The following is a 57,453-nucleotide window of genomic DNA, read 5'->3' on the forward strand; positions in this document are numbered from 1 at the left end:
ATGCTACTTTCATGCGTATGAAAGAGGACCACATGTTAAATGGTCAACTAAAGCCAGGATACAATGTACAAATATCAACTTCAAACCAGTATATCGTTAACTACACGATCCATCCAAACCCTACAGATACACTAACCTTAAAAGCGCATCTGGAGCAGCATGAGCGTAGCTTCGGCAAAGCGCCTGAAACCCTTACAGCCGATGCAGGATACGGGTCAGAAGAAAACTACACTTTACTGGAAGGAAGGCAAGTTGAGGCCTATGTGAAGTACAATACGTTCGATAAAGGCCAAAATGAGACTTATAAAAACAAGTATCCGTTCCATGTAGATAGACTCTTTTACAACAAGCAGCAAGATGTATATATCTGTCCGATGGGTCAGCAAATGGAATATATTGGTGATAGAAGTCGTAAGACTGGCAACGGGTTCATCCAGACATACAGGCAATATCAAGCGAAAAACTGTAGTAGCTGCCCTTTGATTGGAGCTTGCCATAAATCTAAAATCAACCGGGTCATCGAGATCAATGTGAACCTAAAAAGACAAAAACAACAGGCTCATGAGCGACTTAACAGTGAGCAAGGAATAAGGCATCGAAAGAAACGATGCTTTGATGTTGAGCCAGTCTTCGCAAATATCAAACAGAACCACGGGTTCCGCCGCTTTATGCTCCGGGGTAAAGAAAAAGTTGAGATCGAATGGGGTTTACTCGCGATAGCACAAAACTTAAGGAAAAAAGCAGCTTAGAAAGGCTGTTTTTGCGTGTGTAGTAGCTAAAAAGATCCACGAAGCATTCCTCAATATCCTATAGCTAGGAAAAGTCTAAAAATCAAATTAAACAGCACCAACAAAAAAAAGAAGCCGTTCATCTTTCAATGATACGGCCTCTTCTTTTTATTGATGAAGAATGGCTTAAACCAGTTCTTTTTTTCTCAACTGTTTGGTGGTAGATTCCGTTAGCTGTCTGTTTGCAAGCGCATGACACTCGTTGATGGCATCACTGAACATCATCTGCTCCGGTGGAGTTTTCTGCGTAGAAGCAGAAGGTCCTCTTAATGCACCAACCAGGCCTAGTTCTCTAGCTACATAAACGTAGCGTATCGCGTCGATTACAACACCTGCGGAGTTCGGAGAATCCTGTACAGATAGCTGTGCATCAAAAATCACTGGAGCGCCCATAAAGCCTTCAAGTTCTAAACGGAAGTTTGCTACTTTATTGTCACCATAGTAGGCAATGTATTCCGAAGGACCTGCATGAAGGAAGCTGTCCTGCGTAGAAATTCCTCTTATATCGTTTTGTGCACGAATTACGTTTTCTTTAGAGATCTTTTTAGACTTCAAGCGGTTTTTATCTTCCATGTTAAGGAAGTCTGTATTTCCACCAACGTTTCTTTGGATGTGCGCTTTCACGTGGTGCCCACGTTCAAATGCAAGCTCCTGAAGCATTTGCGAAACGATGCTTGCACCAAACTGGCTACGCATATCATCGCCAATAATTGGAATACCTGCATCAATAAATTTCTGTTCCCAAACGGGGTCAGAAGCAATAAATACCGGGATACAATTCACAAGTGAAATGCCCAACTCAATACAGATCTCTGCAAAAAATTCAGTTCCCTGTTGTGAACCAACTGGAAGGTAGTTGATTAATACCTCGGTTTCGGTTTCAATGAGTTTATCTACGATCTCCTGACGAAGTTTTGCAACCAGGTCTTTGTTGTAATCCACACCAATAGTAAGGAGATCAGTATTTTTTAGTTCCTCTTTAATCACAAACCTATTTGCCTCAGGATAGGCAGCCATCATTGGTGACACCCCATCAAGAACCGGCGAGCGGTAAACTAAAGCTTCACAACGGATATCATCATTTAACACCAATGTGCAATTCGGCTGTGCGAAGATTGCTTCCTTGATTGGCAAACCAATTTTTCTTTCATCAACATCAAAACCACATACAAACTCGATGTTAGCTGCTGTATAGCCGCCAATATTATCGGCCATTAAGCCAGAAGTTTTATCTGTGAATTTTGAGTAGTATTCTACACCTTGTACAAGCGAGCTGGCGCAATTACCAACACCTAAGATTGCAACTTTAATTTTATTTTCCTGGTTTTGCATTATTGATTTATGATTAACTAGTTGACTTGGCAATTACCGGCTTTTGCACCTGAATATGCCTTTTCTGTCTTTACTTTTTAATGGTAAAAATATTATTATATCCCGCAAAAATATTGATTCTTCTCGTCAATTTCATTATATAGGGATAAAATTATACTGCAAAAGTTCTCCCCGGATAAAGTTTGACAATTCCACAACCAATTTAGCTGCCCAATCTTTTTAAATGCAATTTTAAATTTAGCTTTGAAAAACATAATAATAAATGCAGGCTAAGAAAATTGAAATATGATTGATGAAGAACATCAACTAAGGACCGTAAACGTGATCCGGTATGTTACGCCACTTCGGGAAGGCGGCTCGATGCCAGCACTGGCTGAAGCCAACGACGAGTTTTTATACGTGTTAAAGTTCCGCGGTGCGGGGCAGGGGATCAAAGCTTTAATTGCCGAATTGATTGGGGGTGAACTTGCCCGTGCTCTCGGCTTTCGTGTTCCAGAGCTTGTATTTGCCAATTTGGATGAGGCTTTCGGCAGAACGGAACCCGATGAGGAAATTCAGGATCTTCTTAAAGCCAGTGTTGGCTTAAACCTCGCCCTGCATTATCTTTCTGGTGCCATAACATTCGACCCGCTCGTAACTGTAGTAGATGAGCGCCTGGCTTCAGAAATCGTCTGGCTCGACTGTTTGCTCACCAATATGGACCGTACTGCCAGAAATACCAATATGCTGATGTGGCATAAAGAGCTTTGGTTGATTGATCATGGCGCATCCTTATATTTTCATCATTCCATGCAAAACTGGGAAGAGCAGGCGATAAAACCCTTTTTCCTGGTGAAAGATCATGTGCTGTTACCTCGTGCTACTGAACTTGATGCGGTTAACAAAGATTTTCGCGAGCGGTTAAACCCGAGGCTGATCAACCAGATCGTTTCACTTATTCCAGATGCGTGGTTACAAACGGATGGTGCTCCGGACTTGGCCGAGCAGCAGCGGAATGTATACCGGGAATTTCTGCTCCGAAGAATAAGCAGTTCAGATGTATTTACAAATGCCGCAAACGATGCAAGACAAAAACTTATTTGAGTATGCAGTTATTCGTGTTGTACCCAGGGTAGAACGTGAAGAATTTATAAATGCAGGCGTGATTTTGTATTGTTCAAAGCGTAGGTTTCTGAAATGCAGCTATGTAATCGATGCGGTGAAAATTGGAACGCTGTGTAAAGAGCTCGATCTGGAACAGCTCGGGTTAAACTTAGATGCCTTTGCCCGCATCTGCGCAGGTGGTAAAAACGCTGGACCGATCGGGCAACTTGATGCAGCATCCAGATTCAGGTGGCTTACAGCGACAAGGAGTACTGTTGTACAATGTTCCAAGGTTCATCCTGGTTTTTGTGATGAGCCTGACGAAGCACTTGAACGACTAAAACAAACTTTAGTGCTTTAAATTGTAATTTTCTTAAAACAAATAGTATTCACCTAAAGTTAATTCATAAATTATTTTGAATAAACGATTGGGCTATGTAGCTTTAATCAAATTAAATCAACAACTATTAGAATACTATGAAAAATCAAGGAACAATTAAATTTTTTAACGAAAGCAAGGGGTTTGGATTCATCGTTGACGCGAATTCAGGCAAAGATATATTTGTACACTCTACCTCTATTGCTGGCGGTTCAAGAGGCCTGACCGAAGGTGATCAGGTTGAATTTGAAGTCGCAGAAGGCAAGAAAGGCCCAGAGGCTAAGAATGTTGTGAAGTTGTAAGGCTTTATTAGAAATTTGGAAAACAGTTCATATCGTAGATATGGACTGTTTTTTTTTGCCTTTTCGGGTCGTTCTGCAACCGGCTATTTTAGAATCGGCCGGCTTTTATGATGCCTGGAGCTTCGAAGTACAAGCTCTCGTGACGTTTGCACCTAAACACCAGTACAACCGCATATGAACCGCACATGAAACACACACACGGCTGGGGCTGATGTGCGGTTCATGTGCGGTTCATGTGGGTCTGATGTGCGGTTGATCCGAAGCTGCCCTTTGGGTTTTTAGATCCTGGCTTTCATCCAGTTCCTGCCTTCAGTAAACCGGGCAACCAACATCGCACAGACATTGTCGCCGGTTGCATTTAGTAAGGTGGCCATGGGGTCCACGAGTGTTCCGATGATCATAGCCGCTGGCAAGGCCTCAGATGGAAAGCCATAGGCCGAAATGAAAAGAAGTTCACCTACATAGCCGCCATTTGGTATACCGCCTTCAACGATGCTGACCAGTATGGTCATGCCAAGTGCCAGAATAATGATGTCAGCGCTGCTAAAGCTTTTCCCAAACATCGCAAACACGACCGCCATCTTTATGATCGACGAGATGCTTGATCCGTCCTTGTGTAAGGTAGCCCCTAAAGGAATGGTAACATTAGCGATATAGTCGGGCACACCCATGTTCTTGCAACCTTCGAGGTTTGCAGGTATGGTAGCGATGCTGCTGCAGGTACCGACAGCAGTCGCGGAAGGTACGATGTTGTTTTTCCAGAATACGCGGAGACCAGTTGCGCCGCCTGCTACAAGCGCGTAAAGGCTAAAGAACACAACGAAATAAAAGGCACCAACGCCATAGTATACGCCCAGTGACCGGGCATAGGTGCCGAAGAGTTGAGGCCCGAATACGCCCACCTGATAGGCGAAATAGGCACCCAATCCAACCGGGGCGATCTTCATAATGATTATGAACACCTGTTTAAATACCTCATTGCCGCTCAGGAGCAAACGCTTAAATGATGCTGCTGCTTCGCCGGCCTGCAAACATGCAAAACCGATGAGCACCGAAAAGATGATCATGGCAAGCATACTTTTCCGTGATAGCAGCTCATAAAATTCGCTGGTGGTAAACATGGTCGTAATTTGATCTCCGAAGGGTTTCTCTTCAATCGACTCTGTTAATTGTATGGGTTGCACGTTTTCGTGCAAGGGGAAGATTTTAACGGCTACAATGGTAAGGAGTGCGGAAATGATGATTGTCGACAGGAAAACAGCCGCCATAACACCCATCATCCGGTTAAGCCTGTTCGAAGTACTCAAACTTGCAATGGCAGAAGCAATCGCGAAAAACACCAGTGGTATTACCGCAGTGAACAGCAGATTCAGGAATATATCGCCCACAGGCTTTAGGATCTCCACCTGCTTCCCGAAGATTAATCCTGCAATGCTTCCGGCTATGATGCCGCTGAGCAGCCAGATGATGCCTTTGTAGTTCTGATAAAATTGGTTCATAGCCTAATATAAGATGTGAAAACTGTTTTGCGTTTTTTGAAGTTAATGTATGTAGAATTTTACGCTTAATAACAGCATTTGCGGCTGTTTAGATTTTATACACTTTTGATTAGTAATCATAATATTATTGCCGACACATGCTAAACTGGTTGTTAATTGCAGAGATTGTTTACGTTCTTGGAATTGCCGCCGTTTGTCTCCGAATCATTTATGAAACTGAATCTACGAGCAAAACGTTAGCTTACTTATTACTGACCATCTTCGTGCCAATTGGAGGGATCATTGTTTACTTCGTGATTGGTACAAATTACCGCAAACGTAAGCTGTATAGTAAAAAAATATTTAAGGATGAAGCTTTGATGCGTACGGTTAAAACGCGCATTTTCCGAACCTCCGCTGAAAGCTGGCAGACAGTGGGGCCAGAATTGAAGAAATATAAAAAGCTTTTTACCTTATTGTTGAACAGCAACTGGAGCAGTTTGAGCACCAACAATCAGGTGGAGATCCTGTTGAATGGTGAAGAAAAGTTTGCTTCTGTTCTTGCAGCGCTGAAGGCGGCAAAGAACCACATACACATCGAATATTATATTTTCGAAGACGATGAGATCGGAAATGCCATAAAGGATGTCCTGATTGAGCGTGCCCAAGCAGGGGTGGAGGTCAGGTTTATCTATGATGATTTTGGTAGCCGATCAATCCGGAAGACCATCGTGCCGGAGCTTCTGGCAGCAGGCGTGAAAGCTTATCCCTTTTACCGCATCTTTTTTATTGCCCTGGCAAACCGGCTAAATTACCGGAACCACCGGAAGATCATTGTTATAGATGGCAACGTTGGCTACACCGGCGGCATCAACATCAGCGATCGCTATATCAATAAACCAGGGGCCGCCAGAGAGCACTTTTGGCGGGATACCCATATTAAAATAACCGGCCCAGGCGTGTATTACCTGCAATATCTTTTTATATGTGACTGGAACTTCTGTTCTGATCAGGAGCTTGACCCCGACCGCGATTTCTTCAACAGCGATGTTCCGGAGAAACCAGGTGCTTTGGTCCAGATTGCAGCAAGTGGCCCCGACTCTGATGATCCGACCATTATGTTCTCCCTGGTTAAAGCGATCGGTATAGCTGAACGCGAAATTCTGATTACCACCCCATACTTTATTCCCGGTGAAACTTTGCTGGATGCCCTGACAGTAGCTGCACTTAGTGGAATAAAGGTGCGGTTGCTGGTGCCAGACCAGTCAGACTCGAAGATGGTAGACCTCGCAGCACGATCGTACTATGAAAACCTAATGCGTGCGGGAGTAGAAATTTACCTGTATAAGAAAGGGTTTGTCCATGCAAAGACCTTGGTCGCTGATGGCTCGCTGTCGGTGATCGGAACAGCGAACATGGACCATAGGAGTTTCGACCTGAACTTCGAAGTAAATAGCATCATTTATGATACCCAGATCGGCAAGCAGCTTAGCAAAGTGTTCTATCAGGATCTGCTTGATGCCGAGCGGATTAATCTTGAAGCGTGGCAGCAACGCAGCATTTTGAAACAATTTCCCGAGAAAGTAGCAAGGCTGTTTTCGCCATTATTGTAATCTGATAAGATTTTCGAAACTGTTACAAAACATCTGTGTTTTATATGCGGCAGCAGAAATAGGTAGAAAGCTAAAATGCGCTCCCATTCAAACGATCATATTATGGATAAACAAGATTTACGAATATTATTTTTCGACATTGGTGGTATCTTATTATCGAATGGCTGGGGCCATCAATCCAGGGCAAAAGCTGCCGAAAAGTTCGGTCTCGACTACGATGAAATTAATGCCTTGCATAATTTCATATTCAACGTTTACGAGATTGGACATATCACTTTGGACGACTATCTGGACACGGTGATCTTTCATAAGCCTCGAAATTTTCCTAGGCAGGACTTTAAGGAATTCATTTATGCCCAGTCTGTTGAACTTCCGGATATGCTGGCCTGGCTTAAAGAATGGAAGAAGGATTGTGGCTTTAGAATCATCTCGATCAATAATGAAGGCAAGGAATTAAACGACTACCGGGTGGAGAAATTTCAGCTCCACAAGTGTTTTGATGCCTTCATTTCGTCCTGTGAGGTGAAGTTGCGCAAACCCGATCCGGCGATCTTTAAACTGGCCATGGGCATTGCACAAGCTTCGCCAGCGCAGTGCGTTTATTTTGACGACCGGATAATGTTTGTTAAAATTGCAGAAAATTTAGGCATCAAAGCTTTCCAGCACACCAGTTTCGAATCGACTAAGGAAATCCTGTTGAATTTACAGCAGTCGTCATCCCTATTCTGATGCGGGGGCGAGGGGCTTTATGGTTCGATTTTGGATAAAGATATATTAAAATAGAATACTTATGATTAATACCGAGTTAAAACGGGTAGTTATTGTTGGAGGTGGATTTGCGGGGGTGAATCTTGCTAAAGAGTTGGCAAAGCATAATTCCTATGTGATCACCCTGGTTGACAAAAATAACTATAACTTCTTCCCGCCGCTGCTGTACCAGGTGGCAACGGGATACCTGGAAACTTCAAACATCAGTTATCCTTTCAGGAAGTTATTTCGCGGGAGCAATAATTTCAATTTCAGGATGGGCACCGTGATCAGGGTGGTACAGGCAGAGAACAAGCTGGTTCTTGATACTGGTGAGCTACACTACGATATCTTGGTTTTTGCAACAGGTACCGAAACGAATTACTTCGGAATGGAGAACGTAAAAAAGAATTCTATTCCAATGAAGACCGTACAGGACGCCATCTACATGCGTAACACCTTGCTTGAGCGTTTAGAGAAAGCGACCCGTGAACCGGATCCAGCGATAAGAAAGAAGCTTACAACTATTGTTGTAGCCGGAGGTGGACCAACCGGCGTGGAGATCTCGGGAATGTTCGCCGAGATGAAAAAATTGGTTATCCCTAAAGATTACCCGGAACTCATCGGTAGCAATGGCGAAATCTATCTGGTTGACGGCTTAAAGTCGGTTCTAGCACCAATGAGCGAAAAATCTCAAAAATATACTTATGAGACCCTGACGCAAATGGGTGTTAACATTAAACTCGACTGCATGGTTAAAGATTTCCACAATGATGTGGTTGAATTCAGTACCGGAGAAACCATTGAGGCCAAGACGCTAATCTGGGCAGCAGGCGTTACCGCAAGCGTATTTGATGGTATTGAGAAAGAATCTTATGGACGTGGCAGAAGAATGCTTGTTGATGCGTATAACAAGGTTCAAGGTACACAGAACATCTATGCTTTAGGTGATACCTGTCTTCAGACCACAGACCCGGCATTTCCGAATGGTCATCCCCAGGTTGCTCAAGTCGCTATTCAGCAAGGCGTTAATCTTGGAAAGAACTTGAAAAATGTAGCAGAGGGAAAAGCGCTTAAACCTTTTGTATATTATGATAAAGGATCTATGGCGATCATTGGACGATTTAAGGCTGTTGCCGATCTGCCTAAGCCAAAGATCCACTTCAACGGGTTCATTGCATGGATGGCTTGGTTATTTGTTCACCTGGTATCCTTGATCAATTTCAGAAATAAAGTTAAAACCCTATACAACTGGTTCGTATCTTACACGACGAAAGACCAGTCTTTAAGGGTTATTGTTAAACCTGGTCATGAAAATTCAGATCAAACTTAACATTGAGTTAACATAGATAAAGCATCTTTGCATTATGTTCATAAATCTACTAGCCATTACGTTTTACGTATTTGCGTTGATCGCAGCTTTTAAAATGGAGACCTTCGTTAAAGGGCTGCTGTTTATTTTAGTGGTTATAGCCATAAGCGGGTTGCTTTATCTATTTATTCTTTTCCCGGGTATCTCGGGTTTGGCAGTCGCCATTATTCTGGTCGCCTTTATTCTTAAGCAGGGTAGGCGGTAGGACTTATCGCATTTCCGTTAAGGTCAACTTAAGTCTGTCTGCGGGTGTAGTACCGGCTAGATTTCCACTTGCCCAGATGGTGTACATTTTTCCTCTTTCAAAAGTATAGGCAGTTTCGGGCAGCACATCAGTTCCAGTAAGGCCATTCCTAAGCGTCACGGTATAGGTGGTTTTCTCATCAAATTCCTGATAGGCGGTAGGCGTTTTGAAGGCTACATTATCAAATGTTGGGCTGGTATTTAGCAGCACTAACTGTAACGTTAAAGCAGCTGCATCTGGAGAGAGGTTGATGAACCTTACCAATGCCCGGTTCGGGTTCCTGATGCTGAGATCATCTTTAAGTGTATAGAATTCTAATGAATCAGACCTTAATACAAAAATGGATTGATGCTCATTTCCCACCAGGTTTACATTCGCTGTTGCTGTAACCGGTGGATCGCTTGCCAGGGTTGCAAGATAGTTCCACTGGCCTTCGTAAACGCCGATGTATGGACTTGCTGCTCCGGCGGGAATGGCACTGCTATTTTCGTCTTCACCACCAATTCCAAAAGTCAATGGACTCGTCGTGGCATTATACACCGCAACAAACGAGATTGGACGGGAAAAATTTGCATCTTTTTTGCATGAACCCAAAAGAAAACTGAGAAAAGCAATAAGGGGTATAAGTACGGAAGATAATCTCTTTTTCATGTTAATAATTAATCCATAAAGGTAGCAATAAATGGATTTTTCTTTTAGTTATAAAACTTACAGTCAGGCGGAACCTATTTTTGACAAAAAAATTATTAATTATACGTCGAAATGGTAGGAGAATGCCTTACTTTTGTACCTCATAATTTAACATATTTTTAATATATTTAGTGGAAGCTTTCAAGCAGGACGGGTTTAATCTTGATTAACGGGCCTATTAAATATATTTTTCCAACTGCAGTATTATACGGTTCAAGCATGCGTAAAAAATTACAAGATAGAATCGCGTCATTCAAAGATGCGACAGCAATTAAAGAAAGGGGTTTATATCCTTACTTTAGGTCAATAGAATCAGCTCAGGACACCGAAGTGATCATTGATGGCAAAAGAGTTTTAATGTTTGGGTCTAATTCATATTTAGGATTAACGAATCACCCGAAGATTAAAGAAGCTGCAAAGCAAGCTATCGATAAATACGGCACGGGTTGCGCTGGATCCAGATTTCTTAACGGCACGCTGGACATCCATTTGGAGCTGGAAAGAAGACTGGCAAATTACGTTGGTAAAGAGGCGGCGGTACTTTTTAGTACTGGCTTTCAGGTTAACCTGGGTGTGATCTCCTGTCTGCTTGACCGTAACGATTATCTTATCCTGGATGAATATGACCATGCTTCTATCATAGATGGTAGCAGGCTTTCCTTCTCACGATCGATCAAATATGCGCATAACGACATGGATGATCTTCGTAAAAAGCTAAGCAGACTACCTGAAGAATCTGCAAAGCTGATCGTAGCCGACGGTATCTTCAGTATGGAAGGGGATCTTGTAAACCTTCCGGAGATCGTTAAAATTGCTGAAGAGTTTGGTGCAAACATCATGATGGATGATGCACACTCGCTTGGCGTAATTGGATTTAATGGTTCAGGTACCGCATCTCACTTCAATCTTGTAGATAAGGTAGATCTGATCATGGGTACTTTCAGTAAGTCATTGGCTTCTTTAGGTGGCTTCATTGCCGGTTCTGAAGAAACTGTTGAATATATCAAACACCGTGCGCGCTCACTGATGTTTAGCGCTAGTATGCCGCCTTCTGCGGTTGCCAGTGTTATTGCAGCTTTAGATATCATCGAGTCTGAGCCAGAGCGTATCGATAAACTTTGGGATAATACCAATTATGCTAAAAAGCTCCTTTTAGACGCTGGTTTTGATATTGGTGCAACCGACAGTCCGATTATTCCGGTGTATATCCGCGACAATGACAAGACTTTCCAGATCACCAATATTCTGCACCAAAACGGCATATTCGTGAACCCGGTTGTTTCTCCAGCGGTACCGTCTGACTCTTCATTAATTCGTTTTTCGCTAATGGCTACTCATACCTTTGAGCAGATTGAAGAGGCTGTTGCAAAACTCTACGATGCATTTAAACAGGTAGAAGTGCCTATGGCAAAAGTGAGCATTTAGTGCTGATCTTGAATTAATACCATTATACAGGGTCTATGCAAAAAAAGGTATTAATTACTGGTGCAAGCGGATTTGTTGGCTATCATTTGATTGAGCAGGCACTTGCCTGCGGCTACAACGTTTATGCAGCAGTAAGACGATCCAGTTCCGTAGATCATCTAAAAGCATTTGATGTTAACTATACGCATCTGAACTATGGAGACGTAGAGGCAATGCGTAAGGATATCCTTGAAAATGGCTACGACTACATTATTCATGCTTCGGGTACGACCAAAGCAAAAAGCCTTGATGATTATAATTTAGTTAATGCGGAATACAGCAGGAACCTGGCTTTAGCATCACTGGGTACGCAGGTTAAAAAGTTTGTTTTTGTGAGCAGCCTTGCTGCTATTGGTCCACTGGAGGATATTAGCGGCCGCATTACTGCAAACCAGTCTCCAAAACCGGTAACCAGCTATGGGGTCAGCAAACTTCTGGCAGAGCGCTACCTCCAGGAGATTGACGGCTTGCCGCTATTGGTGATTAGGCCCACTGCGGTTTATGGCCCACGAGAGAAGGATATATTTATTCTCTTTAACAGTATAAATAAAGGTCTCGAACCATATATAGGTCGTTTTGACCAGCGTTTGAGTTTTGTTTACGTGAAAGACCTGGCTGCTGTAATTTTAAGGGCCCTTGAGTCTCCGTTAACGCAGCAAAGCTATAACATCTCAGATGGTCAGGCTTACGACCGGTTTGCCTTAGCAGATTATGCGAAATCACTTCTTGCAAAAAAGACAATTAAGTTTCATATACCCTTGACCCTGGTGCGGCTTCTGGCTTCCTTGCTGGATGCACTTTATGCCAAAAGTACTGCCACTCCGGCATTGAACAAGGAAAAGCTGGCAGAGCTGACAGCGGTGAACTGGATATGTGATGTGGAAAAAGCGCGGATGGAACTTGGGTATGTACCGCAGTATAATTTAGCGGAAGGTCTGGCAGAAACCATGAAGTGGTACAAAGAGCATCAATGGCTATAAACTAATTAAATGTTATTTCATAAACTATCGGCAACGAGTCTAGGTATTGGGTATATCGGCAAAGGGGCCGGAACTGCAGCTGCAGTTGTGACCGCTATTGTATGGTATGGTATATCCACATTGGGCTTTGAAGGCTTTCTGCCAGCGTTTTTGACAACGGTGATGATTATCGCATTGGGGATCTGGTCTGGCAGTGTGGTAGAACCAGTTTGGGGTAAAGATCATAACCGGGTTGTTATCGATGAGGTGGCCGGCATGTGCATCACCTTGCTTTGGGTTCCTGCAACACCCTTAAATATCCTTATCGGGCTGATACTCTTTCGGTTCTTCGATATTCTGAAACCATTATTTATTAGAAAAATGGAAGCTTTGCCAGGTGGTTGGGGCGTGATGTTTGATGATGTACTGGCTGGCATTTATGCCAATATTGTATTGCAAATTTTCATCAGGTTTAACTAAATCGTCGTGGCAACATTCGTAAAAGCACAGGTATCTTCTTTATCCGCTTCAATTCTTGACTTTCTTACCACAATAGTCTGTAAACATGTGCTTAACTTTGGTGTCATACTGGGGAGTGGTACGGGAACGACAGTAGGGGGAATTGCGAATTTTCTAATTGGAAGGAATTGGGTTTTTGATTCTAAACAGGGGAAAATTCAAAATCAGGCGATCAAATACTTCATTGTATGGTTTGGTAATCTGGTTTTAACAACATCAGGGGTTTATCTGGTCACGCATTACTTTCAACTCAGTAATTATGTTCTTCCAAAGATCCTTGTATCAGGTGTGATAGGTGTTCCCTATAATTACCTGATGCAGAAAAAATTTGTATTCATATAAAATGAAAAATATTAGATTAATTTTCGTCTTTACGTTCTTACTATCTTTCTTAGCGATAAATGTTTCAGCGCAAACCACGGTAATCAAGGGTATTGTAACTGATGCAAAAGATAAGGACCCATTGCCTTATGTTACTGTCCTATTTAAAGGAACATCGATTATGACCAGAACAGATGCTGATGGACGTTTCACTATCAGCAGCACTGCCTCCCACAATACCCTACAATTTAGCTACGTAGGCTACAAGCCTGAATTCGTAACCATCACGCCTGCACAAAGTCAGGAGATTTCTGTTAAACTAATGCCAGAAGCCACCAACCTGAATGAAGTGGTTGTGACTGCAGGCAAACGTCCAAGATATCGTAACAAAGAAAACCCCGCAGTGGAGTTGATCCGCAAGGTTATCGACAATAAAGCAATTAACCGGGGCGAGCGCTATAAGGCGATCGAATTTGAACAATACGAGCGAATGATGTTCTCGCTTAGTAACCTGTCTGAAAAGTTCAAGAAAAAGCGGATCTTCAGAAATTATCAGTTTTTATTTGAAGAGCAGGATTCGACCAAAATAGGAGGTAAGAATATTCTACCAGTCTATATGGAGGAGAAGCTGTCGCAGCATTATCTGCAGCGCGATCCGGATAAGAAAAAGACGATTGTACTCGCCAATAAGCAGGTGAATTTTGATAATGCTTTGATTGACAACAAGGGTCTAAGCCAATATTTCGAGCGCATGTACGCGGATATTGACATCTACGCAAACAACATTTCCTTATTGAGCAATCAGTTTTTAAGTCCCATTGCAGATGCCTCTCCAACTTTTTACAAGTTCTTCATAACCGATACCATTAAAACGCAACAGCCTAATCTGGTAGAGTTGTCTTTTATTCCAAGGAATAATACGGACTTCCTGTTTGAAGGTAAGATGTATGTTACGCTTGATGGCACGTATGCAGTTAAAAATGCTTACCTGACGGTAAACAAAAACATCAATTTGAACTTTGTTCGTGCACTGGAAGCGACGTTGAATTTCGAGAAGAACTCCGACAACCGCTATCACCTTGGGAAGAGTAATCTTGTTGTTGACTTTGGGATAAATCAGAACAAGGGTGGAGGTTTTACAGGAGAGCGTACTGTGGCGTATACAAAATATAAGATTAACACTCCACAGCCCGAGCAGATTTTTCAAGGAGATGCAGTTGTTGTTGCGCCTGAAGCGGCTAAGAAATCAGATGAGTTCTGGGCTTCCAGCCGCGCCGACACTTTGTCTGAAGCTAACCTGAAAGTATACCAAAATATTGATACCCTAAACAACATGAAGTCATTCCAGAAAACGATGGATCTGGTAACTTTACTGTTTGCAGGCTACAAAGACTTTGGACCATTCGAAGTAGGTCCAGTGAATACCTTTTATAGTTTCAATGACGTGGAAGGGCTAAGGCTACGCCTTGGGGGTCGAACAACTACAGCTTTAAGCAAGCGTTATTATTTCGAAACTTATGCAGCCTATGGTCTTCGTGATGAAAAGTGGAAATATTTCTTAAGTGGGACATACTCCCTGAACAATAAGTCCGTTTACACCTTCCCACAACATTATTTGCGAGCAAGTTTCCAGAGGGATACTAAAATTCCAGGTCAGGAATTACAATTTGTGCAGGAGAATAACTTTTTGTTATCGTTTAAACGGGGAGAGAACAACGTGTTGCTTTATAATGATTTCTACCGGCTGGAATACATGAAAGAATATGAAAACCACTTTTCATACAATGTGACACTTAAAAAGTGGACGCAGCGCCCGGGTGGAGTATTGGCGTTTACGAACTTCCTCGATGGCCAGCCGAATCTGATTGACAATATTACAACTTCGGAAATCGGTATCTCTCTTCGGTATGCGCCTAATGAGAAGTTTTATCAAGGAAAGTTATACCGTACACCGATCATCGACAAATATCCGATCTACAACCTGAGATATGCAGCCGGATTAGATGACGTACTTGGAGGGGATTACAGCTATCATAATATCAATGCAAGTATAGAGAAGCGGTTTTATCTTTCTCAACTAGGCTTTTCCGATGTTATTGTTGAGGGTGGTTACATATTCGGTAAGTTGCCGTATCCGCTGCTCACCATTCACCGTGCAAACCAAACCTACGCTTTCCAGCTTAGGTCGTACAATTTGATGAACTTTATGGAGTTTGTGAGTGACCGGTATGCGAGCCTTAATATTGATCATAATTTTAATGGTTTCTTTTTTAATAAAGTACCTTTGCTGAAGAAATTGAAATTACGGGAAATCGCTTCGTTTAAAATCATCTATGGTGGTTTAAGAGACGAGAACAACCCGAATCGTGATGCATCATTGCTGCAGTTTCCAGTAAATAGCGAAGGCGTTAAAACAACCTACTCGCTGAACAGGGAACCTTACATGGAAGGCAGTTTAGGAATTGGAAACATTTTTAAACTTTTCCGTGTAGATGTTGTAAAACGTTTCAGTTATCTGGATCACCCAGTGGTATCCGAATATGGTATCCGCGCAATGGTTAAATTTGACTTTTAAAAGAAATACAATAATGCAAACAGTATCAACCAGAGATCGCTTACAACAGGGAATTTACCTGGTGATAAATCCATTTGTTAAGGGCTTAATCAAGATGGGTTTAACACCGAATGCGGTGACTACCATCGGCCTTTTCTTAAATATTGGCGTAGCGGTCATTTTTGTGTTCGGGGCGGAGCGCAGCAATCGTGGAGATCTTGATTTCGTTGGTTGGGCTGGTGCACTCGTGTTGTTCGCCGGCTTGTTCGACATGCTTGACGGCCAGGTTGCACGCCTTGGAAATATGAGTTCCAGGTTCGGTGCATTATACGACTCGGTGCTCGACCGTTACAGTGAACTGATCCTTTTTCTGGGTATCTGTTATTATCTGGTTTCACACCATTACTTCTTGAGTTCTTTGTTCGCCTTTATTGCAATGATTGGTTCGATGATGGTGAGCTATACCCGGGCAAGGGCTGAAGGACTCGGCATTGAATGCAAGGGTGGTTTGATGCAGCGGCCGGAGCGGGTAGTGACCATTGGGATCTGTGCGATTCTTTGTGGTGTTGTGGGCTCTATTATTGGCGGAGACTACAAAGTCTATATCCCAGGCCTTCCTGTCCAGATTTTTGAAACGATGTCGATCTTTACCATTCCAATTACAATCATGGCATTCATGACTAACATCACTGCCATAAACAGGCTTAGGGATGCAAAGAAAGCCTTGGACCTGCAAGAAAAACAGGAAAGTAAAGCACCACTTTCGAAAGTTGTGGCGATCGTGTTAATTGCTTTTGCTGGGATGTTTGCTGGTTCTGCAGCTGCCCAGACCGCAGATAATAGTAATCCATCTCCATTAAAGTTCCCTACGCCGAAAGGCATAGCGCATGAGCTTTTTCACCTACAGCGGGATCCAAATACGAATACAATTATCTACGAGTTGAATTTGAAAGAGGATGGTAAGGTAGATCCTGAAAAGCCAGTGAATATCTATTGGCTGCGTTATGCCGACAAAGGGCAAAAGGAAGATCTAAGTTACGTGCAACGCAAATTCGCCTACGGCTTGCAGACCAAAGCTTTGGGAAATGACGAATATGAATTAAGATTTGTATCTCATAAAAAGCTGCCTTTATACCTGAAGCGTTCTCCTTCGGATAAAAAATATCACGTTTACATTGATGCTAATAACAAGAGGATCATGCTAGATCGTGTATTTGTACGCATTGAGGGTGGATCATATTGGTTACCAAACGTCAGATATGTGGAACTTACCGGCATGAATGCCAAGACACAAGCGCCTATTGTTGAAAGATTGAAAATATAGATTAAAATGAAAAGGAATTTTGTTTCAAATTCTTCTGAATCTGTCAGAATGTTTAAAAATGGATTTTTAGAAAGTTTATCAAAAGTCCACTTTTGGGTACCACTGGTGGTGTTCATTCCGGTAATCGGCATATTAACTTGGGAGGCGCTCTTCGTGCAAAATATGGGCATATTTACCTTTATTGGATATACCTTACTCGGTTTGTTCGTCTGGACAATCACAGAATATGTACTCCATCGGTATGTATTTCATTTCTATCCGAGTTCAAAGATCGGCAAACGTATACACTTTATTTTCCATGGTGTACATCATGACTACCCAAATGACGCAAAACGATTGGTAATGCCGCCTTCGGCAAGTATCCCACTTGCAGCGTTATTCTTTGCTTTGTTCTACTACCTTTTGCCTGAACAAATTGTGTTTGCATGTTTTCTAGGTTTCATCACTGGATACCTGATTTACGATATGACACATTATGCTTTGCATCATGCAAGCTTCAAGAGTCCTTTCTGGATGAAGCTGAAAAAGCACCACATGCTTCACCATTACTCAGATTCAACCAAAGGGTATGGTGTGAGTTCTGATTTCTGGGATAAGATCCTCGGGTCAAATTTTATTAAGAAATAATGTCGCTAACTTATTCCAGCAGGAACACCCTCTACTCAATTCAAGACTTTTTAGTTACTACCGGGCTTTCGCTAGCTTATCTGGTAATTTCCTATTTTCTTATTGGCTTTAAGTCTGACCAGGTTGTCCTGATCATGATCTTCAATGTCTGTTACTACGCCTCGGTATTTACCCGGAAGTTCATCCTTGGATTTTCGATCTTTATAGTCTACTGGATTATATTCGACTATATGAAGGCCTTGCCGAACTACCGCTTTCACGAGGTGAGTACGGCAGAGTTATACAATCTGGAGAAAAGTTTATTTGGCATCCGGGACGGTGGGGTGGTACTTACACCAAACGAGTATTTTAAGCTACATCACTTAACCATTGTTGACGTGGTGAGTGGCTTTTTTTACCTGATGTGGATACCTGTTCCATTAGCGTTTGCAGCCTTTCTGTTCTTTAAAAACAGGACGCAGTTTCTTTATTTTTCGCTAAGCTTTGTGCTGGTTAACCTGATCGGATTTGTAATCTACTATTTGTATCCCGCGGCACCGCCATGGTACATTCAGGAGCACGGTTATGAGTTTATCGCCAATACGCCAGGTAATACAGCCGGTTTGGCGCGGTTTGATGCTTTTTTTAACGCACCGATTTTTGCATCTATTTATAGCAAAAGCTCGAATGTCTTTGCTGCGATGCCATCGTTACATTCTTCCTATCCGGTAATTGTAGTCTATTATGGCATTAAAAATCGTTTAGGATGGTTTAATACCTTCTTTACCGTCGTAATGCTTGGCATTTGGTTTACCGCAATTTACACCAGTCACCATTATCTTTTAGATGTAATTGCCGGGATTAGCTGTGCAATTATTGCAATTTGGTTGTTCAATTACCTTATTGCGAATTCTGGCTTAAAGCGGTTGCTAGATCGTTACGCGAAGGCAATTGCTTAATCAACAGGCATAATATCGCTTACGGATATTGCTATTATTTTTAGTTTTCTTATGTCCAATCTGATCTATTATATTTAGATTTGATTGAAGCAGTAATCGAGGCCAGGTATTGGAAAAACACATCAAACTTTCGGAGCTTACTACAAAAATTCAAAGGAATATCGAAGATGCTTTCGGTAGCCATGCTTTTTGGGTAGTTGCCGATGTGACCAATCATACCTATAAGGCCTCCAACAATTATCATTACTTCGAACTCGTCGAAAAAGAAGCGCATTCCTCCAGGATTGTTGCGAAGATTGCGGGCAGAGCCTGGGGTGCAGGTGCGCTTAGAATAACCAACTTCGAGCGAAGCACAGGTCAACGGTTCAGCAACAACGTTCATGTTCTGGTACTGGTAATGGTGCAATATACACCCGCATTCGGCTTGCAGCTGAATTTGCTTGATATTGATACCAGCTTTACTCTGGGACAGTTCGAAAAAATGCGGCTTGCAACCCTGGAGTTGCTGTTGAGCCGTAATCCCGAGTTCATTCAAAAGGTTGGAGATCAGTATCACACGCGGAACAAGAGCCATGTGCTCAGGCCGGTGATTCAACATCTTGCGGTACTGAGTTCAGACACTTCGGCGGGATACCAGGATTTCAGACATACTTTGGAGCATAATCCATGGAATTATAAGTTTCGGATTGATGACTACTTTACTGCGGTACAGGGAGAGGCAAATGCGCGAAGTTTAGTAAGCAGGATGGTAGATATTTACGAATCCGGGAAGGCCTATGATGCGGTCATTCTGATTAGAGGAGGAGGGGCGCAAACGGACTTCCTGATTTTCGATAATTACGACCTTAGCAGGGCAATCGCAAAGTTTCCTATTCCAGTTATCACTGGAATAGGGCACCAGAAGAACGAAACCATTTCTGATCTCATGGCCAACACCGCCCTTAAAACGCCAACTAAAGTGGCAGAGTTCATCCTGGCGAATAATCGGCTTTTCGAGGAGCGGCTGATCCAGGCTCAGAAACGAGTCATCATCAAGACGCAACAAACCTTTCAGTTCCAGCAACGGAAACTTGCCTCGCTTAAGTCGTATTTTGTAAGTGATGTGCTTGGCTTGCTGCAGCATTTACAAAGCACACTTTCAAGGGTTTCCGGCGCCATGTTTGTTGTTCCCGGAATGCTGTTGCAGAATAAGGAACGGAGCCTACAGCAGTTGCAAAGAGGCTTGGCTTCACATACCGCGAATCTGATTCAGCAACAGCAGGCAAAGCTCCTGCTTTATCAAACCATGATTAGATTAATGGACCCTGTGCAAATTTTAAACAAGGGTTTTGCCATGATCAAGATCAATGGCAAGATCGTCCGTAACGAGGATGAATTACCAGAAGGCGCGGAAATTACCATTACACGTGCCACAGAAGAAGTCAAAGCAATTGTATCATCAACCACAAAGCGATAATGGAAAACACGACTTACGAATCCGCTTTTAAAGAGCTGGAAGAAATAACAAGAGAAATAGAAAATGAGGCAGTTTCTGTAGATGTTCTGTCTGAGAAGGTTAAGCGTGCTTCATTTCTGATCGAATATTGCCAGAAGAAACTTCGGCAGACCGAAGATGAAGTTGGAAATATCATCCGGCAAATGGAAGGCGATTCGAAGTGATCACAAGGTACATGTACCTCTAAAACAAAAAGGGGATGATATGCTAGATATCATCCCCTTTTTGTTGTTTATGCTGTTTATTATTGTTTAACAAACTCCGTGTTAGCGTTAAGAACTACTTCATCACTCAACATGGCATTTGGATATTTTGCGCCGAAGTTAAAGTCAGATCTTTTGATTGTTCCACTTACTTTAAAGCCTGCAATAGTCTTTTTAGATTGCGGGTTAGTGATAACACCTCTCAAAGTCGCATCTAAAGTAACTAGCTTGGTTACACCATGAAAAGTTAAGTTACCAGCAACTTTATATTTATTGCCACCTACTTTCTTCACAGAAGTACTTTTGAAGGTTAATTTCGGGTATTTTGCTGCATCAAAGAAGTCCTCACTGGTAAGGTGTTGGTCTCTTTTCTCATTGTCGGTGTTTACGGAAGCGATGTCTGCACTTAGCTCAACAACTGCATCGGAGAAATCTTCTTTAGAAGCAGTAATTTTTGCGTCGAAGTTCTTGAACGAGCCTTCCACATCTGAAACCATCAGGTGGGTAATTTCAAATCCTAATTTTGAGTGCGCTTTGTCTACCAACCAAGTAGTAGATTGAATACCTTTGAAACCGAATAGTGTAGTTGCAACAAGTACGAATAATAATGATAGTTTTTTCATCTGAATTTAATTTGTCACAAATATGGAATAAAAAGTTTCATCTTGTATTGATGTATGTTAAGAAACATTATTCATGGTTTTTTGTATTGCTATTATATAGCTTGATGATTCTCTACGTTTAAGGAAATATGACTAAAATAGCCACGTTGATCTTTGTTTTTTGTTTTCCATTCTGTATTTCCGCTCAGGAACTTGATACTAGCTACGTAGCGAAAAAGTCGGGGATTAAACCATTTATTGTTCCGGCGGCGTTTATCGGCTATGGCATTGTGGCTAAAGGCGACAATTTCCTAAATCGTTTTGATCAAAGCATTCAGCGTCGCATGAATAGTAACAATCCGAATCCTTCGGAGCTCGCAGACGATATTCTCCGGTATACGCCAGCCGCATTTGTGTACGGGCTCAACTTCGCAGGGATTAAAGGCAAGAACAACCTGGTTGATGCTTCTGGAATATACTTGCTCAGCAACGTTATTATGGGCGTGTCTGTAAAGACGACCAAGCAGCTCACGAAGCATATGCGACCGGATGGGTCGGATGAGCATTCCTTTCCTTCGGGGCACTCGAGCACAGCCTTCGCATCTGCGGAATTTTTGCGGCAGGAGTATCGGGATGTTTCGCCCTGGTACGGGTATGCGGGGTATACCGTGGCTGCTGCCACCGGGGTGTTAAGGCTCCGGAATAACAAGCATTGGTTCGGAGATGTGGTGGCTGGAGCAGGTTTCGGCATTTTGTCTACAAAGGCAGCATACCTGTTGTACCCAGAGGTTAAAAAGCTCTTTAAAGGGAAAAGTAGTTCTTCTTATACGATTCTGCCAGCTTACCAGCAAAATCGTATCGGCCTGAATTTCAGTGCTTCATTTTAATTTTGCTTAACTTTAAATAAGGGCTGGTTACTTTAAGTTGGGCTTTCCTGATTTGTGGCAAAATAGTTGTGTACAAAAAATAAAAATGTTAATTTCGAATATGATCAGAAGAATACATGTACTTGAGGATGACAGTGACATCAGAGATGTTATAGAATATTTGTTAAAGGATGAAGGATATGAGTTACAATTATCTTCTTCATTCAGTGAGTTAAAAAGTAAGTTGAAAGATTCTTTACCAGATCTTTTTCTAGTTGATGTTATGCTTCCGGATGGTAACGGTATTGAGATTTGTACTGATCTTAAGAACGACATCTTTACTAAACATATTCCTGTGATTGTAATGTCTGCAAATCCAAGAAGCAAGCAGCTGAGTACGCAAGCAAGTGCTGACGATTACATTAGTAAGCCATTTGACGTTGATGATGTTGTTAAACGTATTGATCAACTATTAGACAAGAAAGGCACAAAGGCAAATCCTGGTTCAACAGCCGAAGAGATTGCCTAAGCTGATTTTATCATATTGAAGAGCCTGTATCATTGATGCAGGCTTTTTTGTATCGTTTAGTGCTTAAATTTGATCTAAGCAGGGGCACGCTGAGTTCATATTGTTAGTTGTACCTGGTTTATCTCATTAATTGAAATTTAAAAAACTATTATGGCTGAAGAACTAGAGGTATGGCAACGTGGACCATTACCTAACATAATACCAATGCTGCAACCTGTAGGGCATGCGCTCTTGCAGGCACGGGAAGAAGTTTACCGCTATATGGAAGGTTTTCCAACATCATTGCTGTGGGAGCGACCCGCAGGACTAGCCTCTCCAGGATTCCACCTACAACATCTAAGTGGTGTACTCGACCGGGTATTTACTTACGCCAGAGGGGAGAAATTAAATGCCTTTCAATTTGAACAGCTGGACGCAGAAGGTAAAGACATCCCTGAAGGCCTGACTGTTGCTGCACTTGTAGACAGGTTTAACAAGCAGGTTGATGTGGCCATGGAACAGCTGCAATCCACACCTGAAGATATCCTCCCAGCATACCGCGGCGTAGGTCGTGCTGGCCTACCATCAACGGTAATTGGCCTGCTGGTGCATGGGGCCGAACATACGATGAGACATGTTGGGCAATTAATGGTTACCGTAAAAGTGCTACAGTATGGACAAAATAAATAAGTGGAAAGAAGAACTGGATCTACTGGTTGCGATTATTTCAAAAGCGGGGTTAACCGGCACCATTAAGTGGGGTACAGATGTTTTTACCCATAAGGGGAAGAATGTAGTGGGTGTTGCTGGATTCAAGGAATTCTTTACCTTATGGTTTTACAATGGCGTGTTTCTGAAAGACGAACAAGAAGTCTTGTATAATTCTCAGGAAGGCAAGACAAAGGCTCTAAGACAGTGGCGGTTTTATGCTAAAGCCGACATCAATGAATCCTTGATTTTAGCCTATGTGCAGGAAGCCATGCAGCTTGTTGAGGAAGGTAAAATTTATAAACCAGAAAAGCTACCTCCGCCAGCAGTCCCTGACCTGCTGCTACAGCATTTGGAGCAGGATGATGCTTTGCGGGACGCTTTTGAAAAGCTCAGTCCCTATAAACAGAAAGACTATATCGAATACCTGTCTACGGCCAAACGCATAGAAACGCGACAAGCAAGGCTGCAGAAGATTATACCCATGATCTTGAATGGACAAGGCCTGAATGACAAGTACAAGAACTGCTAGTTAGTGGAGACAAGCCTGGTCTGAGCAGGGCTTTCCATCAGGCTCGAGCTTATTTCGCGATTGGCTCGCTTTGTTGAAGCAAACTATTTGAAGTTCCTGGCTTTAGGTATATGTTCTTCCGCTGCATGTTGCCTGATCTGGGGTCGCTTATTTTTAATAGGGAAAGGGCTTCGCTCATCTGCCCGGGACAAGGTAAGCAGGGGAAGTTTATCTGCATCCTGCGCTTTATTTACTTGAAGTAATTTAGTCAGATCGAAACATTGCCGTACAATAACATGCGTTACGGTACCTTCCCGCTGAAGTTTCCCTTCAACCATCAATAACTTAGCACCCAGTATTTCCCTGCGGTATTTCTCAAATAAGCCCTGGAAAATGACCAGGTTGGAAAAACCGGTTTCATCTTCAATGGTGATGAAGCAAACCCCGCCAGCGGTTCCGGGACGTTGCCGTACCAATACCAAGCCCGCAACTTTCACCAATGTACCGTCTCTTACATCAGCCAGCTCTTTAGAAGATCTGATGTGAAGCAAGCTGAGCTTCTCACGTACAAAACTCAGCGGATGCGCTTTCAGAGATAGCGCAGTGGTAGCATAATCATGTACCACATGCTCTGCTGTACTCATAAATGGCAAGCTGACCTGTCCCTCTGCTTTGTCTGCATGTTCCTGACCTTCAAACAAGCCAATAGGTCTGTCCTGCAAAGCGGAGACTTCCCAAAGTGCCTTTCTTCTGTCCATGCCTAAAGAACGGAATGCGTCTGCATCAGCAAGTCTTTCCAGTGTTGCTTGTGATACCCCGGCATCCCTCAATTCCGTGAGGGACTGATAACCTTCCCTGCGGCCCATCACTAAGGTAGCGGCCTCATCTTCACGGATGCCTTTGATCTGCCGGAAGCCTAAACGCAGAGCCCGGTATTCACCTGATTTTTCTTCCAGGGTATTATCCCAATGGGAGTGATTTACATCAATAGATCTAACCTCCACATGATGATTTCTGGCATCTATAACCACCTGTGCAGGCTGATAAAAGCCCATAGGCATACTGTTGAGTAGTGCTGCTGCAAATACATCCGGATAGTAGCATTTAAGCCATGAAGAGATATAAACCAGTAGCGCAAAGCTTGCAGCATGACTTTCGGGGAAGCCATAACTTCCAAAACCTTCCAGCTGTTTGAAAATCCGTTTAGCAAATTCTATGGAGTAACCCTTGTCTGTCATGCCTTTGATTAACTTTTCTTCAAACTTGGAAACCAGGCCTTTCAGTTTAAAAGTTGCCATGCTGCGTCGCAATTCATCTGCTTCTGCGGGGGTAAATCCTGCAGCAACAATAGCAATTTTCATGGCTTGTTCCTGAAATAGTGGAACACCTTTCGTGCGGCTCAGAATATCCCTTAACTCCTCTGAAGGGTATTCCTCGGGTTCTTCTCCATTACGTCTGCGCAGATAAGGATGTACCATGTCGCCCTGAATGGGACCAGGACGTACGATGGCTACCTCAATAACGAGGTCGTAAAAACAGTCAGGTTTTAACCGCGGGAGCATGGTTTGTTGTGCACGGCTTTCAATCTGGAAAACCCCAATGGTATCTGCCCGGCTAATCATCTCATAAACTTTCTTATCATCCTGAGGAATACTGGCTAAAGTAAAGTCCTTTTGGTAATGCTGTTTAGCAAGATCAAAGGCTTTCCTGATGCAGGTTAGCATACCCAAGCCTAAAATATCAATCTTTAAAAAGCCAAGTGCATCAATATCATCCTTGTTCCATTCAATATTTGTACGATCCTCCATGCGGGCATTCAGGATGGGGCAGAGGTCACTCAGCTTATCCTGGGTGATCACAAAGCCACCAGTGTGCTGGCCCAGTTGTCGTGGAAAACCCATCATCTGTGCAGTGAGTTGTAGAACTTTCCGCAGGTGGGGGTCCTCAGGGTTAAGACCCTGTTCAAGAATGCGTGCTTCTTCGAACCATTCGTCTGTAAACTCCCAGATGGCGGCAGAAAGCCGATTGATGGTATCTACAGATAAGCCCATAGCCTTTCCCACATCACGGATGGCACCTTTTTGATGTTGTTGTGTAACGGTAGCTACAATGGCGGCGCGATCACGTCCATATTTGTTGTAAATGTATTGGATAACCTCCTCCCGGCGCTCGTGTTCAAAATCAACATCAATATCAGGCGGTTCATTCCTGGCAGAAGAGATGAAACGTTCAAATAGAAGTTCAAATTTTGTCGGGTCTACAGATGTTATACCCAAACAGTAGCATACGGTGGAATTGGCCGCTGAGCCACGACCCTGGCAGAGAATACCCTTGCTTCTCGCAAAGCGGACAATATCGTGAACGGTAAGAAAATAGGGTGCGTAATCCATTTCCTTAATAAATTCCATTTCATGATGAATGGCATGGATAATCTGTTCAGGTATTTCGCCATGGTCTTTAAAACGTTCTTTAGCACCTTCCCAGGTAAGCAGCTCAAGTTCTTCCTGCGCCGAACGACCTTCCGTTGTAATCTCATCCGGGTACACGTACTTCAACTCTGAAAGGGAGAATGTACATGCTGCTGCAATCTCCTCACTGCATTTTATGGCCGCTGGATATTGAGCAAACAAACGGATCATCTCTTCAATAGGCTTCAAGTACCGCTCTGCATTGGGGTGCAGCCTGAAGCCTGCCGTATGGATGGTACACTTTTCCCGCACACAGGTAAGGATATCCTGCAGCTCCCGGCGTTCAGGGACATGGTAATGTACATCATTAGTTGCAACCAAAGGGATATTTAACTTGTCAGCAAGCTGGGCAAGCCGGAACAGTTTTTTATGATCATCACCCTGATAGGTACGACTTGCAGCAAGATATAGCTCCTTGTCCAATACCTGTTTATAAACCCGGAGCTGCTGTTCAAATTCAGGTTCAAAGTCGAACTGCTCATTCAGCGTATCCGGGGGGATAACAATAAACTTGATGCCTGCTGCATGTTCAAACACGTCGTTTTTATATAGATGGCAGGAACCTTTTTCAGTGCGGAGATTGCCGGTGGAAAGTAAGGCAGAAAGTCTGCTGTATGCGGCTTTATGGGTTGGATAAGCCAGCAGGGAAGGGCCGTCCAGCAGATCAAGGCGGCAAGCGGGAATGATGCTGATATCTTTGCCCTTTGCTGCAGCATGTGCGCGGACAATCCCCGCAAGGGTATTGCGGTCGGTAATTGCAATCTTTTTATAACCATAAGCGGCAGCCTGTTCCACCAGTTCTTCGGGGTGGGAGGCACCTCTTAGAAAGCTGAAGTTCGATGTGATCTGTAATTCTGAGTAGCTCATAAATATTAAGCAAAAAATCCGTGTAAGAACCACTGTGAAGGGGTATCACTTCCATAATGCCCCAATCTGAAGAGCCAGTAACGTTGCCCAAGTTTATCTTCTACCTGGTAATAATCCCGGTGTTCGCCTTTGTCTGCCCACCATTCCCGTTCAATCCGTTCCGGGCCGTCAGATTTTTCAATATAATGCACCTTATCCTGATACCGGAATGACATGGGCGGATAATCAGGTACGGGGGCGGTAACTTCAATTAAAACAGGCTGTTTTAACAGCAGGGTAGGTCGGGGACGATCTTTGATCCATTTAGTTGCAGGTCTTTCCTCCAGCGATGTAGCCAGCTTAATGGAGCGCTCCGGCCAATAGTGTTCAGCGGGCAGGTAACGGTGAATGGCATTTGCGCCAACTTTACCCGCCAGCCGGTCCAGCAGTTCTGCAAGTTCCTGTTTTTTGAGCCCTTGTTTACCTGCCCATAATGCTTCTTGCGTTAATGGTGCATCTTCCACCTGTGTAGCCTCGAGCAGGAAAAGTTCGATGCCAAAGGCAGGCCTGATGCTGGAGATATGAAGTTCGAAAAGCTTATACAGGTGTTGTGCATGATTGGAAGCTTTGCTGGTTCCAATGCAAACCTGCTCCATCTTTCCATCTACCCGGAAACATTTTAATACCGCTTTGCGCAATCCTTTACCTTCTTTTTGCAATCGTTCACAAAGAGGGTCAAGCAGGCGGCTGATGGCCACTTCAATTCCGGCAGCGGTACGAATGGGTTCGAGGCAAGGCAGTCGCTCCTGGAAAGGCTCAGGTGGCTGTATGGCTTGGATATACTCAACTTCCTGACCCAATGCCTGGCTAAGCCTTTGAAGCAGCCCTTCACCAAATCTGCGGCGTAAAGCTTGTCGTGGCATGCCTATAAAGCTTTGAATTGTAGTTAAGCCTAACTTATGCAGCCGTTCCAGTACGGGCGTTTCCAGCCGGAGCGCTATCGGGGGAAGATTTAGCAAGGCATTAGCTTCTGCTCCACTTTCAATAATGGGCTTCGTTCTTCCAAAACGTGCAATAGCCCATGCCGTACCGATGGTGTCTGCAATAGCAGCCTTTGCATAATAGCCCTTACTTTCCAATCGGGTAACAATCTCTTTAAGGTACGCTGCTTCCCCAGCCCAGAGATGTGCACAGCCGGTGATGTCTAGGATTAAGCCATCGGGCTGGTCGGCCGCAACAATAGGCGCATAGCGGATGCACCATTCGCCTAAGCCTTTCAGCAGTTTTGCTTCCCGGCCAGGTTTAGCATCAATGATCTCCAGGCCCGGGAAGATGGCTTTTGCATCCGCCACATTCATTCCTGTAAGAACACCTTCAGCTTCCGCTGCCGGATTGATGGCGCTAATGATCTTTCTTCCGCGTTCAGGTACGGCAAAGGCAAAAGGTTTACCCGCCAGATCCGGTCTTCGGATGGTTTGCCAGTCGGTAAGCAGATACCGGAACCATATGGATAAATAACGCCTCATGATTATCCAATTTTACGTTTAGGCAGCTCCTGCGGAGCAGCTTCGGGAATTACTTCAAATTTGCTGGCTGCCCATTCTATTTGCCATGTGCCGGGATTACCATTCCGGACACGGAGCAGTTCTACTTGCCAGCGGGGGAAGCCAAGACCAGGCATGCCATCTTTAGATTCACTTTCTACAGGTGTGATTTGCCAGCGCGCTACGCAGGCGGTTGAGGTTATCCGGTCTGCAGCAGTACGGAGTATAAAGCCGGTAACCTGACTTTTTTCCAGCGCAAGCTGCAGGCGCCGGGATTGCGCAAAGCTGATGTCGCGTATTTCAGCGATCACTGCGGCAAGTTCTTTGCATTTAAGTGCTTCTTCCATTGCCCATAAGACATCCCTTTCACGGTCAAGGTCTATGAAGATGATCTGATGGGGTTCTACGCCATAGGCATATAAAGCAGTAGGAAATAAGTTTCTGGATCTGCTGATGTACAGGCATATTCCATCCTTTTTCATCAATACATTCAATAAGCCAGCAATAAAACCCTGACTGGCGGCCGTACACTCAGGTTTAACGCACAAAAACTCGTGTATGGCCCCAGTAGGGAATACTGCATTGGGGAAAGCAGTTTCAATAGCACCCAATCCAATGCTTTGTTCAGCAACTGATGCTGGCTTAAAACCTTGTAGCAAAAGTATTTCCTTTTGCAATTTGGCAATGACATCCTTCTTCGACTTCTCCTGTTCCATAAACTACTTGCAACAAAATTAATGCTAAAATATTTAGCTAACATAATTAAATGCTAAAATAGTTATCAACACAGGGTTTGGTTTGATTTATTGTTGGGGTATACAAGGGGTACACCTGGCATTGACAAGGGGTTAACAAGGTAACTGGCCATGTCAACCCCTTGTCAACCCCCTGTTAACCCCTTGTCAAGGTCTTGTGAACCTTTGCTTCATTACAAAGCTAATTACAAGACCTTCTTACTAATATTTTTAGCATTTGTAGCATTGTTGCAACGCAGCTCGTTTAAACGATATGAAAAAGACACTTTTACTTGTATTGTCCGTTTTTGTAGTAGGTATGTCCGGCTGCAGTACAATGAAAAATAAAACTACGGCTGAAATGGTGACATTAACCGGCACAATTGAAGAAGCAGGAATGACGAGCTATCAATATGGAACGCATAAGATCAAAACAGAAGCTAAGACTTATGCCTTGAAAAGTAGCAAGATAAATCTGAACGATTATACAGAAAAGCCTGTTACGATTAAAGGAACAAAGGTATCAGGATATCCATTGGAAGCTGGGCCGGAGTTGATCGAGGTGTTGGAGATTTCGGCAAAATAACATCAAAGATGATAGGGTATGCATAAAATCGTAATGCATACAACAAAACTGAATTAGCCAAAGCGGGATTTGCTTTATTGCCTGGTTGCACGATTATAAATCATTATTGATTATAATGTGTTAATTTTGAATAAATCAAATTCAATCGTTTTGGCTAAAATCAAAAAGAACTCACACAAAGTCCTGTACCGTAAATACTCGTATAACATCAAATATATTATGATGTTCCTTACGGTGATGTTTATTGCTTTTTTCTTGCCAAAACAACCCAGGTTTCGCTATGAGTTTGAAAAAGGTAAGGTTTGGATGAACAAGGATTTGATCTCCCCATTCAGCTTTGCTATTTTAAAGACAGAGCCAGAGGTAAGTACAGATAAGCGGGATGCGCTGGAAAACTTGCTGCCGATTTACAGATACAATGCTGATCTGATCAATGTTGTTGAAGATGCGTTTTTAAATGAATTTGAGGTTAAATGGCGTGGTGCAACCTTTGAAGAAACTGACCGGGAGCAGGTTCGCCAAAGTGCAGTAAATCTATTAAAGTATATTTATCAGAAAGGTATTCTTGCGCCACAGCCAAAACACCAGAAAGGCGCTAAATATTACGACTTTTCATTACTGAATAACAATGTTTCTAAAGTCGTAAGTAGTCAGGACGTATTTACTGTTCAAACAGCACTTCAATATTTTACGGACAACTTTAAAGCTACAGACCTCAGGATTAAGGATCTGGTGATAAATCTGGTGGAGGATCATCTGCAGCCGAACATTCTGTTCGATGAGAAAATGACAGCTGTGGTACAGACAAACACCATTAACAGCTTGTCGACTACCCGGGGGATGGTACAGAAAGGAGAGTTGATCGTAGCAAACGGAAACGTGGTTGACGATGAGACATTCCAAAAGCTGCAATCTTTTAAAGAGACCTACGAAGTGCAAACCAAGACCATTGGTGATAGCAAGCTGGTATTTTTAGGGCAGATCATCCTGGTAGGCTTTATTGTAAGTTTACTGATGGTATTCTTATACATGTTCCGTAAGGACATTTTTGCAGATAACCGGCAACTTTCGCTGATTCTGCTGGTGATCATCTGTATGCTACTGGCGCTAACCTGGGCGATTAAAATTGATCTGCCCAGTTTATATTACATTCCCTTCTGTATTGTACCCATCATTATCCGGATTCTTTTTGATACCCGATTGGCGCTTTACCTGCATTTACTGGTGATTCTGATTGCTGGTTTTTTTGTTCCAAATAGTTTTGAGTTTGTATTTTTTCAAACCACAGCAGGGATGGTGGCCATTTACAGTATTCGTAATCTGGTAAAGCGTGAACAACTTTTGCTTTCTGCTTTATTTATCCTTTCTGCTTATTTTATCTGTTATGTTGGCGTGGCCTTATTACGAGAGGGGACGTTTGATGAAATCGAGTGGATTAACTTTGCACCTTTTGTAGTGAGTGTATTGTTGTCACTGATTGCTTATCCAGTGATCTATGCGTTTGAACGGGTGTTTGGAATAACATCGGATGTGGCGCTTATTGAAGTTACCAATACCAATAACAAACTACTCCGGGAGCTTGCCTTTAAGGCGCCGGGAACCTTCCAGCATTCTTTACAGGTTGCAAATCTTGCCGAGGCAGCGATCTTTAAGATCGGGGGTAATGCCTTGCTGGTTCGTGCGGGTGCGTTGTATCATGACATTGGTAAAATCGAGAATCCTCAATACTTTATTGAGAACAATACAGGCGTGAGTCCGCACGACAAGCTTCCTTACGAGCAGAGTGCTCAGATCATCATTAAACATGTCCATAAAGGCATAGAAATCGCCAGGAAGCACCAGATACCGGAAAGCGTAATCGACTTCATTAAAACGCATCATGGAAATACACGTGTGGATTTCTTTTACCAGTCTTTTTTGAAGAATTCACCAGAGAAGTTTGTTGATGAGAACATTTTTAGATACCCTGGTCCAATCCCTTTTTCTAAAGAAACTGGTGTGCTTATGCTGGCAGATTCGGTGGAAGCGGCCTCAAGAAGTCTGAAAAATCCGGATGCGCAAAGGATAAATGACCTGGTTGAACGGATCATTGACTACAAACTTGAACAAAAGCAGCTGGATAATTGCGATTTAACACTAAAAGACCTGGAAACTATTAAGCTGATATTCAAGACGATGCTGATGAGCATCTATCATGTGCGTATAGATTATCCCCAAACAGTGTAATTTTTTTTTGCAAACATGTTTGAATTACTATATTTGCAACCTCTTCAGAATACAGCGAAGACGATTGGAGAGGTGCCTGAGTGGCCGAAAGGAACAGTTTGCTAAACTGTCGTACTGGCAACGGTACCGCGGGTTCGAATCCCGCCCTCTCCGCTCTAAAAAAGCAAAAGCCCGCTTAACAAATGTTAAGCGGGCTTTTTAATGCCTTGAAAATTAAGCAGAATTCTTGGGGGCAGTAGATGCTAGGTATAGCTTATTTGATAATCTAATCCAGGCCTTTCCATCTACGCGTCCCTTTTATCAAGATCCCAGTCCAGGATAATTCTTTTTATCTGATTGGTTGGTTGTTTGCCAACTATTATTATATTTGTATAGGGAACAAACTATGTACTAAACTATACAATTACGAAACAGAAGGTACTAAACCTACAACCCAGCAAAATCAACAAAAACCTTTAACAGATAAACCTTCACGTTATGGCTATCACCCAATTTAAATTCACAGAACCACGAAATGGTAATTATCTACTTAAAGAAACTTGTCGATTATTCGACAAAACACGCAGATTCAGCTAAGAGTTTAGCTGTTTGGAAAGTTATTACCCATGCTGCTGAATGGAGGCAAAGCGCTGATATCATAAAAAGTTTTCCTAATGCAAAGACAATAAAGGGAAATCGAGCACGTTTCAAGATACTTGGTAATAAATACCGCTTAATCGTCGAGGTGGACTATGTCGACGGGACGGTTGAGATAAGGTTCATTGGAACCCATGCTGAATATGATGAAATTGACGCATCTACCATTTAAGTAGAAATAGTTAAAAGATACCAAAGTTATGAACAAACCTACATGGTTTTTGATCGAATCTGAAGATGAGTACAATAAATGTACTGCCAGATACGAAGAAATAAAGCGCGCAGCAATTGGCTCAGATGAACATAAAGAAAAGCTATTATTAGTGCATCTTATTTCAGAATATGAGAATAAGCTTTGGAATGCCCCAGACATAGATCCAATAGAGCTTATTAAGATTAGAATGGAGGACTTTGGATATAAGTCTGCTGATCTTGCACGTGAATACGGAGACAAAGGTACTGTTAGCAAAGTACTAAACTACAAACAATCACTATCGCTTACTATGATCAGAAAGTTTAGTGAGTTGTTAAAGATTCCAGCTGAAGCATTAATTAAAGAATACAATCTAAGAAGTACAAATGTAACGACATAAAATGCCGAGACCACTTGTACTTCTGTATCCATAATCAATCTTCGTCATCGCGGGGCATTTTCATTATATCAAAGCTTCGCTATAACACCGCAATTACGCGTTTCGTCTTAATATCTCGAGTGGAGGTCTGTTCAACGCAGATCTGCTATTTAACACCCCAATAATGGTCGTTAAAAGCGAAATACTAAAGAATATGCCCAGTACCGTTAGCCAGTCTGGTGAAAAAGGCACCTCAAAGCTAAATCTTGCCAGCGCCCAGTTCCCGATTAAAGCGAGCATTATACCAGTAAAAGCAGCGATGGCGCCGAGAAAAAAGTATTCCAGTGCCGTAATCATAAAGACCTGTACACTGCTTGCACCAATTGTTCTGAGCAGTACACTTTCCTGCATACGCTGATATTTACTGATCAATACAGAGGATATCAGTACAATCAAGCCGGTTATGATGCTAAAGGCAGCCATAAAGCGGATCACAAAGCCAATCTTATTTAAAATTTCATCCAACACGGTTAAGATCAGTGCTAGATCTATAATGGATACATTTGGATATTTGGATACTACTTTTTGCTGAAATGCTGCAGAAGCTGCTGCATCAGGAACGCGGGTTACCAGCACGTGAAACTGCGGGGCATCATCAATTACGCCCTTCGGAAAGACCAGTCTGAAGTTCGTTTGAACACGATTCCAATCGACTTCTCGAATGCTACCAACAATGGCTGGCACCATCACGCCCTGCACATTAAATAACAAGCGGTCGCCGATGCTGAGGTGCGAAGATCTGGCATAACCTTGCTCCAGTGAAATGCGAGCGGTATCCTGTCCCTGAACCTGGCCCTGCCATTTGCCTTCAATCAGGCTTTCCGTAGAAGTAAGGCTATCACGGAAGGTAACGCGTAGCTCTCTATTATAAGCCCGGTTGGAGTATTTTCTCGTGGAATCATTCTTGTTTTCAACCGCATTTACGCCATTTATCTCCTGCAAGCGCATGGTGACGATCGGCACTTCCTGGATCAGGGGTAGACCTTCAGCCTTCGTCAGCGCCGTTAAAGCTTCGCGTTGCTTAGACTGAATATCAAAGATCACCATATTTGGCTGGTTTTCACTCGTGGAAAGGGTGATACGGTCTAATAGAATGGATTGTACAAAGAATAAGGTACATATGAAAGCTGTTCCAAGTCCTATTGATAATACCAGGATTGTGGTTTGGTTATTTGGTCGGTACAGGTTGGATAAACCCTGTCGCCAAATGTAGCTCCAGGACGAGGGGAAGAACCTTCTTATTAGCCAGATGCTCAATGCTGCTACTGCATAAAGTACAATAAAGCCTATAACAATACTCGCAGAGAATACCAGTGTATCCCGCCAGCGATCAAGCTGTAGCCTTGCAAAACAGGTGATAAATCCAAATATCAACAAGTAAACGAACCAGCGCCAAGGATCATTCCCGGTTTCTTCCGGTTGATCTGATACTCTGATGGTGTTTAAAGGAGATACCTTCCGGATGGATATCAGCGGTAACAATGAAAACAGTATCGAAATGATTACACCCAGTAGAATGCCTTGAAGAATGGCTTTCCAGGATATGGTTACTTGTAACTCCAAAGGCAGAAAATCTTTGAAAACCGCAGGTAGTACCTGTTGAATGATCGACCCTAATATGGCTCCGGCTACTGCGCCAATAAACCCGATAGCCGTGATCTGGATGAGGAATATCAAAAAGGCATGTCTGGAACTTAGCCCCATACACCTTAGAATCGCAATGCTTTGCATCTTTTCTTTAACATAGATGTGGACGGCACTTGCTACGCCAATACAACCAAGTAGCAGGGCAATAAAACCTACAAGGGAGAGAAACTTGGTGACATCAGAAAAGGACTTACCGGTGCTTTCCTTTTTGGATTTAATGGTATCCTGGTCGAGATCATGCTTTTCAAAAGCAGGTGTAAGCTGGGTAACCATTTTCTCGACATCATGTCCTTGCTGGAACTTATAGTAAAAGTTATAGTTTATCCTGCTACCTTTTTGTGCAAGGTTCGTTGCCTTTAAGTATTTCATCGGCATGAATACCGAAGGGGCAATGGTGCTGGAAAAACCTGTTTGTCCGGGTGCCTGGTTTAAAATACCTGCAATCCGGAAGTTTACTTTGCCGATCTGCACGGAATCACCAACGCTGGCTTTGTATTGCAGCATCAATGTTTTATCTACCAGAACATCCTGTTGACCACGGAAGCTTTTTGCTGCAGTTTGCGGTGTGGTTTCTATCTCTCCATAAAAGGGGAAATCGCCACTTAGTGCCCGGATCTGTACAAGCCTGGTGCCGCCGCCTTTTAGAAACAGGATCATTGATGGAAAGCTCTGCTCTTCGCTATAAGAAACTGCCTGCTTTTTGAGTGAGTCGGTAAACTTACGAGCTGCTGCATCCGGCGACTTGTTAGTTCTTACATCTAAGTCTGCGCCAATCAGCGTCGCAGCCTGGCGGTCAATATCCTGGGTCAGGTTGTCGCCAATAGCATAAATGGCTACCAGGGCCGCAATTCCAAGCACCATCGAGGAGATGAAAAGAAACAAACGCGCTTTGTTTTTACGGCTATCCCGCCATGCCATCTTCAGCAGCCAGGGAAAGTTAATGGTGTTATTTTCCATAGCTATAAGCCGTCATTTAATATGGTTCCACCTTTTAATCGTATAATCCTGCTTGTTTTTGAAGCCAGTTCAAGATCATGGGTGACCAGAATTAGCGTGGTACCTGCATCTCTATTTAATTCGAAAAGGAGCTTTTCTACCTTCTGGCCAGTTTCCGTATCCAGGTTACCGGTAGGTTCATCGGCGAACAGGATTTTTGGACTGTTTGAAAATGCTCTTGCCAGGGAAACTCTTTGCTGCTCGCCCCCGGATAGTTGTGATGGGTAATGATGACCTCTGTTTGCAAGTCCTACTTTATCTAGCAGACTTAAAGCCCTATCACTGACATTCTTTTCGCCTCTTAGCTCAAGTGGTACCATAACGTTTTCCAGTGCGGTAAGCGTAGGTAGCAGCTGAAAGTTTTGAAATATAAAGCCCACATGCTGGTTTCTTACCCGGGCACGTTCATCTTCGTTTAAGTGATCCAGCTCTATTCCATTCAGGATCACGGATCCGCTGCTTGCGCGATCTAGTCCCGCACAAAGTCCCAATAATGTCGTCTTTCCACTACCGGAAGGACCAACTATGGAGACGGTAGAACCTTGTTGGATTTCGAAGTTTATGTCTTTTAATACACCTAATGATTTGCCCTGAGCAGGGTAGTTCTTGCTAAGATTGCGTACGCTTAAGATTTCAGTCACAGATCGTTTAATAATTTTAAAATTTAAAACCTAAATCTATTGGATATGTTTTGGTATTTCCAGTTACTTTGCGATCATGACACTACACAGATTTTCAAGACTATGGTTCCTGTTGCTGACTTTTCTCGTTGCATGTGGAAATAGTAATAACAACACCGCTGATTCGCAAGCTGTTAAAGTAGAAAAAAAACAGGAGGAAAAAAGAAAGACGGTTTTATTTTTTGGGGATAGTCTTACGGCAGGTTATGGCTTGGAAGACCCTGAAGCTGCTTTTCCTTACCTGATTGAGCAAAAAATAGATTCTTTGAACCTGCCATACAAAGTGGTGAGTGCTGGTCTGAGCGGCGAGACTTCGGCTGGCGGTAAAAACCGGATTGATTGGTTGCTAAAACAGCAAATGGATGTTTTCGTACTTGAACTTGGTGCAAATGATGGCCTCAGAGGTCTGGATGTAAAGGAGACCGAAAAAAACCTACAGTCTATAATTGATCAGGTGCATGCCAAGTTCCCGGAAACGAAGCTTGTCATCACTGGTATGATGGTTCCGCCGAGTATGGGGGCTAAATATGCGGATGCTTTTAAAGAGATATTCCCAAAGCTGGCTAAAAAGAATAACGCTGCCTTTATTCCTTTTCTACTCGAAGGCGTCGGTGGTGTCCCTGAATTGAACCAGGGTGATGGCATACACCCAACGGTAGAAGGGCACAAGATCCTCGCGGACAATGTCTGGGCCGTGTTAAAGGATGTCCTCTAAGCTCTTGTCAGCCATGAATTTGAGATTATAATGATGGACAGGAAAACATTTCTTTCTGCCATAAGTGTATTGACAGCCGGCTCTTCCGTCCAAGGGCTTTCTGCTGAATCTGAGAATAGTGCTGGAAAGCATATCATTCCCCCTTATCTGAAGCCTGGGGATGCTATCGGAATCACCAGTCCAGCCGGATACATCAGCCTGGAGGCGATTCAACCTGCAAAATTGCTGATGGAGCAATGGGGCTTTAAGGTGCTCGTAGGTAGTACCATTGGGAAACGGGATTTCAGCTTTGGAGGTACTGATGAAGAGCGAAGGATTGACTTGCAGTCGATGTTTGATGATCCCGGGATTCATGCTGTGATGTGTGCAAGAGGCGGCTATGGCATGGTCCGGATCATCGATGACTTGAATTTCGCGATTCTTTGAAAAAGACCTAAATGGATTATTGGATTCAGTGATGTCACCGTGATCCATAGTCATCTGAACAGGCTCTTGAACATGCCCTCTATCCATTCCAAGATGTGTAACAGCTTCCCTGATGTATGGGAGCAGGCTGAACCGATACAAATTGAGACAATCTTATCTATAAAAGATGCACTGATGGGAAGGCAGATGAATTATCGCGCCGATTATCTACCATATAATAGGATGGGTACTGCGCGTGGTCAGTTGGTGGGTGGTAATCTAAGTATTCTCGAAACCTTGTCGGGGAGCAAATCTGCATTACAGACCCGAGGAAAGATCTTGTTTTTAGAAGATACGAGCGAATACCTCTATAGGGTGGATAGAATGTTCTGGAACCTAAAGCGCTCCGGAATGCTTGACGGACTTAAAGGATTGATCATTGGCAACATCAAAACTAAAGCTGATGACCCAGGAGAAGCTTTTGGTAGAACAATCTATGATATTGTTTTGGAAAAAGTGAAGGGGTATTCCTTCCCGGTTTGTTTTGACTTTCCTGTGGGTCATCAGCGGAGTAACTTTGCGCTTAAATGTGGTATTATACATGAATTGAGCGTTTTTGCAGGTGGGACAAGCTTGAAGTCCCTGGCTTAAGTGGCGATTAAGCCATCATCAGCTTTATCTTCTTCGGGCTTCTGAGAATTTCCGAGATCCGTTTTAGATGGGGTGCCAGTTAGAGATCCATCATTGTCAGGCATTGGTTGATCGCCATTGTTGGATTGGTTAAGGTTTTCGACGCCCGGAAGGTCATCAGTATCGCGGTGTTCTGTGGTACTGTTGTAGTCTGGGGTGGTAAGGTTCTGTGGGTGGTTGATGTCATAGTTCTCTCCACCGGGTGCATTTTCTTTTGGATTTTTATCGTTGGTTACCATAGGATTAAGCTTTTCTAGTTAAAATTATTACTTTAGGAACTTAACAAAATCAGTAGTAAATGGTTTTAATATCCAAAAGGCGTTGTAAAAACCTTCAATTGATGAATAATTGATTTGCAGGAAATCCAATAATTATTAACTTTAAAACATAATCAAATAACTAATTTCAAAAGAGCATGGAAAAATTTTCAAAATTAAAAGAACTTGTTGCCGGAGTTGAAGCTGACGCGGACAAATTTTATAACTCAGGTAACGGCGCTGCTGGTACACGTGTACGTAAAGCAATGCAGGAATTGAAAAACCTGGCGCAAGAGATTCGTACTGAAGTAACTGAGAAAAAAAATAGCGATAAGTAATCTGCTTTTAATAGGAAAAGGCCCGCAACTGCGGGCCTTTTTTGTTTATAGACGTAAGCAAATGCGTTGTAATTCTTATATTTAAGTACATATTTCTTCAGCGGAACTGCTGCTAGCCTGACCCAGATTATGCAATCATTCTTTAAACTAAAAAGCGGACGCTTTGCTATTCCGATTATTTACATGATCTTCGGAATAGCATGGATTTTAGCAAGTGATCGCGTACTAACGTCAATGGAGCTGAATGCAGAGGGTCACCTGTTTACCCTGTTGAACTCTGCCAAAGGCATCACTTATGTCTTTGTAACCGCCTTACTTTTAGGTATGCTGATCTCCAAGTTCGAGCATAACCTTGTCAGCAGTGAAAGGCAGTACAGGAATATGTACCTTTCCAATCCCTATCCAATATGGTTTCTCGAACCGGAGTCATTTAAGTTCATTTCGGTGAATGACGCTGCTTGTTTCTATTATGGCTATAGTAGGAAGGAGTTTCTAGACATGACCATATTCGACATTCATCAGGATCAGGAGATTTCGGCAGTGAAGCATTTCTTTTCGAAGTCTAATGATGCGGGTTATGAATTCGGGAAATGGAGTCACCTGAAAAAGAATGGTGAACAGATCTATGTGAACATCAGTTCCCTGCTCACCATATTGGACGAAAAACCAGCAATAATGGTGTTTGTAATCGATATTACTGAAAACGTGGTGTTCGAACAGGATCTTGTAAGAAGCCAGATCAATCTTGAAAGTACATTAAGCAGTATATCAGACAGCTATTTCACTGTAAACCGGGAATGGGAAATCACCAGTGCAAACAGCAATTTTTATGAAAGGACCGGTACAACAGCTGAAGTGATTGGTAAAAGTGTAAAGAGTGTTTTTCCCGATGCGCAGGAATCGGTGATCTTTCAGGCAGGCACTCGTGCAATGGAGGAAAGGTTGCCAACAAAGATTGAGGCTTACTATGGGAAGTTGAAGAAATGGTTGCACGTTGCCTGCTATCCAACTCAAGATGGTATTGCCGTATACTTCACAGACATCACTGATCGGAAAGAAAGGGAAGCAGAGATCATCCGGCAGAATGAACAGCTCAAGAAGGTATCCTGGTTAAATTCTCATGAAATCAGAAAACCCGTGGCTTCTATCATTTCACTTGTTGAACTGCTAAAAACAAGTACAGACAGCGTTGAAAGTGCCCAGATCATAGAACGAATGCAGAAATGTACCAGCGAGCTGGATAATTTATTGCACAAAATTAATAAAGAGGCTTCAAAGATATAAAACCTAAAGGCCATTTTAGATGTGGCACAATCTTGGTATTTTATAATTAAACCCGTACAACTTGGAACAGCAATTATCTGACAAAGAAAAGGAAAAAAGAATAGCAGCACTCGAGGCGGTTAAGTTTGTGCAACCCGGAAGCATTGTAGGCTTAGGTACAGGTTCTTCAGCGTATTATGCCATTCAGCAGATCGCAGAACTTGTAAGGCAGGGTCTGCAGATTGAAGCTGTTGCAACATCTGAAAACACCGCCAGCCTTGCAGATAGTCTTGGCATACCACTGCTGGGCTTTGATGAAGTACACTCCATCGATATCACCATTGATGGGGCTGATGAATTCACCACAGATCTCAAGCTCATCAAAGGTGGGGGCGGAGCGCTGTTCCGGGAGAAAATTGTGGCTTCAATGACTAAACTGGAGATCATTATTGCAGATTCATCAAAGCTGGTTGACCAGTTGGGTGCTTTTACCGTTCCGATAGAGGTTGTTCCGCTCGCGGTGAATCATGTCATGAAAGAAGTAAAGCTACTGCATGGAAGTCCGGTGCTGCGGAAAAAAAGCGGGCATTTGTATATTACTGACAATGGGAATTACATCATTGATGCTGATTTTGGCTTGATCGAGGACCCAGAAAGTTTGTCGACATCCTTAAACAACATTGAGGGGCTGCTGGTACATGGTATTTTCCTAGATTTGGCTGCTAAAGTGATCATGGGGGATGGTGACCGGGTTGTATATTTCTAAAGGCATAGCAAATTAGATTAGATGAAAATTAGTATTCTCGGCTATGGTTGGTTTGGCAGTGCCTTAGGTAAGTCGTTGTTAGAAGATGGGCATGAAGTTCATGGTTCGGTAACCACTGAACAAAAGTTTGAAGCACTTCATAAGGCTGGCATACAAGCTAGCGTAATCAAACTCGGTGGCCCTGAACCACTCGACCCTGCGGCGGATTTCTGGGACTGTGATGCTTTAGTCATCGCTTCTAACGTGAGGCTGGTTGCGAATCCAAACTACATTGACGGCCTAAAACAGGTAATTGAAATTATTCTGTCTAAGAACATAAAGAAGACGATCCTCATAAGTTCCACAAGTGTTTTTGGAGATACCAGGCAGTCTGTGGATGAAAGTTCAAGCTGTGATCCAGAGACTGGCTCTGGAGAAATTTTGCTACAAATGGAGTCTTTATTACAGCAATTGCCCGACGGCCGGTCAACTGCATTACGCTTCGGCGGACTTGTTGGCCCAGGGCGGCACCCAGGAAGGTTTTTTGCCGGAAAAAAAAGTATAGCGAATGGCTTAGCTCCAGTTAATCTTATCCATCTTGATGATTGTATCGGTGTTACAAAACGTTTGCTGCACATGGAGCAGCTCCCAAGATGTCTGAATGCAGTTGGCCCTGATCATCCATCAAGGACAGCATTCTATACACTAGCAGCGGAGATGCAGGGCCTAGCAGTCCCGGAATTCATTCCTGAAAAGCTGGATTGGAAGATTGTGAGAAGCAGGTACAATGAAGAAATAGGCTATACATACCTGGTGAACGATTGGGAGAGTTGGCTCCGGTCTGGTAGCGGTTTGATTTAAAAGGTAAAAAGAAACCCCTGCAAACTAAATTGCAGGGGTTCTAACTAAGTATTCGTACACCCAACAGGATTCGAACCTGTGACCGACGGTTTAGAAAACCGTTGCTCTATCCAGCTGAGCTATGGGTGCCTATCCGCTTGGAGCGCCAAAGATAGAAGTTCGTTTGTACTTCAGCAAATCTAAAACGAAAATATCCGCTATTTTATTGATTTGCAGGCTCAAAATTTAGCATTATTCGTTTATTGGGGTGGCTTTCGGCATAGGAGAGGATCAGATTCACAATATAATCGTTAGATGGATAAGGATCCAAAGCAGACTTCAGCAAATCAAAGTCATTTACATCCGTGTGGTGAGAAACGTAGCCCATACCGTAAAACTTGCCTTTTTCAATCCACAGGCAACTTTGCTCATCTGCGTTGCGACCTTGATCAATCATGACAAAGGAGGGAAGCATGGCCGTAAGATGCTTTATAGCCTCCTGAACTCGCTGATTATATGTAGAGGGGCTTTCTTCACCAATACATGCACCGTTACAGTTCCCTTGCTCATGACCAGTACAGGCGGTACGATTTCGCTGGACAGAACATAGCTTCTCGCACAATTGAAAATCCTTTATCAAAGTTCTGAGTAGATTATGTCCATCTAATAGGCTGTTGAAACTATATAAGGAAGGACATTGCTTTTTGTACTTGTCAATACCAAGCCTTATGTAACCATTCTGATCCATATACTCATACAAGGCATACTTTTGTTCAAAGCGCTTCAGTGCACGATTATTTTCAGGCCAAAACTTTTTAATCTGTGTAGCCTCCAGAATAAACGCCATCAACTCGGTTCCGCAGATATCGTAATCGATATTATGTATATTTTTTAGGAACTCCTGCCGTTGCTTGCTGCTGCTGTTGCCACTAAAGTGAGAATAGACGCGCTTTTTAAGATTCTTTGCTTTTCCGATATAAATTATTTTGCCCTTCTGATCACGAAAATAATATACCCCTGGTTGGTCCGGGAGCCTATCAATATAATTTTTGGAGAGATGTGGAGGCAGTACCTGCTCCTTGGATGCTTTCTGTAAAGAGCGTAAAATATGATCCTCGCGGTCAGCAGTTAGGAGCATCCCGAAGAGTATGGCTGTAGCTGCAGCATCCCCCCCAGCACGGTGGCGGTTTTCCAGATTGATTTCAAGTGACTTGCACAGTTTGCCCAAACTGTAGGAGGCCAAACCAGGAAACAACTTCCGGCTTAGTCTTACCGTACATAATTTTTTACAGTTTAACGTAAAGCCACATGCAGCAAGCTGATGCCGGATGAAGGCATAGTCAAAATTAACATTATGCGCGACAAAAACTTTATCATGCAGTAAGTCAAAGATTTGTGGGGCTACTTCTGAGAATACAGGCGCATCTGCCACCATCTCGTTGCTTATACCCGTAAGCGCTTCAATATAGTTTGGAATGAATTGCTCAGGGTTAATCAGGGATTCCCATGTTTGGATGACCTCATTCCCTTCCATGATGTGGATGGAAATTTCAGTTATGCCATTTCCGGATGGATAGCCACCGGTTGTTTCGATATCTACAACGGCGTATTTCATGTTGTTTTTCGGAATAGATTGATGAGATAAAGATGCTAATAAAATTAGTAACATGTTAATTTATTCTATTATATGACATTATTGGCATACAAATCGCTTGACCTCAGTGAAATGAGGGTAAATGAAATGAGAAAAATACTGGCGGTAGATGATGATAATGATATACTCGATGTAATCAGAATCATCCTGGAGGACGAGGGTTACGAGGTTGCAACTTTAACGAATGGTAAGGATATCATAGATTCTATAACAAGCATAAGACCTGATCTGATATTATTGGACGTGATGCTGAGCGGCATGGACGGGCGAGAGATCTGTAAAACAATAAAAGCGGATGCACATTTTAATCTTATTCCAATTATTATGATTTCTGCGAGCCATAATCTGCAGAACTACAGTGCATTGCCTGGGCCTCCGAATGGCTTTATCCCAAAACCCTTTGACATTGATAAACTTGTCAATGTGGTAAACGGCCACTTCGCCGCTTAAGAAAAAAATATTTTAAACATTTATCAAACAGCTTTGTTTAGTATCAACTAACCGGATATAAGTTATGTTGAGCAACTATTTAAATCTGCAATTTGATTTAGCAGGAAAGCCTGTATCGGGCTTTTGCATGCAAATACACGATGATTTTCATGAAACCTATGCTGTTGTACTGGATGGGTATCATTCCTTCTGCGTATGGCTGGATGGGAATGCGAATTGGAAGTTCTCCAAGTACGCGAATATAGAGCCCGGTATTCTGGACAAGGTTATTAGCCAGCTAAAGGCACTCAAGCCGAGTAAATAACATTTTTTTTTTATTCATTTAATGCTTGCTTACCCGAAAAACAGGTAGGCTAGGCTGATTGCTGTGATTACCCCAACCAGATCTGCTAGTAACATGGCTCCAATGGCATAACGGGTATCTTTGACATTTACTGCACCAAAGTAAACCGCGATCACATAGAAGGTCGTGTCTGAGCTACCCTGCAGTATACTCGAAAGCCTTCCTGCAAAGGAGTCGGGTCCGTGGGTAGTCATGGTGTCTATCATCATTCCTCTTGCTCCACCACCGCTTAAGGGTCTGATCAGCGCCGTCGGAATCCCATCTATAAACCGAGAGTCTACATGAAAAAACAAACAAACCTGTTTCATTCCGTTGATGACTACATCAAAAGTGCCGCTTGTTCTTAGCAGGCTAATAGCGATAAGCATTCCGACTAGATAAGGGATAATACGGATTGCTGTGTCAAACCCACCTTTCGCCCCATCTACAAACGCATCGAAAACATCAATCTTTTTGTAAACTGCTCCCAAAACAATGATGAAGAAGATGAACAACAACAGACCGTTACTGAGTATTCCCGAAAAAGACTGAAGGCCTTCTGTACTGAGGGAAGTAAGGTAAAGTACCAATAAGGCAATGACACTTGATAGTCCCAGTACCCAAAGAAGAATTGCAGGAGCAAGTACATTAATTTTCTGCTTGAAAGACACGATCAGCATTGCGGCTATGGTTGCCACGAACGTTGCGATCATGCAGGGAATAAAGATCTCCGTAGGATTAGCTGCATTTAAGGAAGCCCGAATAGCGATGATACTGACCGGAATAAGCGTTAACCCCGAAGCATGCAGGCAAAGAAACATGATCTGTGCATTAGAGGCCCGTTCCTTATTTGGATTAAGTTCCTGAAGGCTTTCCATAGCTTTAAGTCCAAAAGGCGTAGCAGCGTTATCTAAGCCGAGCAGGTTGGCAGAAAAGTTCATCACCATATGGCCCGTTGCCGGGTGGCCTTTAGGCACGTCCGGGAAAAGCTTGGAGAAGAAGGGACCGATTATCCTCGAGAGTACCCTAATGCCTCCAGCTCGTTCTGCAATGCTCATGAAGCCCATAAAGAGCGCCATGATTCCGATCAGCTTCAAACAGATATTTACGGCAGTCCAGCAGGTCTCAATCACGCCGTCAACATGGAGTGGATTGCCCGGATCGTCGGCTTTCCCTACGATCATCCAATTGAAAATCTCTGATTGTCCAAGGAAAAAACACTTAATACACGCAACGAATATTGCAACAAGGATAAAGGCTGACCAGATTCTGCTTAATGCCATTTAATATTTGAAAGTTCTAAATTATTATTTTGATTGCAAAATCCCCTGTTTGAAGCTTAAAATAGTTTCGGTGCCATGTACGAGATCAAAGTCTGCAGGGCAATCGTAGACTATGTCACCATAGATTTGCATCTTGTCTGCCTGATACACTTGATGTGCGTTCATCGTACTAAGGTCACCAATATCTTCAATTGAGTAAAAACATTCGATGCTGTTCCCACCTGAGGTCGGGACAGGTTTGTAATTAATGCCAATGCTTGTACGTATGCCGCCATATAAAACATCGCAAATCAGAATATGAAACAACGATTTGGTGTTTTTTGGAATGCTCAGGTAATTATCTGTGGTATTTTGAAGGTAAGATGCTGAAAAAATTGCATTTAAACCCGCTAAAATCGCTGCAAAAACCATCTTGCGGACCTCCTGGCATTTCCGGTCACCGATTATACTGCCACCTTCTATCAATATGGTTGCAGTGCCTGCTTTCTGGAAGTTATCGCCAAATGCCCGCGGTTCAAAGGTATCATCAAACAAGCCGATTTTCCCAGGCAAAATGGCGAGAAGGCTGTCCTTTATACAGGCTATGACTTGCATTGCCCAACCACGGTTTTCATTCAGGCTGCCTGCCTCATTGAACGCGGGCGCTAGAAAGGATAATGCTGCTGGATATGTACTGTTTTTTAGGCCCCATAAGTTCGACTGGTCATGTAAGTTAAAACCAAAAGAGGGTTTAATCTTTTCATGCATGGCTTTGAGAACTTTTGCTTCAGGACTTGCTGCTCGCAAGTAGTCACGGTTGATGTCTATCTGCTGCGCATTTCTTCTGCTGAACCGTTCCGCACCATCCGGATTTACCATTGGTAGCAGGTAAAGCGTACAGGCGCTTAAAAGCCGGGTGCTAATAGGAGAACCAATTTGATGTTTAAGAAAATTCAGAAGGTCCATCAGCGCCATGGTACCGGTTGTTTCATCACCATGCATCTGGCTCCACAGGAAGACCTTACATGGACCAGTTCCAACCGTCAATAGACGTATTTCCCTGCCTTCAAGGGAGTGCCCTGCAAGCTCGGTGTTGAAATCTCCCGAATGTCGATCCAGTATTCGCATGAGATCCTGATGTTTAAAGAAACGATCTTCCAGGCCTGATTCCCTGAAGGAATCATATGATTCTAAGATTTCATCAATCTTCATATAAGGGTATAAAAAAGCCACTGCCGGAGGAGTCCGGCAGTGGCAAAGCTATAGATTTTAGTTTATGGTTTGGCGTCGGTGAGTTCAAAACCCCAGTTGATTCCCTTTTCTGTCGCGGGTACACCTGTCACCATCCACTGTGGTGCCTTCGCGCCTTTTAGATAGTGATCAAAGAACTGCTGTTCGCGGATCGAGATGTCCTTACGATTTTGTCGCTGCACCAGGTTGTGTGCTTCATTGTTGTAAACAAGCAACCAGGCAGGTTTTCCAAGTCTTCTCAGGCCAGCAAACATTTCAATGCCTTGATAGTAGGGCACAGCACCATCAGCATCATTGGCCATGATTGCAACTGGTGTATTTACTTTCGGAAGGTAGAACAGGGGAGAGTTCTCAATATAGAGCTCAGGTTTTTCCCATAAAGTAGCACCGATCCGGCTTTGTGTCTTCTCATACTGGAACTGTCTGTTCATGCCGCTTTCCCAACGCATTCCGCCGTAAGCAGAAGTCATGTTCACCACCGGAGCTCCCGCCCAGGCTGCAGCGTACATGTCGGTTTGTGTGATGAGGTATGCCACCTGATAACCACCCCAGCTTTGTCCCTGAATGCCGATTTTCGTGCCATCTACCCAGCTGTTCTTCTTCAGCGCTTCGACACCGGAGTTGATGAACTCCATGGCTGACTTACCCGGGTATCCAGTTTCATAGCTGATGTCTGGTGCAAATACCAGGTACTCATTACTAACGAAAAACGGTATGTTCAATCTTGAAGGCGTAGGGGCCGGTGCTTGATAGCTATATAACCCATCCGACAGTTTCTCATAAAAATACACGATCATTGGGTACTTCTTATTCGGATCAAAATTCTCCGGTTTATATAAGATACCTTCAGATTTATAGCCTTTTGGCGTTGTCCATTTAACCAACTCTGCGGTTCCCCAGTTATAGTTCTGCTGCTGCGGATTTGTTGCGCTTAGTTTAACTTCTGTTTTCAGGTCCAATGAGCTGAAAACATTCGGAGAATTGGTGTAGTTCGCTTTTTCATAAACCAGTCGATCTGCATCTTTAGCCTTAACAAGATCAGAAAACTTGAAAGGAGCCATCACAACCAAGTCAGGATCTTTGGTATTCCCTAGGTCTTTTCGGAAAAATCCATTCTCTTTAGTAATATTATTAAAGGCATCCAACCAACTTGTTCCTTTATTGATGAATTCCGCTTCGGAGTCAAGCTTCTGATAACGTAGTGTGATTTGATTTTTTCGCCCGTATCCGTTGGTTATGTTTTTTGGTGCTGACTTACCATCTGGATTGAAAGCCCATATATCGTACCGGTCATAAATGTAAACGGCTTTATCTTTTTCTGCCCAGCCAGCAAGCCCGTAGGATGATGGGTCTGCCGGAACATCATTCTCTTCATCAGCAAACTTCTCCTTTAGATCCTTATTCAGGTGTACGGTTATTCCATCAGCGATGTTGTAGCAGTACCAACCCGAGGTTCTTTTGTCAAAGTAAAGCACATAATTTCCATCAGGGGAGGCCATTACGTTACTGTTGATACCAGTCAAGATCTTTCTACGCTGGCCACTTTTTACATCAACTAAATACACATCACGGATGCTTTCTGCAGTCCATTGTGTTTGAATTCGGTTACCAACGTCAGTGGTTGCGAGTACAAACGCTGCATCTCCCTTTTTCAGCAGGCTTGCATCTGGCAGACTTTGATCTGTTAAAGGAACGATCTTCGGATCACTGTTGAAAATATCAATCACGGTCAGGTAGCTTCTTTTTAATTCCCTGTCGAGATTTTTAAGCTGCATAGGCTGCAGGTAGTCATCTTTGTAGCCCCAAATGTCCAGCTTAGCATGTTCGAAATCCACCAGTGTAGTGTCTTTTGGCTTTTTAACCGGGGCAATGCCAAAGAACAATTTGGTGGCGTCCTTACTGAAAGTTAGTTTCCCATCTGCACTTACGTTCCATTTTGCCGGCATACCAGGGATCTCATTATCTACAAGGATCTGCGCAGTATCAAGACTTAAGGCATTGTAATATACCTGGTAAGATTTGATTTCCTGCTTTTCAGGACCTGTTTCACCAACAAATGCAATCTGTTCGCCCTCTTCATCAAACACAAAGTTCTTGAAGGTACCTTTACCTTTAATCAAAGTTTTCAGTCCACCTTTTTCCGTATTGTATACAAACACGCCAGCAGGCGCTTCTTTGTCTTTCTTAGAACCGCTGCAGGTAAATACCAGCTGCTTTCCATTCTTGCTGAAGCTATAATCGGTTACGTATTTAAACGTCCTCGTGGCACCGGTTAGTAGATTTTTAAAAACAAGGTCAGTACCTTCAGTTTTTTTATCTGCTCCAGGTTTGTCGTCGTCCGCCAGCAAGTCAGCCATGTCGTTCTTTTTAACCGCTGGTGAAGGTACGGCAGCAGGTGCTTTAGGGCTAGCTGGGTTCACTTTCTTTGCGGTGTCTGGTTTTTCCAGGTGATAGGCCAGTAGTGCTGTTCCCTTTTCAGGTATCTGGAAAGACTTTACACGCGGCACTTTGCTGACTACTGCCGTGGTCAGATCAATATACCCCAGGGAATCCTTAGGCATCTCGTCTGCTTTTTTCTTTTTGATTTTGGCAGTTCTGGTTTCCTGAAACTGAGGTTTAATCAGAAAGGCAGCAAACTTCGTATCTGCACTGAACTTCACTGCTGTACCTCTTGGTACAACAATTTTCTGGTTTGTACTCATATTGCTGAAGTATTGCCGGGCATCACCTTCCTGTTGTGCAACATTGTAGGCGGTCCATATGCCGTTGTTGGAGATCTGCTTTGTAGCAATGCTTTCCCAGCTGTCATAAACCTGATGGTCCAATGGCTTTTTCTGTGCCAGGGCCAGGTTCACAATTAAAAGTAAAATAATGGTGATTGATTTCTGCATATTCAGATTGATTCGCTATTAATGTATAAAAATTGCAAATTCTTAAGATAATCAGCGCTCTGTATGTCAAATATTACAGAAAAAGCAGCGTTCAATTAAGGCATCATTGAAAAAAGATGTATTTACAAGAAGGTCCTTATGGAATTCCGAACACTTTTAATGGCCTGTCTGGTTTATTCGGTAAAATACCTGCTTTGAAAAAAGTTGCAGCTTATAGCGCAGCCTATATTCTACAGATACCTCTGCAAAGTAAATGCATAAAAAAAGCACCCCTTGGGGTGCTTCTAATTATTTAGTGTTCTTTCCTTGAACTTTCGCCTGCTGTTGCTGGCGCATGTACTCGTCTAAGCGAGCCTGGAATTTAGATTTCTTTCTTTTCTCTTCAGGCTTAGCTTTGTTCTCTTTAAGAATAGCATGAATCTTTTCATCATTCACCATAGACTTGATCAAAAATTGCTGACCGAAGGTTAACATGTTCGCCAGGAAGTAGTAGTAGTTCAAACCAGCAGGGTAGCTGTTTAACACTCCTAAGAATACAATCGGCATAATGTAACCAATGTATTTCATCTGACCTGTTGCACCCGAAACCTGGTTATTGAAGTAGGTAAAGATCAACGTAGAAATTGTCATTAACACACACATCAAACTCAAGTGATCCCCGATGAAAGGTAAAGTAAAGCCAAACTTAATGAACTCATCGTAAGTAGAAAGGTCCTGCATCCAAAGGAAGCTTTGTCCCCTCAATTCGAATAGATTCGGGAAGAAGAAGAAGAAGGCCATTACAATTGGTAACTGCAGCAACATCGGCAAACATCCGCCAAGTGGATTTACACCAACTTGTTTATACAGTTTCAGATATTCCTGCTGTAAAAGGGTAGGGTTATCCTCACCAACTTTTGCTTTGATCTCATCCATCTCTGGTTTAAGAATCCGCATCTTCGCCATGGAGATGTAAGACTTGTAGGTAAGTGGCGACAGTACCAGTTTCAGCAACACGGTTAATACCAGAATGATCAATCCATATCCCCATCCAAAACCTTCAAGGAAGTTAAATACAGGCAGTACAACAAAACGGTTAATGTATTTTAAAGGCCAATAGCCCATTTCAACAATCTTCTCAATGTCGTGACCTTGTTTTTGAAGTTCCGAGAATTTGTTGTTACCGAAGTAAAAGCTCATGCCATAGCTCTGAGCAGCCAACTGGTTAAAAGGGAGTTCCAGATTTGCAGCATACCATTTCACCTGTCCTGGCGCTGTTGTTACCTTTACCTCAACCTCACCTTTTGAGAAACCTTCTTTAGGAATCAATATGCCTGAAAAGAAGTGTTGTTTAAAAGCAACCCATTCAATCTTGCCTTCCGTTAATTCTTCTTTAACGTCTTTCGAGAAATTCAGGTGCTCTGGATTCTCATCTACATACTTGTAATAAGGTGCAGAATAAAGCTGTTCATTTGCAACTGACTTCTCTTGCTCCAAAAGAATAGCTTCCCAGTTCAGGGTAATCGCATTTCCTTGAACAAGCTGATTGAAGCCGTTTAAGTTGATGTTGAAGGTAACGTTGTTTGTATTCGGTTGAAGATCGTAGAAGTATTCCAGATACTTGTCACCATTATAATTTGCACGCATGGTAACACCAGTTCCATTCGTAGTAGAAGTAAAGTAAAGATCATTGGTATTTACAATCTTACCATTGATGTTCAATTTTAAACCGAACTTATTCTCATTTCCGGAGAATAACACCAATGGTTTTCCTTCGTAGGTTTTTTCATTTTTAACCTCTACAGACAAGATCTTACCACCTTTATTGGTAAGCGTAAGTTTTAACTTCTCGTTCTCAAGAACTGTAGTTTGCTCGGTACCGGTCAGGTTTGAGCCGAAGGGGCCCTTTAAAGCATTGGAGTCCGGTGTAACAGGTGCAGGTGCCTGCGCGGCAGCTGGCATTTTGGTAGTCGCAGCATTATTGCCGGTTCTTTTGAGTGAGTCAGCAGTAATTCTTTCAGCTTCCTTTTTCAATTCTGCCTCCGTTGGCTTGAAAAAGTAGAATGATCCTGCTAAAACAATCATGATCAGGAATAATCCTGTGAACGTATTTCTATCCATTATTGATTTTTAAACGAATTAATTGGTTTTTTTCTTCGCATACTCCATCGCAGCGGCGACAAATTTAATAAAAAGTGGATGCGGATTAGCAACTGTTGACTTTAATTCTGGGTGAAACTGTCCGCCAACAAAAAATGGATGATTTTTGAGCTCTACAATCTCCACCAGGCCGCTATCTGGATTAATACCCGAAGCAATCATACCTGCTTCTTCGTACTGCTTTAAATATTGGTTATTAAATTCAAAACGGTGACGGTGTCTCTCCGTAATATGGGCTTTTCCATAAGCTGCAAAAGCTTTTGTGCCTTTTTTGATGTCACATGGATAAGATCCCAGACGCATGGTACCACCTTTATTGGTGATGTTCTTCTGATCTTCCATCATGTTGATTACAGGGTATTCAGTGTTTTCATCGATCTCCGTCGTGTTCGCATTTTTCAATCCGATCACATTTCTACCATATTCAATCACCGCACATTGCATACCCAGGCAGATGCCGAAGAATGGTACATTATTCTCCCGGACGTACTGGATGGCATCGATCTTTCCTTCAATACCTCTGCTACCAAAACCTGGCGCTACCAAAACACCATGTAGATGTCCTAAGGCATCTTTAGCATTCTCAGGCTCAATGCCTTCTGAATGTATGTACTCAACTTTTACTTTACATTCATTTTTAGAACCTGCATGTATAAACGCTTCTATGATGGACTTGTAAGCATCCGGTAACTCTACATATTTACCGATCAAACCAATCTTAACTTCTGAGGTCGGATTCTTAAGTCGGCCAAGGAAATCTTTCCAAAGATCCAGGTTCGGCTCGCTTTTGCTTGGAAGTTTTAGTTTGCTTAAAACAATTTTGTCGAGCTGCTCTTTAAGCATCAACAATGGTACGTCGTAAATGGTAGATGCATCAATGGATTCAATAACTGCATTTACGTTTACGTTACAGAACAATGCAATTTTTTTGCGGATGTCTGCACCAATATGATGTTCAGTACGGCAAACCAAGATATCTGGCTGTATACCATACTCTAATAAAGCTTTAACAGAGTGTTGCGTAGGCTTTGTTTTCAATTCACCTGCTGCTGCAAGGAAAGGTATAAGCGTAAGATGAATAACAATAGCATTGTTTGAGCCAGCTTCCCATTTAAACTGTCTTACCGCTTCAATGAACGGCAATGACTCGATGTCCCCAACTGTACCACCCAGCTCTGTGATCACGATATCAAACTCGCCACTTTCACCAAGAATCCTCATATTACGTTTAATTTCATCGGTAATATGTGGTACAACTTGCACGGTTTTTCCAAGATATTCACCTTTACGTTCTTTGTTGATCACGTTTTGGTAAATACGACCTGTGGTAATGTTATTCGCTTGTGAGGTAGGTCTGTTTAGAAAGCGTTCGTAGTGCCCAAGGTCTAAATCTGTTTCGGCACCATCTTCAGTCACATAGCATTCGCCATGCTCATAAGGGTTTAAGGTTCCTGGGTCAATGTTAATGTAAGGATCAAATTTTTGGATGGTTACATTATAACCCCGTGCTTGTAAAAGTTTGGCAAGTGATGCGGAAATGATGCCCTTCCCTAGAGAGGAAGTAACACCGCCCGTAACAAAAATATACTTTGTCATAGTGTTGAGTTGGAAAAAGAGCTTTTAGCGCCTTTTTAATTGTTTTTGTACGGGATACAAAGCTAACAATTTTAACTAAACCGGGCGTTTATCTTTTGTAAAAATGAATTGCAGCAGGCAGGTGAGTGCGCTATATCATAGATGAGCCATTGAAGCTCAGCAGCTTATTTTAGCAACATTTGTAGTAGATCTTTACCTTCTGCTCCCGGTTGGACCAGGCAATATAGACCTTGTTTTCCTGTCCGAGGCGATACATAAATCCATTAAGACCTGACTGCTTCAACTCCGCATAAAAAGCTTTGTCAGGAACAAACTGATCCGGCTCTTCTGATTCGGTAACCGCTGGCTCCAGAAAGTTGTCTTCTTCGAAGAACATATCAAATTCCTGTTTCATGAAAGCAAGCTGCTTATCTTCTTTCTTTAAATCAACGCTCTGCTTGTAATGATCTATGAGCGTTTTCGCTTCTAAATTCTGAGCATAAATTTGCTTTCCACCATGAGCGATAATACTGAACTTAAGCATCATATTCTTTGGCTTGTCGCCCGTCAATACCACTCTGAACGTGTCAGCCTGTTCCAGGTCGCTGAAGGGTTTAGTTACTTGCTTAACTTGCTCATGCACTTCAACTTTTCGTGTGTTAGATTTAGGATCGCTTGAACAGCTTGCCAAGGAAAGTACACCGATAAATACCAAGAGAATTTTCAGCTTCATAGTTGAGTTAGTATTGTCTGCAACCCTTAAGAAAGGGTCTTTATTCTAAGTAGATCTTCCGGAGCATCTACAGCAATGGTCTCCAAGGTTGTTGTTTTCGTCTGAATGGTGTAACCATTTTCTACCCAGCGAAGTTGTTCCAGACTTTCTGCAAGTTCTAAAGATGAGGGTTCCAATTTGGTAATCTCCAGCAGGGTGGCCGCGGTGTAACCATATATCCCAATATGCTTGTAGTAAATCTGCTCCTCGAGCCATTGTTCCTTTTCTTTTCCCCGGACGAATGGAATGGTCTGGCGGCTAAAATAAACCGCTTCCCCTGAGGCGTTAAGTACAACCTTAGGAATGTTGGTGTTAAGAAGCTCTTCGTTGCTGTGGATCTGTTTAACCAGGGTTGCAAGCTGCACCGTACTTGCATCAAAGCAAGAAATTAAAAGGTCGATCTGTGCAGGATCAATATAAGGCTCATCCCCCTGAATATTAATGACCACGTCAAAGCCGGATTCCTTACGAATAACTTCTGCACAGCGGTCCGTGCCACTTTGATGGGCTGCACTAGTAAGATGAAACCGACCTCCAAAAGCATTTACTTCATCGGCTATTCGGACATCATCAGTTGCTACGATCACAGCATCCAAACGTGTTGACTTCGATGCCTGCTCGTATACCCGCTGAATCATACTCTTGCCATCTATTTGCACCAGGGGTTTCCCTGGAAATCTGCTGGAGCCATATCTGGCAGGTATAATTCCTATAATCTTCATTAAAATAATCCGTGAATTTCTGCTTCTATTTTTTCTATAACAACCCCTAAGTCTTCCGGATTGTTTGTGAAATCAAGTTTGTCTTTATCCAAAATCAGCAGTTTGCCTGCACTATAGCCTTTTATCCAGTTTTCGTATTTCTCGTTCAATTTTGATAGATAGTCAATCCGGATGCTTGCTTCATACTCGCGACCTCTGCGTTGAATGTTATTCACCAGGGTCGGTACAGAAGCCTTCAAATATACCAGCAAGTCTGGTGGTTTGATGAATGAGGTAATGTTGTCGAAGATTGCACGATAGTTATTATAATCACGGGTGGTCATGAGCCCCATGTCATGCAAGTTCTCTGCAAAGATATAGGCATCTTCATAAATCGTGCGATCCTGAATTACATTCCTGGTGGAGTTTTGAATGTCTACGATCTGCTGAAAACGGCTGTTTAGAAAGTAGATCTGAAGATTGAAGCTCCAACGTTTCATATCGCTATAGAAATCTTCCAGGTATGGGTTATTGTCTACAGCCTCATACAAGGCTTCCCATTGATAATTTTTGGCAAGCAGTCCTGTAAGGGTTGTTTTTCCGGCACCGATGTTTCCGACAATTGCGATATGCATGTATTTTGTAGTTTATATGTTTGTATTAGAAAGGCTTAAAGCCAATTAGCGATCTAACTTCTTTAAGTGTCTTTTGTGCGCTTTCTCTCGCTTTAAGTGCACCATGTCTGGCAACCTGGCGCAGATAGGAAGTATCTTTTGCGATGTCTTCGATCTTCTCTCTGATTGGCGTATTGAAAACAATCATGTCTTCAGCCAGTTGTTTTTTAAAGTCGCCGTATCGAATTGCACATTTGTTATACTGCTCATCAAAGAAGTTTACCGTATCGGCTGCTGAAACGATCTTCATCAAATTGAAAAGGTTCTCAATAGCTTCGGGCTTCTGCTGATTTTCTTCGGTTGGGCCGCCATCGGTAACAGCTTTAGACACCTTTTTACGGATCACCTCCGGACTATCGGAAAGGTAAATACAGTTTGCATCACCTTCAGATTTGCCCATTTTGCCTTTTCCATCTAATCCAGGTACTTTAACCAGGTTTTCAGAATAACTGAATGCAAATGCTTCAGGGAAGGTTTCTGCATTGTAAAGGCGGTTGAAGCGATTACCAAACGTTCTGGTCATCTCCAGGTGCTGCTCCTGATCTTTTCCAACGGGCACTTTAGTGGCCTTGTGGATCAAGATATCGGCGGCCATCAAGGTAGGATAGGTCAGCAAGCCTGCATTAACATTATCCGGCTGGGATCTGACTTTATCTTTGAAAGAGGTGCTGCGCTCCAGCTCACCCAAGTATGCATTCATATTCAGGTACAGGTAAAGCTCTGCTACTTCCGGTACGTCGCTTTGAATGTAAATAGTAGATTCTTCCGGGTTAATGCCGCAAGCCAGATATTCTACAAGCACGTGTTTTACATAACCATGCAGATCCCCCGGCGTCGGATGTGTAGTTAGAGAGTGTAGGTCAGCAATAAAAAAGTAACAATTGTAATCATGCTGCATCTTTACAAAGTTCGTAACTGCTCCAAAATAATTACCCAGGTGCAATTTACCTGTCGGGCGAATCCCACTAACTACCGTTTCTTTCATGGGGCCGAAATTAATAAAAAAGGGCAATTCAATTCAGTATTATTCGATTTTTGACTTAACACAGGGTATTCGAATTCGAAATCAGGTATACCGCAGGGCCTCTTAATTGAATTATTTTCTACTTTTGATTTGATGTTTAAACTGTTAAGACGCTGTCACCGCATTTATTTCCTTTTTATTATCTCTGTTTTTTCCATCCTTTTCTTTCCACTTTACTGGTTGGCATCAAGAAGGCCTGAATGGTATGATGTACTGAACAAACTCCGCGTTTATCATAGCAAGATCTGCAGCATGCTTGGGGGCATCCGTTTTAAATACAAATTTGAGGTCCCATTAAATCCAGAACAGCATTATATCTATTGCGCTAACCATAGTTCAAATCTCGACATCATGATCCTCTGCATGCTGGCACATGGACGCTTCCATTTCATGGGCAAAGCAGAGCTGGAAAACAACCTGGTTCTGGGCATCTTCTTCAGAACTATAGACATTCCTGTTAATCGCGACAGCAAGATCTCTGCGTTTCGTGCCTTCAAAAGAGCAGGAGAGAACCTGCAAAATGGAATGAGTTTATTGATCTTTCCAGAAGGAGGCATTCAGGATGAATATTATCCACCGAAGTTAATGCCTTTTAAAAATGGCCCCTTTCGTTTAGCGATCGAAAAGCAGGTGCCAATAGTTCCAATAAGCATCATCAACGCCTGGGATCTCATTTGGGATGATGGTTCACGCTATGGAAGCCGACCAGGTATTTGTGATATTTATGTTCATAAGCCTATCTTTACAGATAACCTTGCTTTGAAGGAAGATGAACTGTTAAAGGAAAAGGTTTTCAACACGATAAACAGTAAATTATAAATGCGATGAACATCAACGAAGAAACCATATATAAAGTAGCTAAC

At 42.8% G+C, this 57,453-nt stretch carries 55 protein-coding genes, 2 tRNA genes and 1 pseudogene (1 of these 58 only partly in view); 37 read left to right on the forward strand and 21 right to left on the reverse strand.

Features of this window, described 5'->3' with window-relative positions:
• Positions 1-749 (forward strand): transposase (locus tag AC5WJX_RS03140; RefSeq protein ID WP_494483319.1); only part of this gene is annotated, 749 nt, incomplete at its 5' end.
• 165 nt (positions 750-914) lie between these two features.
• On the opposite strand, the gene AC5WJX_RS03145 is transcribed toward AC5WJX_RS03140, so the two are convergent.
• A complete protein-coding gene (locus AC5WJX_RS03145; protein WP_494483320.1) occupies positions 915-2,120 on the reverse strand; it encodes an inositol-3-phosphate synthase in 1,206 nt (401 codons plus the stop codon).
• 285 nt (positions 2,121-2,405) lie between these two features.
• On the opposite strand from AC5WJX_RS03145, the gene AC5WJX_RS03150 reads away from it, so the two are divergent.
• From AC5WJX_RS03150 to AC5WJX_RS03160, 3 genes are all read left to right on the forward strand, one after another.
• On the forward strand, positions 2,406-3,203 hold the full coding sequence (locus AC5WJX_RS03150; protein WP_494483321.1) for a HipA family kinase: 798 nt from the start codon (positions 2,406-2,408) through the stop codon (positions 3,201-3,203).
• Positions 3,181-3,564: a DUF3037 domain-containing protein gene (locus tag AC5WJX_RS03155; RefSeq protein WP_494483322.1), complete on the forward strand. Its 384-nt coding sequence runs from the start codon at positions 3,181-3,183 to the stop codon at positions 3,562-3,564. Before AC5WJX_RS03150 ends, AC5WJX_RS03155 begins: the two co-directional genes overlap by 23 nt.
• Positions 3,565-3,680: 116 nt before the next feature.
• Positions 3,681-3,884, forward strand: coding sequence for a cold-shock protein (locus tag AC5WJX_RS03160; RefSeq protein ID WP_440429137.1), 204 nt, complete (start codon positions 3,681-3,683; stop codon positions 3,882-3,884).
• Between the two features lie 278 nt (positions 3,885-4,162).
• Here AC5WJX_RS03160 and AC5WJX_RS03165 read toward each other — a convergent pair whose 3' ends face one another.
• On the reverse strand, positions 4,163-5,383 hold the full coding sequence (locus tag AC5WJX_RS03165; RefSeq protein ID WP_494483323.1) for a dicarboxylate/amino acid:cation symporter: 1,221 nt from the start codon (positions 5,381-5,383) through the stop codon (positions 4,163-4,165).
• 137 nt (positions 5,384-5,520) lie between these two features.
• Here AC5WJX_RS03165 and cls point away from each other — a divergent pair, with 137 nt between their 5' ends.
• The 3 genes from cls to AC5WJX_RS03180 all read left to right on the forward strand — a co-directional run bounded on the left by cls (position 5,521) and on the right by AC5WJX_RS03180 (position 9,055).
• Positions 5,521-6,975 (forward strand): cardiolipin synthase, encoded by a 1,455-nt coding sequence (cls, locus tag AC5WJX_RS03170; protein WP_494483324.1) that lies wholly within the window; start codon positions 5,521-5,523, stop codon positions 6,973-6,975.
• 102 nt (positions 6,976-7,077) lie between these two features.
• Positions 7,078-7,704, forward strand: coding sequence for an HAD family hydrolase (locus AC5WJX_RS03175; protein ID WP_494483325.1), 627 nt, complete (start codon positions 7,078-7,080; stop codon positions 7,702-7,704).
• A 61-nt stretch (positions 7,705-7,765) separates the two neighbouring features.
• A complete protein-coding gene (locus AC5WJX_RS03180; RefSeq protein ID WP_494483326.1) occupies positions 7,766-9,055 on the forward strand; it encodes an NAD(P)/FAD-dependent oxidoreductase in 1,290 nt (429 codons plus the stop codon).
• Between the two features lie 247 nt (positions 9,056-9,302).
• Here AC5WJX_RS03180 and AC5WJX_RS03185 read toward each other — a convergent pair whose 3' ends face one another.
• Positions 9,303-9,989, reverse strand: coding sequence for a DUF4397 domain-containing protein (locus AC5WJX_RS03185; protein WP_494483327.1), 687 nt, complete (start codon positions 9,987-9,989; stop codon positions 9,303-9,305).
• 258 nt (positions 9,990-10,247) lie between these two features.
• On the opposite strand from AC5WJX_RS03185, the gene spt reads away from it, so the two are divergent.
• The 10 genes from spt (at position 10,248) to xseB (ending at position 20,393) form a co-directional block, all read left to right on the forward strand.
• The gene (gene spt, locus AC5WJX_RS03190) at positions 10,248-11,453 is read left to right on the forward strand and encodes a serine palmitoyltransferase (RefSeq protein WP_440429149.1); all 1,206 of its coding nucleotides are present in this window, start codon (positions 10,248-10,250) and stop codon (positions 11,451-11,453) included.
• A 35-nt stretch (positions 11,454-11,488) separates the two neighbouring features.
• A complete protein-coding gene (locus AC5WJX_RS03195; protein WP_494483328.1) occupies positions 11,489-12,472 on the forward strand; it encodes an NAD-dependent epimerase/dehydratase family protein in 984 nt (327 codons plus the stop codon).
• A 9-nt stretch (positions 12,473-12,481) separates the two neighbouring features.
• Entirely contained in the window at positions 12,482-12,931 is a 450-nt protein-coding gene (locus AC5WJX_RS03200; protein WP_494483329.1) for a phosphatidylglycerophosphatase A family protein, read from the forward strand.
• Between the two features lie 6 nt (positions 12,932-12,937).
• Positions 12,938-13,312: a GtrA family protein gene (locus AC5WJX_RS03205; RefSeq protein ID WP_440429155.1), complete on the forward strand. Its 375-nt coding sequence runs from the start codon at positions 12,938-12,940 to the stop codon at positions 13,310-13,312.
• 1 nt (position 13,313) lies between these two features.
• Positions 13,314-15,866: a DUF5686 and carboxypeptidase-like regulatory domain-containing protein gene (locus tag AC5WJX_RS03210; RefSeq protein ID WP_494483330.1), complete on the forward strand. Its 2,553-nt coding sequence runs from the start codon at positions 13,314-13,316 to the stop codon at positions 15,864-15,866.
• 13 nt (positions 15,867-15,879) lie between these two features.
• Positions 15,880-17,169, forward strand: coding sequence for a DUF4833 domain-containing protein (locus AC5WJX_RS03215; RefSeq protein WP_494483331.1), 1,290 nt, complete (start codon positions 15,880-15,882; stop codon positions 17,167-17,169).
• A 48-nt stretch (positions 17,170-17,217) separates the two neighbouring features.
• The gene (locus AC5WJX_RS03220) at positions 17,218-17,796 is read left to right on the forward strand and encodes a sterol desaturase family protein (RefSeq protein ID WP_494483332.1); all 579 of its coding nucleotides are present in this window, start codon (positions 17,218-17,220) and stop codon (positions 17,794-17,796) included.
• On the forward strand, positions 17,796-18,734 hold the full coding sequence (locus AC5WJX_RS03225; protein ID WP_494483333.1) for a phosphatase PAP2 family protein: 939 nt from the start codon (positions 17,796-17,798) through the stop codon (positions 18,732-18,734). Before AC5WJX_RS03220 ends, AC5WJX_RS03225 begins: the two co-directional genes overlap by 1 nt.
• A 109-nt stretch (positions 18,735-18,843) precedes the next feature.
• Positions 18,844-20,190: an exodeoxyribonuclease VII large subunit gene (xseA, locus tag AC5WJX_RS03230; protein ID WP_494483334.1), complete on the forward strand. Its 1,347-nt coding sequence runs from the start codon at positions 18,844-18,846 to the stop codon at positions 20,188-20,190.
• A complete protein-coding gene (gene xseB / locus AC5WJX_RS03235) occupies positions 20,190-20,393 on the forward strand; it encodes an exodeoxyribonuclease VII small subunit (protein ID WP_494483335.1) in 204 nt (67 codons plus the stop codon). The genes xseA and xseB overlap by 1 nt, the downstream gene beginning before the upstream one ends.
• 80 nt (positions 20,394-20,473) lie before the next feature.
• On the opposite strand, the gene AC5WJX_RS03240 is transcribed toward xseB, so the two are convergent.
• A complete protein-coding gene (locus tag AC5WJX_RS03240) occupies positions 20,474-21,055 on the reverse strand; it encodes a YceI family protein (RefSeq protein WP_494483336.1) in 582 nt (193 codons plus the stop codon).
• 128 nt (positions 21,056-21,183) lie between these two features.
• On the opposite strand from AC5WJX_RS03240, the gene AC5WJX_RS03245 reads away from it, so the two are divergent.
• From AC5WJX_RS03245 to AC5WJX_RS03260, 4 genes are all read left to right on the forward strand, one after another.
• Positions 21,184-21,921 carry a phosphatase PAP2 family protein gene (locus AC5WJX_RS03245; RefSeq protein ID WP_494483337.1) on the forward strand — a complete coding sequence of 246 codons (738 nt, stop codon included), beginning with the start codon at positions 21,184-21,186 and terminating at the stop codon, positions 21,919-21,921.
• 85 nt (positions 21,922-22,006) lie between these two features.
• Positions 22,007-22,429 (forward strand): response regulator transcription factor, encoded by a 423-nt coding sequence (locus AC5WJX_RS03250; RefSeq protein ID WP_494483338.1) that lies wholly within the window; start codon positions 22,007-22,009, stop codon positions 22,427-22,429.
• Positions 22,430-22,579: 150 nt separating this feature from the next.
• Positions 22,580-23,098, forward strand: coding sequence for a DinB family protein (locus AC5WJX_RS03255; protein ID WP_494483339.1), 519 nt, complete (start codon positions 22,580-22,582; stop codon positions 23,096-23,098).
• Positions 23,082-23,648, forward strand: coding sequence for a YdeI/OmpD-associated family protein (locus AC5WJX_RS03260; RefSeq protein ID WP_494483340.1), 567 nt, complete (start codon positions 23,082-23,084; stop codon positions 23,646-23,648). Before AC5WJX_RS03255 ends, AC5WJX_RS03260 begins: the two co-directional genes overlap by 17 nt.
• Positions 23,649-23,731: 83 nt before the next feature.
• On the opposite strand, the gene AC5WJX_RS03265 is transcribed toward AC5WJX_RS03260, so the two are convergent.
• Genes AC5WJX_RS03265 through AC5WJX_RS03275 form a run of 3 tightly spaced genes read right to left on the reverse strand, consistent with a single transcriptional unit; the run spans position 23,732 to position 29,201 of the window.
• The gene (locus AC5WJX_RS03265; protein WP_494483341.1) at positions 23,732-26,962 is read right to left on the reverse strand and encodes an error-prone DNA polymerase; all 3,231 of its coding nucleotides are present in this window, start codon (positions 26,960-26,962) and stop codon (positions 23,732-23,734) included.
• A 5-nt stretch (positions 26,963-26,967) separates the two neighbouring features.
• Positions 26,968-28,467 carry a Y-family DNA polymerase gene (locus AC5WJX_RS03270; RefSeq protein ID WP_494483342.1) on the reverse strand — a complete coding sequence of 500 codons (1,500 nt, stop codon included), beginning with the start codon at positions 28,465-28,467 and terminating at the stop codon, positions 26,968-26,970.
• 2 nt (positions 28,468-28,469) lie between these two features.
• Complete coding sequence (locus AC5WJX_RS03275; RefSeq protein ID WP_494483343.1) at positions 28,470-29,201, reverse strand: ImuA family protein; 732 nt, start codon at positions 29,199-29,201, stop codon at positions 28,470-28,472.
• Between the two features lie 292 nt (positions 29,202-29,493).
• Here AC5WJX_RS03275 and AC5WJX_RS03280 point away from each other — a divergent pair, with 292 nt between their 5' ends.
• From AC5WJX_RS03280 to AC5WJX_RS03300, 5 genes are all read left to right on the forward strand, one after another.
• Complete coding sequence (locus tag AC5WJX_RS03280) at positions 29,494-29,805, forward strand: hypothetical protein (protein WP_440429186.1); 312 nt, start codon at positions 29,494-29,496, stop codon at positions 29,803-29,805.
• A gap of 150 nt (positions 29,806-29,955) precedes the next feature.
• Positions 29,956-32,031, forward strand: a complete 2,076-nt coding sequence (locus AC5WJX_RS03285; RefSeq protein WP_440429187.1) for an HD family phosphohydrolase — start codon at positions 29,956-29,958, stop codon at positions 32,029-32,031.
• Between the two features lie 66 nt (positions 32,032-32,097).
• Positions 32,098-32,184 (forward strand) — tRNA-Ser (locus tag AC5WJX_RS03290).
• A 361-nt stretch (positions 32,185-32,545) separates the two neighbouring features.
• Positions 32,546-32,839 (forward strand): type II toxin-antitoxin system HigB family toxin, encoded by a 294-nt coding sequence (locus tag AC5WJX_RS03295; protein WP_494483344.1) that lies wholly within the window; start codon positions 32,546-32,548, stop codon positions 32,837-32,839.
• Between the two features lie 28 nt (positions 32,840-32,867).
• Complete coding sequence (locus AC5WJX_RS03300; RefSeq protein WP_494483345.1) at positions 32,868-33,260, forward strand: helix-turn-helix domain-containing protein; 393 nt, start codon at positions 32,868-32,870, stop codon at positions 33,258-33,260.
• Positions 33,261-33,353: 93 nt separating this feature from the next.
• Here AC5WJX_RS03300 and AC5WJX_RS03305 read toward each other — a convergent pair whose 3' ends face one another.
• Both AC5WJX_RS03305 and AC5WJX_RS03310 read right to left on the reverse strand, forming a co-directional pair.
• Positions 33,354-35,903 carry an ABC transporter permease gene (locus AC5WJX_RS03305; protein WP_494483346.1) on the reverse strand — a complete coding sequence of 850 codons (2,550 nt, stop codon included), beginning with the start codon at positions 35,901-35,903 and terminating at the stop codon, positions 33,354-33,356.
• Positions 35,904-35,905: 2 nt separating this feature from the next.
• The gene (locus tag AC5WJX_RS03310) at positions 35,906-36,583 is read right to left on the reverse strand and encodes an ABC transporter ATP-binding protein (protein ID WP_440429190.1); all 678 of its coding nucleotides are present in this window, start codon (positions 36,581-36,583) and stop codon (positions 35,906-35,908) included.
• 76 nt (positions 36,584-36,659) lie between these two features.
• On the opposite strand from AC5WJX_RS03310, the gene AC5WJX_RS03315 reads away from it, so the two are divergent.
• The 3 genes and pseudogenes from AC5WJX_RS03315 (at position 36,660) to AC5WJX_RS03325 (ending at position 38,393) form a co-directional block, all read left to right on the forward strand.
• Positions 36,660-37,337, forward strand: a complete 678-nt coding sequence (locus AC5WJX_RS03315) for an arylesterase (RefSeq protein ID WP_494483347.1) — start codon at positions 36,660-36,662, stop codon at positions 37,335-37,337.
• Positions 37,338-37,370: 33 nt separating this feature from the next.
• Positions 37,371-37,838 (forward strand): annotated as a pseudogene (locus AC5WJX_RS03320) (LD-carboxypeptidase); the annotation flags it as partial.
• A gap of 18 nt (positions 37,839-37,856) precedes the next feature.
• Positions 37,857-38,393, forward strand: a complete 537-nt coding sequence (locus AC5WJX_RS03325) for a hypothetical protein (RefSeq protein WP_494483512.1) — start codon at positions 37,857-37,859, stop codon at positions 38,391-38,393.
• Here AC5WJX_RS03325 and AC5WJX_RS03330 read toward each other — a convergent pair.
• On the reverse strand, positions 38,390-38,671 hold the full coding sequence (locus AC5WJX_RS03330) for a hypothetical protein (RefSeq protein WP_440429193.1): 282 nt from the start codon (positions 38,669-38,671) through the stop codon (positions 38,390-38,392). The genes AC5WJX_RS03325 and AC5WJX_RS03330 overlap by 4 nt on opposite strands.
• Positions 38,672-38,847: 176 nt before the next feature.
• Between AC5WJX_RS03330 and AC5WJX_RS03335 the strand changes: the two genes are divergently transcribed.
• From AC5WJX_RS03335 to AC5WJX_RS03350, 4 genes are all read left to right on the forward strand, one after another.
• A complete protein-coding gene (locus tag AC5WJX_RS03335) occupies positions 38,848-39,027 on the forward strand; it encodes a BF3379 family histone-like protein (RefSeq protein WP_188626020.1) in 180 nt (59 codons plus the stop codon).
• 129 nt (positions 39,028-39,156) lie between these two features.
• Complete coding sequence (locus AC5WJX_RS03340) at positions 39,157-40,311, forward strand: PAS domain S-box protein (RefSeq protein ID WP_494483348.1); 1,155 nt, start codon at positions 39,157-39,159, stop codon at positions 40,309-40,311.
• Positions 40,312-40,372: 61 nt separating this feature from the next.
• Entirely contained in the window at positions 40,373-41,056 is a 684-nt protein-coding gene (rpiA, locus tag AC5WJX_RS03345) for a ribose-5-phosphate isomerase RpiA (RefSeq protein ID WP_494483349.1), read from the forward strand.
• Between the two features lie 21 nt (positions 41,057-41,077).
• Positions 41,078-41,896 carry an NAD(P)H-binding protein gene (locus AC5WJX_RS03350; RefSeq protein ID WP_494483350.1) on the forward strand — a complete coding sequence of 273 codons (819 nt, stop codon included), beginning with the start codon at positions 41,078-41,080 and terminating at the stop codon, positions 41,894-41,896.
• Between the two features lie 55 nt (positions 41,897-41,951).
• On the opposite strand, the gene AC5WJX_RS03355 is transcribed toward AC5WJX_RS03350, so the two are convergent.
• Positions 41,952-42,025: transfer RNA gene (locus tag AC5WJX_RS03355), tRNA-Arg, on the reverse strand.
• A 73-nt stretch (positions 42,026-42,098) separates the two neighbouring features.
• Positions 42,099-43,490 (reverse strand): exonuclease domain-containing protein, encoded by a 1,392-nt coding sequence (locus AC5WJX_RS03360; protein ID WP_494483351.1) that lies wholly within the window; start codon positions 43,488-43,490, stop codon positions 42,099-42,101.
• Positions 43,491-43,616: 126 nt separating this feature from the next.
• Here AC5WJX_RS03360 and AC5WJX_RS03365 point away from each other — a divergent pair, with 126 nt between their 5' ends.
• Together AC5WJX_RS03365 and AC5WJX_RS03370 are read left to right on the forward strand one after the other, a co-directional pair.
• The gene (locus AC5WJX_RS03365; protein WP_494483352.1) at positions 43,617-43,979 is read left to right on the forward strand and encodes a response regulator transcription factor; all 363 of its coding nucleotides are present in this window, start codon (positions 43,617-43,619) and stop codon (positions 43,977-43,979) included.
• 127 nt (positions 43,980-44,106) lie between these two features.
• Positions 44,107-44,283 carry a hypothetical protein gene (locus AC5WJX_RS03370; RefSeq protein WP_494483353.1) on the forward strand — a complete coding sequence of 59 codons (177 nt, stop codon included), beginning with the start codon at positions 44,107-44,109 and terminating at the stop codon, positions 44,281-44,283.
• 29 nt (positions 44,284-44,312) lie between these two features.
• Here AC5WJX_RS03370 and AC5WJX_RS03375 read toward each other — a convergent pair whose 3' ends face one another.
• From AC5WJX_RS03375 to trpS, 9 genes are all read right to left on the reverse strand, one after another.
• A complete protein-coding gene (locus AC5WJX_RS03375) occupies positions 44,313-45,584 on the reverse strand; it encodes a nucleoside recognition domain-containing protein (protein WP_494483354.1) in 1,272 nt (423 codons plus the stop codon).
• A gap of 24 nt (positions 45,585-45,608) precedes the next feature.
• Entirely contained in the window at positions 45,609-46,775 is a 1,167-nt protein-coding gene (locus tag AC5WJX_RS03380; protein WP_494483355.1) for a M14 family zinc carboxypeptidase, read from the reverse strand.
• A 62-nt stretch (positions 46,776-46,837) separates the two neighbouring features.
• Positions 46,838-49,705: a S9 family peptidase gene (locus AC5WJX_RS03385; RefSeq protein WP_494483356.1), complete on the reverse strand. Its 2,868-nt coding sequence runs from the start codon at positions 49,703-49,705 to the stop codon at positions 46,838-46,840.
• A gap of 288 nt (positions 49,706-49,993) precedes the next feature.
• On the reverse strand, positions 49,994-51,805 hold the full coding sequence (gene yidC / locus AC5WJX_RS03390; RefSeq protein WP_494483357.1) for a membrane protein insertase YidC: 1,812 nt from the start codon (positions 51,803-51,805) through the stop codon (positions 49,994-49,996).
• 18 nt (positions 51,806-51,823) lie between these two features.
• Positions 51,824-53,440, reverse strand: coding sequence for a CTP synthase (pyrG, locus tag AC5WJX_RS03395; RefSeq protein ID WP_440429234.1), 1,617 nt, complete (start codon positions 53,438-53,440; stop codon positions 51,824-51,826).
• 169 nt (positions 53,441-53,609) lie between these two features.
• Positions 53,610-54,152 (reverse strand): hypothetical protein, encoded by a 543-nt coding sequence (locus tag AC5WJX_RS03400; protein WP_494483358.1) that lies wholly within the window; start codon positions 54,150-54,152, stop codon positions 53,610-53,612.
• A 26-nt stretch (positions 54,153-54,178) separates the two neighbouring features.
• Complete coding sequence (kdsB, locus tag AC5WJX_RS03405) at positions 54,179-54,913, reverse strand: 3-deoxy-manno-octulosonate cytidylyltransferase (RefSeq protein ID WP_440429237.1); 735 nt, start codon at positions 54,911-54,913, stop codon at positions 54,179-54,181.
• Complete coding sequence (locus tag AC5WJX_RS03410; protein ID WP_440429238.1) at positions 54,913-55,527, reverse strand: deoxynucleoside kinase; 615 nt, start codon at positions 55,525-55,527, stop codon at positions 54,913-54,915. The genes kdsB and AC5WJX_RS03410 overlap by 1 nt, the downstream gene beginning before the upstream one ends.
• Before the next feature lie 25 nt (positions 55,528-55,552).
• Positions 55,553-56,551: a tryptophan--tRNA ligase gene (trpS, locus tag AC5WJX_RS03415; protein ID WP_494483359.1), complete on the reverse strand. Its 999-nt coding sequence runs from the start codon at positions 56,549-56,551 to the stop codon at positions 55,553-55,555.
• 132 nt (positions 56,552-56,683) lie between these two features.
• Between trpS and AC5WJX_RS03420 the strand changes: the two genes are divergently transcribed.
• Both AC5WJX_RS03420 and gatC read left to right on the forward strand, forming a co-directional pair.
• A complete protein-coding gene (locus AC5WJX_RS03420; RefSeq protein ID WP_494483360.1) occupies positions 56,684-57,409 on the forward strand; it encodes a lysophospholipid acyltransferase family protein in 726 nt (241 codons plus the stop codon).
• Positions 57,410-57,414: 5 nt separating this feature from the next.
• A protein-coding gene (gene gatC / locus AC5WJX_RS03425; RefSeq protein WP_494483361.1) for an Asp-tRNA(Asn)/Glu-tRNA(Gln) amidotransferase subunit GatC crosses the window boundary here: on the forward strand, positions 57,415-57,453 show its 5' end (the start). 252 nt of this gene lie beyond the right edge of the window; only the first 39 of its 291 coding nucleotides appear in the window; it begins with the start codon at positions 57,415-57,417; its stop codon lies beyond the right edge, outside the window.

The organism is Pedobacter sp. NEAU-ZC8, assembly GCF_059278965.1.

Bases quoted from the DNA above. Each gene is read 5' to 3' on its own strand.
- AC5WJX_RS03145 (WP_494483320.1), bottom strand. From the start codon at position 2,120: ATGCAAAACCAGGAAAATAAAATTAAAGTTGCAATCTTAGGTGTTGGT.
- AC5WJX_RS03150 (WP_494483321.1), top strand. From the start codon at position 2,406: ATGATTGATGAAGAACATCAACTAAGGACCGTAAACGTGATCCGGTAT.
- AC5WJX_RS03155 (WP_494483322.1), top strand. From the start codon at position 3,181: ATGCAAGACAAAAACTTATTTGAGTATGCAGTTATTCGTGTTGTACCC.
- AC5WJX_RS03160 (WP_440429137.1), top strand. From the start codon at position 3,681: ATGAAAAATCAAGGAACAATTAAATTTTTTAACGAAAGCAAGGGGTTT.
- AC5WJX_RS03165 (WP_494483323.1), bottom strand. From the start codon at position 5,383: ATGAACCAATTTTATCAGAACTACAAAGGCATCATCTGGCTGCTCAGC.
- cls (WP_494483324.1), top strand. From the start codon at position 5,521: ATGCTAAACTGGTTGTTAATTGCAGAGATTGTTTACGTTCTTGGAATT.
- AC5WJX_RS03175 (WP_494483325.1), top strand. From the start codon at position 7,078: ATGGATAAACAAGATTTACGAATATTATTTTTCGACATTGGTGGTATC.
- AC5WJX_RS03180 (WP_494483326.1), top strand. From the start codon at position 7,766: ATGATTAATACCGAGTTAAAACGGGTAGTTATTGTTGGAGGTGGATTT.
- AC5WJX_RS03185 (WP_494483327.1), bottom strand. From the start codon at position 9,989: ATGAAAAAGAGATTATCTTCCGTACTTATACCCCTTATTGCTTTTCTC.
- spt (WP_440429149.1), top strand. From the start codon at position 10,248: ATGCGTAAAAAATTACAAGATAGAATCGCGTCATTCAAAGATGCGACA.
- AC5WJX_RS03195 (WP_494483328.1), top strand. From the start codon at position 11,489: ATGCAAAAAAAGGTATTAATTACTGGTGCAAGCGGATTTGTTGGCTAT.
- AC5WJX_RS03200 (WP_494483329.1), top strand. From the start codon at position 12,482: ATGTTATTTCATAAACTATCGGCAACGAGTCTAGGTATTGGGTATATC.
- AC5WJX_RS03210 (WP_494483330.1), top strand. From the start codon at position 13,314: ATGAAAAATATTAGATTAATTTTCGTCTTTACGTTCTTACTATCTTTC.
- AC5WJX_RS03215 (WP_494483331.1), top strand. From the start codon at position 15,880: ATGCAAACAGTATCAACCAGAGATCGCTTACAACAGGGAATTTACCTG.
- AC5WJX_RS03220 (WP_494483332.1), top strand. From the start codon at position 17,218: ATGTTTAAAAATGGATTTTTAGAAAGTTTATCAAAAGTCCACTTTTGG.
- AC5WJX_RS03225 (WP_494483333.1), top strand. From the start codon at position 17,796: ATGTCGCTAACTTATTCCAGCAGGAACACCCTCTACTCAATTCAAGAC.
- xseB (WP_494483335.1), top strand. From the start codon at position 20,190: ATGGAAAACACGACTTACGAATCCGCTTTTAAAGAGCTGGAAGAAATA.
- AC5WJX_RS03240 (WP_494483336.1), bottom strand. From the start codon at position 21,055: ATGAAAAAACTATCATTATTATTCGTACTTGTTGCAACTACACTATTC.
- AC5WJX_RS03245 (WP_494483337.1), top strand. From the start codon at position 21,184: ATGACTAAAATAGCCACGTTGATCTTTGTTTTTTGTTTTCCATTCTGT.
- AC5WJX_RS03250 (WP_494483338.1), top strand. From the start codon at position 22,007: ATGTTAATTTCGAATATGATCAGAAGAATACATGTACTTGAGGATGAC.
- AC5WJX_RS03255 (WP_494483339.1), top strand. From the start codon at position 22,580: ATGGCTGAAGAACTAGAGGTATGGCAACGTGGACCATTACCTAACATA.
- AC5WJX_RS03260 (WP_494483340.1), top strand. From the start codon at position 23,082: ATGGACAAAATAAATAAGTGGAAAGAAGAACTGGATCTACTGGTTGCG.
- AC5WJX_RS03265 (WP_494483341.1), bottom strand. From the start codon at position 26,962: ATGAGCTACTCAGAATTACAGATCACATCGAACTTCAGCTTTCTAAGA.
- AC5WJX_RS03270 (WP_494483342.1), bottom strand. From the start codon at position 28,467: ATGAGGCGTTATTTATCCATATGGTTCCGGTATCTGCTTACCGACTGG.
- AC5WJX_RS03275 (WP_494483343.1), bottom strand. From the start codon at position 29,201: ATGGAACAGGAGAAGTCGAAGAAGGATGTCATTGCCAAATTGCAAAAG.
- AC5WJX_RS03280 (WP_440429186.1), top strand. From the start codon at position 29,494: ATGAAAAAGACACTTTTACTTGTATTGTCCGTTTTTGTAGTAGGTATG.
- AC5WJX_RS03295 (WP_494483344.1), top strand. From the start codon at position 32,546: ATGGTAATTATCTACTTAAAGAAACTTGTCGATTATTCGACAAAACAC.
- AC5WJX_RS03300 (WP_494483345.1), top strand. From the start codon at position 32,868: ATGAACAAACCTACATGGTTTTTGATCGAATCTGAAGATGAGTACAAT.
- AC5WJX_RS03305 (WP_494483346.1), bottom strand. From the start codon at position 35,903: ATGGAAAATAACACCATTAACTTTCCCTGGCTGCTGAAGATGGCATGG.
- AC5WJX_RS03315 (WP_494483347.1), top strand. From the start codon at position 36,660: ATGACACTACACAGATTTTCAAGACTATGGTTCCTGTTGCTGACTTTT.
- AC5WJX_RS03325 (WP_494483512.1), top strand. From the start codon at position 37,857: ATGTGTAACAGCTTCCCTGATGTATGGGAGCAGGCTGAACCGATACAA.
- AC5WJX_RS03330 (WP_440429193.1), bottom strand. From the start codon at position 38,671: ATGGTAACCAACGATAAAAATCCAAAAGAAAATGCACCCGGTGGAGAG.
- AC5WJX_RS03335 (WP_188626020.1), top strand. From the start codon at position 38,848: ATGGAAAAATTTTCAAAATTAAAAGAACTTGTTGCCGGAGTTGAAGCT.
- AC5WJX_RS03340 (WP_494483348.1), top strand. From the start codon at position 39,157: ATGCAATCATTCTTTAAACTAAAAAGCGGACGCTTTGCTATTCCGATT.
- AC5WJX_RS03350 (WP_494483350.1), top strand. From the start codon at position 41,078: ATGAAAATTAGTATTCTCGGCTATGGTTGGTTTGGCAGTGCCTTAGGT.
- AC5WJX_RS03360 (WP_494483351.1), bottom strand. From the start codon at position 43,490: ATGAAATACGCCGTTGTAGATATCGAAACAACCGGTGGCTATCCATCC.
- AC5WJX_RS03365 (WP_494483352.1), top strand. From the start codon at position 43,617: ATGAGAAAAATACTGGCGGTAGATGATGATAATGATATACTCGATGTA.
- AC5WJX_RS03370 (WP_494483353.1), top strand. From the start codon at position 44,107: ATGCAAATACACGATGATTTTCATGAAACCTATGCTGTTGTACTGGAT.
- AC5WJX_RS03375 (WP_494483354.1), bottom strand. From the start codon at position 45,584: ATGGCATTAAGCAGAATCTGGTCAGCCTTTATCCTTGTTGCAATATTC.
- AC5WJX_RS03380 (WP_494483355.1), bottom strand. From the start codon at position 46,775: ATGAAGATTGATGAAATCTTAGAATCATATGATTCCTTCAGGGAATCA.
- AC5WJX_RS03385 (WP_494483356.1), bottom strand. From the start codon at position 49,705: ATGCAGAAATCAATCACCATTATTTTACTTTTAATTGTGAACCTGGCC.
- yidC (WP_494483357.1), bottom strand. From the start codon at position 51,805: ATGGATAGAAATACGTTCACAGGATTATTCCTGATCATGATTGTTTTA.
- pyrG (WP_440429234.1), bottom strand. From the start codon at position 53,440: ATGACAAAGTATATTTTTGTTACGGGCGGTGTTACTTCCTCTCTAGGG.
- AC5WJX_RS03400 (WP_494483358.1), bottom strand. From the start codon at position 54,152: ATGAAGCTGAAAATTCTCTTGGTATTTATCGGTGTACTTTCCTTGGCA.
- kdsB (WP_440429237.1), bottom strand. From the start codon at position 54,913: ATGAAGATTATAGGAATTATACCTGCCAGATATGGCTCCAGCAGATTT.
- AC5WJX_RS03410 (WP_440429238.1), bottom strand. From the start codon at position 55,527: ATGCATATCGCAATTGTCGGAAACATCGGTGCCGGAAAAACAACCCTT.
- trpS (WP_494483359.1), bottom strand. From the start codon at position 56,551: ATGAAAGAAACGGTAGTTAGTGGGATTCGCCCGACAGGTAAATTGCAC.
- AC5WJX_RS03420 (WP_494483360.1), top strand. From the start codon at position 56,684: ATGTTTAAACTGTTAAGACGCTGTCACCGCATTTATTTCCTTTTTATT.